Annotated in this window: 40 protein-coding genes and 5 pseudogenes; 22 read left to right on the plus strand and 23 right to left on the minus strand. The window is 45.5% G+C overall.

Going from position 1 to position 51,709, the window contains the following annotated elements:
• Positions 1 to 419 precede the first annotated feature (419 nt).
• Complete coding sequence (locus RIC07_RS36120; RefSeq protein WP_446398713.1) at positions 420 to 809, plus strand: DUF433 domain-containing protein; 390 nt, start codon at positions 420 to 422, stop codon at positions 807 to 809.
• Positions 810 to 987: 178 nt separating this feature from the next.
• Here the strand turns inward: RIC07_RS36120 and RIC07_RS36125 are convergent, their stop codons facing one another.
• Both RIC07_RS36125 and RIC07_RS36130 read right to left on the minus strand, forming a co-directional pair.
• A complete protein-coding gene (locus RIC07_RS36125; protein ID WP_446398714.1) occupies positions 988 to 1,725 on the minus strand; it encodes a Uma2 family endonuclease in 738 nt (245 codons plus the stop codon).
• A gap of 55 nt (positions 1,726 to 1,780) precedes the next feature.
• Complete coding sequence (locus tag RIC07_RS36130) at positions 1,781 to 2,065, minus strand: hypothetical protein (protein WP_446398715.1); 285 nt, start codon at positions 2,063 to 2,065, stop codon at positions 1,781 to 1,783.
• A gap of 2 nt (positions 2,066 to 2,067) precedes the next feature.
• Between RIC07_RS36130 and RIC07_RS36135 the strand changes: the two genes are divergently transcribed.
• Positions 2,068 to 2,286, plus strand: coding sequence for a hypothetical protein (locus RIC07_RS36135; RefSeq protein ID WP_446398716.1), 219 nt, complete (start codon positions 2,068 to 2,070; stop codon positions 2,284 to 2,286).
• A 168-nt stretch (positions 2,287 to 2,454) separates the two neighbouring features.
• On the opposite strand, the pseudogene RIC07_RS36140 reads toward RIC07_RS36135, so the two are convergent.
• Both RIC07_RS36140 and RIC07_RS36145 read right to left on the minus strand, forming a co-directional pair.
• Positions 2,455 to 3,315: pseudogene (locus tag RIC07_RS36140) on the minus strand (Rpn family recombination-promoting nuclease/putative transposase).
• A gap of 190 nt (positions 3,316 to 3,505) precedes the next feature.
• The gene (locus RIC07_RS36145; RefSeq protein ID WP_446398717.1) at positions 3,506 to 4,201 is read right to left on the minus strand and encodes a Uma2 family endonuclease; all 696 of its coding nucleotides are present in this window, start codon (positions 4,199 to 4,201) and stop codon (positions 3,506 to 3,508) included.
• Positions 4,202 to 4,502: 301 nt separating this feature from the next.
• Here RIC07_RS36145 and RIC07_RS36150 point away from each other — a divergent pair, with 301 nt between their 5' ends.
• Positions 4,503 to 4,835 carry a hypothetical protein gene (locus tag RIC07_RS36150; RefSeq protein ID WP_446398718.1) on the plus strand — a complete coding sequence of 111 codons (333 nt, stop codon included), beginning with the start codon at positions 4,503 to 4,505 and terminating at the stop codon, positions 4,833 to 4,835.
• 200 nt (positions 4,836 to 5,035) lie between these two features.
• Here RIC07_RS36150 and RIC07_RS36155 read toward each other — a convergent pair whose 3' ends face one another.
• From RIC07_RS36155 to RIC07_RS36175, 5 genes are all read right to left on the minus strand, one after another.
• A complete protein-coding gene (locus RIC07_RS36155; protein WP_446398719.1) occupies positions 5,036 to 5,710 on the minus strand; it encodes a Uma2 family endonuclease in 675 nt (224 codons plus the stop codon).
• A gap of 129 nt (positions 5,711 to 5,839) precedes the next feature.
• The gene (locus RIC07_RS36160; RefSeq protein WP_446398720.1) at positions 5,840 to 6,037 is read right to left on the minus strand and encodes a hypothetical protein; all 198 of its coding nucleotides are present in this window, start codon (positions 6,035 to 6,037) and stop codon (positions 5,840 to 5,842) included.
• A gap of 252 nt (positions 6,038 to 6,289) precedes the next feature.
• Entirely contained in the window at positions 6,290 to 6,547 is a 258-nt protein-coding gene (locus tag RIC07_RS36165; RefSeq protein WP_446334049.1) for a ParE family toxin-like protein, read from the minus strand.
• Positions 6,548 to 6,748 (minus strand): hypothetical protein, encoded by a 201-nt coding sequence (locus RIC07_RS36170; RefSeq protein WP_446398721.1) that lies wholly within the window; start codon positions 6,746 to 6,748, stop codon positions 6,548 to 6,550. It abuts the gene before it with no gap.
• Between the two features lie 443 nt (positions 6,749 to 7,191).
• Positions 7,192 to 9,381 carry a recombinase family protein gene (locus RIC07_RS36175; RefSeq protein WP_446398722.1) on the minus strand — a complete coding sequence of 730 codons (2,190 nt, stop codon included), beginning with the start codon at positions 9,379 to 9,381 and terminating at the stop codon, positions 7,192 to 7,194.
• 244 nt (positions 9,382 to 9,625) lie between these two features.
• Between RIC07_RS36175 and RIC07_RS36180 the strand changes: the two genes are divergently transcribed.
• Positions 9,626 to 10,975, plus strand: a complete 1,350-nt coding sequence (locus RIC07_RS36180) for a proton extrusion protein PcxA (RefSeq protein WP_446398723.1) — start codon at positions 9,626 to 9,628, stop codon at positions 10,973 to 10,975.
• A gap of 94 nt (positions 10,976 to 11,069) precedes the next feature.
• Here the strand turns inward: RIC07_RS36180 and RIC07_RS36185 are convergent, their stop codons facing one another.
• The 4 genes from RIC07_RS36185 to RIC07_RS36200 all read right to left on the minus strand — a co-directional run bounded on the left by RIC07_RS36185 (position 11,070) and on the right by RIC07_RS36200 (position 14,977).
• Positions 11,070 to 11,486 carry a PIN domain-containing protein gene (locus RIC07_RS36185; RefSeq protein WP_446398724.1) on the minus strand — a complete coding sequence of 139 codons (417 nt, stop codon included), beginning with the start codon at positions 11,484 to 11,486 and terminating at the stop codon, positions 11,070 to 11,072.
• Positions 11,483 to 11,725 carry a hypothetical protein gene (locus RIC07_RS36190; RefSeq protein WP_446381425.1) on the minus strand — a complete coding sequence of 81 codons (243 nt, stop codon included), beginning with the start codon at positions 11,723 to 11,725 and terminating at the stop codon, positions 11,483 to 11,485. The genes RIC07_RS36185 and RIC07_RS36190 overlap by 4 nt, the downstream gene beginning before the upstream one ends.
• A 480-nt stretch (positions 11,726 to 12,205) precedes the next feature.
• Positions 12,206 to 12,544: an antibiotic biosynthesis monooxygenase gene (locus RIC07_RS36195; protein ID WP_446398725.1), complete on the minus strand. Its 339-nt coding sequence runs from the start codon at positions 12,542 to 12,544 to the stop codon at positions 12,206 to 12,208.
• A 63-nt stretch (positions 12,545 to 12,607) separates the two neighbouring features.
• Positions 12,608 to 14,977 carry a hybrid sensor histidine kinase/response regulator gene (locus tag RIC07_RS36200; protein WP_446398726.1) on the minus strand — a complete coding sequence of 790 codons (2,370 nt, stop codon included), beginning with the start codon at positions 14,975 to 14,977 and terminating at the stop codon, positions 12,608 to 12,610.
• A 480-nt stretch (positions 14,978 to 15,457) separates the two neighbouring features.
• Between RIC07_RS36200 and cobN the strand changes: the two genes are divergently transcribed.
• Both cobN and RIC07_RS36210 read left to right on the plus strand, forming a co-directional pair.
• Positions 15,458 to 19,516 carry a cobaltochelatase subunit CobN gene (gene cobN / locus RIC07_RS36205; RefSeq protein ID WP_446398727.1) on the plus strand — a complete coding sequence of 1,353 codons (4,059 nt, stop codon included), beginning with the start codon at positions 15,458 to 15,460 and terminating at the stop codon, positions 19,514 to 19,516.
• Between the two features lie 909 nt (positions 19,517 to 20,425).
• Entirely contained in the window at positions 20,426 to 21,385 is a 960-nt protein-coding gene (locus tag RIC07_RS36210) for a GAF domain-containing protein (protein ID WP_446398728.1), read from the plus strand.
• Positions 21,386 to 21,587: 202 nt separating this feature from the next.
• Here RIC07_RS36210 and RIC07_RS36215 read toward each other — a convergent pair whose 3' ends face one another.
• Positions 21,588 to 22,901, minus strand: a complete 1,314-nt coding sequence (locus RIC07_RS36215; RefSeq protein ID WP_446398729.1) for an alkaline phosphatase PhoX — start codon at positions 22,899 to 22,901, stop codon at positions 21,588 to 21,590.
• A 344-nt stretch (positions 22,902 to 23,245) separates the two neighbouring features.
• Between RIC07_RS36215 and RIC07_RS36220 the strand changes: the two genes are divergently transcribed.
• Positions 23,246 to 23,533, plus strand: coding sequence for a hypothetical protein (locus RIC07_RS36220; RefSeq protein ID WP_446398730.1), 288 nt, complete (start codon positions 23,246 to 23,248; stop codon positions 23,531 to 23,533).
• 78 nt (positions 23,534 to 23,611) lie between these two features.
• Here the strand turns inward: RIC07_RS36220 and RIC07_RS36225 are convergent, their stop codons facing one another.
• Positions 23,612 to 25,243 (minus strand): histidine kinase dimerization/phosphoacceptor domain -containing protein, encoded by a 1,632-nt coding sequence (locus RIC07_RS36225; RefSeq protein WP_446398731.1) that lies wholly within the window; start codon positions 25,241 to 25,243, stop codon positions 23,612 to 23,614.
• 457 nt (positions 25,244 to 25,700) lie between these two features.
• Here RIC07_RS36225 and mgtE point away from each other — a divergent pair, with 457 nt between their 5' ends.
• From mgtE to RIC07_RS36245, 4 genes are all read left to right on the plus strand, one after another.
• On the plus strand, positions 25,701 to 27,101 hold the full coding sequence (gene mgtE / locus RIC07_RS36230; protein ID WP_446398732.1) for a magnesium transporter: 1,401 nt from the start codon (positions 25,701 to 25,703) through the stop codon (positions 27,099 to 27,101).
• A gap of 421 nt (positions 27,102 to 27,522) precedes the next feature.
• A complete protein-coding gene (locus RIC07_RS36235) occupies positions 27,523 to 28,941 on the plus strand; it encodes a WD40 repeat domain-containing protein (RefSeq protein ID WP_446398746.1) in 1,419 nt (472 codons plus the stop codon).
• A gap of 114 nt (positions 28,942 to 29,055) precedes the next feature.
• Positions 29,056 to 29,241, plus strand: coding sequence for a hypothetical protein (locus RIC07_RS36240; RefSeq protein ID WP_446398733.1), 186 nt, complete (start codon positions 29,056 to 29,058; stop codon positions 29,239 to 29,241).
• Positions 29,238 to 29,819 carry a hypothetical protein gene (locus RIC07_RS36245; protein ID WP_446398734.1) on the plus strand — a complete coding sequence of 194 codons (582 nt, stop codon included), beginning with the start codon at positions 29,238 to 29,240 and terminating at the stop codon, positions 29,817 to 29,819. Before RIC07_RS36240 ends, RIC07_RS36245 begins: the two co-directional genes overlap by 4 nt.
• A gap of 15 nt (positions 29,820 to 29,834) precedes the next feature.
• Here RIC07_RS36245 and RIC07_RS36250 read toward each other — a convergent pair whose 3' ends face one another.
• On the minus strand, positions 29,835 to 30,683 hold the full coding sequence (locus RIC07_RS36250; protein WP_446398735.1) for a hypothetical protein: 849 nt from the start codon (positions 30,681 to 30,683) through the stop codon (positions 29,835 to 29,837).
• Positions 30,684 to 31,038: 355 nt separating this feature from the next.
• Between RIC07_RS36250 and RIC07_RS36255 the strand changes: the two genes are divergently transcribed.
• Positions 31,039 to 31,596 carry a hypothetical protein gene (locus tag RIC07_RS36255; protein WP_446398736.1) on the plus strand — a complete coding sequence of 186 codons (558 nt, stop codon included), beginning with the start codon at positions 31,039 to 31,041 and terminating at the stop codon, positions 31,594 to 31,596.
• Between the two features lie 533 nt (positions 31,597 to 32,129).
• Here the strand turns inward: RIC07_RS36255 and RIC07_RS36260 are convergent.
• From RIC07_RS36260 to RIC07_RS36270, 3 genes are all read right to left on the minus strand, one after another.
• Positions 32,130 to 37,931 carry a GAF domain-containing protein gene (locus RIC07_RS36260; RefSeq protein WP_446398737.1) on the minus strand — a complete coding sequence of 1,934 codons (5,802 nt, stop codon included), beginning with the start codon at positions 37,929 to 37,931 and terminating at the stop codon, positions 32,130 to 32,132.
• A 228-nt stretch (positions 37,932 to 38,159) separates the two neighbouring features.
• Positions 38,160 to 38,915, minus strand: coding sequence for a Uma2 family endonuclease (locus tag RIC07_RS36265; RefSeq protein ID WP_446398747.1), 756 nt, complete (start codon positions 38,913 to 38,915; stop codon positions 38,160 to 38,162).
• A 156-nt stretch (positions 38,916 to 39,071) separates the two neighbouring features.
• Positions 39,072 to 40,424, minus strand: coding sequence for a histidine phosphatase family protein (locus RIC07_RS36270; protein WP_446398738.1), 1,353 nt, complete (start codon positions 40,422 to 40,424; stop codon positions 39,072 to 39,074).
• A gap of 118 nt (positions 40,425 to 40,542) precedes the next feature.
• Here RIC07_RS36270 and RIC07_RS36275 point away from each other — a divergent pair, with 118 nt between their 5' ends.
• Together RIC07_RS36275 and RIC07_RS36280 are read left to right on the plus strand one after the other, a co-directional pair.
• On the plus strand, positions 40,543 to 40,842 hold the full coding sequence (locus RIC07_RS36275) for a hypothetical protein (RefSeq protein ID WP_446398739.1): 300 nt from the start codon (positions 40,543 to 40,545) through the stop codon (positions 40,840 to 40,842).
• A 31-nt stretch (positions 40,843 to 40,873) separates the two neighbouring features.
• Entirely contained in the window at positions 40,874 to 42,517 is a 1,644-nt protein-coding gene (locus tag RIC07_RS36280; RefSeq protein WP_446398740.1) for a CPBP family glutamic-type intramembrane protease, read from the plus strand.
• A gap of 334 nt (positions 42,518 to 42,851) precedes the next feature.
• Here RIC07_RS36280 and RIC07_RS36285 read toward each other — a convergent pair whose 3' ends face one another.
• Together RIC07_RS36285 and RIC07_RS36290 are read right to left on the minus strand one after the other, a co-directional pair.
• Positions 42,852 to 43,928, minus strand: coding sequence for a WD40 repeat domain-containing protein (locus tag RIC07_RS36285; protein WP_446398741.1), 1,077 nt, complete (start codon positions 43,926 to 43,928; stop codon positions 42,852 to 42,854).
• A gap of 268 nt (positions 43,929 to 44,196) precedes the next feature.
• Positions 44,197 to 44,697 carry a hypothetical protein gene (locus RIC07_RS36290; protein WP_446398742.1) on the minus strand — a complete coding sequence of 167 codons (501 nt, stop codon included), beginning with the start codon at positions 44,695 to 44,697 and terminating at the stop codon, positions 44,197 to 44,199.
• A gap of 177 nt (positions 44,698 to 44,874) precedes the next feature.
• Between RIC07_RS36290 and RIC07_RS36295 the strand changes: the two are divergent.
• The 5 genes and pseudogenes from RIC07_RS36295 to RIC07_RS36315 form a co-directional block, all read left to right on the plus strand.
• Positions 44,875 to 45,019, plus strand: a pseudogene (locus RIC07_RS36295) (RNA-guided endonuclease TnpB family protein); the annotation flags it as partial.
• Positions 45,020 to 45,310: 291 nt separating this feature from the next.
• Positions 45,311 to 45,493: a hypothetical protein gene (locus tag RIC07_RS36300; RefSeq protein ID WP_446398743.1), complete on the plus strand. Its 183-nt coding sequence runs from the start codon at positions 45,311 to 45,313 to the stop codon at positions 45,491 to 45,493.
• A 47-nt stretch (positions 45,494 to 45,540) separates the two neighbouring features.
• Positions 45,541 to 45,600, plus strand: a pseudogene (locus tag RIC07_RS36305) (hypothetical protein); the annotation flags it as partial.
• 57 nt (positions 45,601 to 45,657) lie between these two features.
• Positions 45,658 to 45,942, plus strand: a pseudogene (locus tag RIC07_RS36310) (ATP-binding cassette domain-containing protein); the annotation flags it as partial.
• Between the two features lie 116 nt (positions 45,943 to 46,058).
• Positions 46,059 to 46,907 carry a TlyA family RNA methyltransferase gene (locus RIC07_RS36315; RefSeq protein WP_446398748.1) on the plus strand — a complete coding sequence of 283 codons (849 nt, stop codon included), beginning with the start codon at positions 46,059 to 46,061 and terminating at the stop codon, positions 46,905 to 46,907.
• Between the two features lies 1 nt (position 46,908).
• Here RIC07_RS36315 and RIC07_RS36320 read toward each other — a convergent pair whose 3' ends face one another.
• Positions 46,909 to 47,211: a DUF6464 family protein gene (locus tag RIC07_RS36320; protein ID WP_044204624.1), complete on the minus strand. Its 303-nt coding sequence runs from the start codon at positions 47,209 to 47,211 to the stop codon at positions 46,909 to 46,911.
• 287 nt (positions 47,212 to 47,498) lie between these two features.
• Positions 47,499 to 47,897, minus strand: coding sequence for an adenosylmethionine decarboxylase (gene speD, locus RIC07_RS36325; protein WP_006098518.1), 399 nt, complete (start codon positions 47,895 to 47,897; stop codon positions 47,499 to 47,501).
• A 956-nt stretch (positions 47,898 to 48,853) separates the two neighbouring features.
• Between speD and RIC07_RS36330 the strand changes: the two genes are divergently transcribed.
• The 3 genes and pseudogenes from RIC07_RS36330 to RIC07_RS36340 all read left to right on the plus strand — a co-directional run.
• Positions 48,854 to 50,023: an AI-2E family transporter gene (locus RIC07_RS36330; protein WP_446398744.1), complete on the plus strand. Its 1,170-nt coding sequence runs from the start codon at positions 48,854 to 48,856 to the stop codon at positions 50,021 to 50,023.
• Between the two features lie 264 nt (positions 50,024 to 50,287).
• A complete protein-coding gene (locus RIC07_RS36335; RefSeq protein WP_446398745.1) occupies positions 50,288 to 51,298 on the plus strand; it encodes a 3'(2'),5'-bisphosphate nucleotidase in 1,011 nt (336 codons plus the stop codon).
• 219 nt (positions 51,299 to 51,517) lie between these two features.
• A pseudogene (locus tag RIC07_RS36340) lies at positions 51,518 to 51,709 on the plus strand (hypothetical protein); the annotation flags it as partial.

Consider the following 51,709-nt stretch of genomic DNA (forward strand, 5'->3'; position numbering starts at 1 on the left):
GATCGCATGGGCTTGCTACATCCGTCAGGTGCATTCCTTGAATGTAGGGAATGTAGGGGCTCCTCGCTGCACTATTGTTAGGGAAAATCCTTCAATGTGATAGAAATTGCCCGAATCTTTTGTTCACTGGTTAGAAACGATGACTTGGTGGGTTACAGCGGATAGGAAATTAAATGATTTGCTCTCTCAATTGAATACCGCAAGAGCCCCCCTACAGTTTACGGTTGATGAGGTCTATAGGCAAGTACATTTTCATAAGTGAAAAGTATACCATAAACCAACAGGCGATCCTCAACCCATCCCCCAAACCTGATCACCCTTAGCATGACTGTTCAGGTTATCCCAGCCATTGTTGAGTAGAGATAGCTTTAGATAAGATAAGCTAAGACAGATGCTCATTTGAAGGTTGCATATAGTCTATGGTGGCAGTAATCTCCGAACACATTGAAATCACCCCAGGCGTATGTGGTGGAAAACCGCGCATTGCTGGACATCGGATTAGGGTTCAAGATGTTGTCATTTGGCATGAACATAAGGGCATGTCTCCCGATGAAATTGTGTCTCGATATCCGACTATTACGTTATCCGATGTGTACGCTGCTTTAGCTTATTACCATGATCATCTGGAAGAAATACAACAACAAATGCGAGAGAGTAAAGCTTTGGTGCGTGAATTGCAAGCAAAAACGCCTTCCAAAGTCTACCATAAACCAACACGCGCTCATTGTGTCTTGGGTGCGATCGCCGGAAACCTCTTTTTTTGTCAATCTATGTCATTTAATCGTGAGTCTACAGCAGAATGTGATTAAATCTGAGTCATCTGTGTGATCACAAAGAGTCTGGATCAACTCCAATCGATCGCAGTCTCTCCTCTAACCTGATAGATGATTCGATTGAGACAGACATGAAACGTCTTTCTGTGTCAATCTGCGTCATTTAACCGTGAGTCTACAGCAGAATGTGATTCAATCGGTGTCACTTGTGTTATCACAAAGAGTCTGGATCAACACCTAGCGATCGCAATCTCTCCTCTAACAATTTTGCCCGTTGTCGCTCCCTTTGAGCCAATTGTTCAGCTTCTGTTACCCGTTGTCGCTCCCTTTGAGCCAGTTGTCGCTGATTAGCAATCTGCTCTTCTGGCGTCAATATCCTTTGTCCTTGCTCATCGTACCAATACAACCACTCTCGATTTATTCCCTGATAAATTCCCCTTGCTGCTCCTATCCCTAATCCTATTTCCGATAACCACACTGGATTACCAAATTGTAACTGATATTCCCCATCCACTAATTTATACACTTCCAATGGCGCTTTACGCCGTCGCCGGGGATTGTACACTACATAGTAGAGTACCCCCATTTCCCCATAGAGTTTTTTCTTTCGGCTATATTCCCCTCGACGCTTATGGGATACTACCTCCAGCACTAACATAGGTACAACTTGCTCTTCCCACAATACATAAGACAGGCGCAAGTCTTCATCTATAAACCGTTGTACTTCCAGACTCAAAAACCCATCCGGTACAATTGCTGATTCCTCTGGGTGATAATAAATTCCCATATCCACCCCAAAGAACCAATCCCAGCGATTCTCCCACAACAGCGCTAGAACAGCTTTAAGCAATGAGGGAATTAAATCTTGAAGTTCATTATCCACTGGCGTATCGTCAGAATCAGGTAGCTCTTCGGCAGTTGGTAAGCAATCGGATGGCTTGTACTCTAGCATGAGTTGGTCAGGGAGCAACGACTTATTTTATTGTATTTTATTCAATCTATGTTATTTAAGCGTGAGTCCACAGCAGAATGTGATTCAATCGGTTTCCTAGTTTTCCTTGAGACTTTGCTGTCATTGCCTCTTCTAGCAAAAAATCCAGTTTACCATTAGCACTATCCACCTCAATTTGCTTATCCCAGATTTCCCAATCTTTTTGTGCAAACCACTCTCTCAATCGCCGGAAATCCTCCTGGGAAAGCGCTTCAAGCACCCTGGGTATATTCAATAGTCTGTCCACTTTGACTTTGTGCTGTACCATTAAGGATAAGATATCCGTTAAATTAGCAGCCAAAAATGTCAACCCTTGAATTTACCGCCAAGGTACAGGATGGCAAGATAGAAGTCCCTGAAGCCTATCAACAACTCCTGCAAAATATTGACCGTGTAAAGATTACCGTAATCTCAAACAGCCGCCCCCCTGATCTAGGTATGATTGCCCACCTAATCCATAACCCAATTCCACTTAAGACTTTTGTTCCCTTAACCCGAGAGGAGGCGCATAAGCGAGGCTAGCGGCACGTATTTTATCGATACAAATATCTGGCTGTATGCGTTCTTCAAGACGGAATCCGGAACCAAGCTGGAGTAGAAACGCTTTACTCGGAAGATATGCACAATGGGCTGATTGTGTCTGAACGCCTGAGGATTGTGAATCCTTTTGAGCCTGCTGAAGGTTGACTCTCAGATACACTGGGAATCTAAGAGAGAATCGTGCGATCGCTCTTTTTGTTGAGCCAGTTGTTCAGCTTCTCTTGTGCGTTATTTCTCCTGTTCTCGTCCAAGCTTAATTCTTTGTTCTCGTGCCATCTTAATTCCCTGTTCAAAGCCCTGCCTCCAGGCTAGTTTAATCGCATTTCGGTGGTCATGAATATAGATTTCTTGATGTAAGAGAGTTTCTACCTGTTCACGAGTCAAATATCCTTGGTTCGCCAATTCAAAAGCTTGGCGAATTTCGGGAACTTGTGCCATGGTTTCCGGTATCGTCTCTAATCTTCTGACATTTTTGATAAAAGATATCCATTTATCAGTGAGGGTTTCTAGTCCTTCTAGGGTTTTCGTAAACTTGGGTAATTCGACAAAGACTAACTCTAGGTCATTGATATGCTCATCCGTCAACACCTTTTTTTCTTTGAGAACAAAATTAGATATCACTTGGGGCAAATTCTCGAATATTTCAAAGTCCGTCAGCGTCAAGACAATTACTGGATTCAATAGCGTATCATCTTCTCCGGGTTGCAATTGCATAGAATAGGCTTGAGCGGCATTATACAATAGGCGTTTCTCAACCCCCTCTACATTCAAGACTTGCATCTCAATAATTACCTTTTGTTTATCACTGAGTCTGGCTTGGACAGATAAGTAAGTATCTTTAACTCCCTGGATTTTCGGCGCTAGATCATGGTCAATAATTTCTAATTCTTTGATCCGGCTGTGTCCATCATAGAGGAGGGCATTTAAGAAACTCATTAGGATTTCTGGGTTTTGAGGGGAGCCAAATATTTTGTTAAACCCAAAGTGCGTTTTCGGATTAATGAAAATCATCTTCATCGTCTCCCCATAAAAACTATACTTTGAGTAAATCATAGCTTTTTCTTGCCTGACGCTGAACCGTCTCTGGTAAAGCGTAAAAGCGTTGCCAGAATTTCGGGGTTAAACCTCTTTCTGTGTCAATCTGCGTCATTTAACCGTGAATCTGCGGCAGAGTGTGACTCAATCGGTGTCTTATGTGTTCTCACAAAGAATCTGGATCAACTCCAAGCGATCGCAGTCTCTCTTCTAACAATTTTGCCCGTTGTCGCTCTTGTTGAGCAATTTGTCGCTCATGAGCAATTTGTTCCTCTGGCGTCAAGATTCTCCGTCCTTGCTCATTGTACCAGTACAACCACTCTCGATTTATTCCCTGATAGGTTCCCCGCTCTCTTCCTATCCCTAATCCGATTTCTGCTAACCACACCGGATTACCAAACTGTAACTGATACTCCCCATCCACTAATTTATACACTTCCAATGGGGCTTTTCGACGCCGTAAGGGATTGTACACCACATAGTACAATACCCCCATTTCTCGATACAGTTTTTTCTTGCGGCTATATTCACCTCGACGCTTATGGGATACTACCTCCAGCACCAACATTGGCACAACTTGCTCTTCCCACAATACATAAGACAGGCGCAAGTTTTCATCAACAAACCGTTGTACTCCCACACTCAAAAACCCATCGGGTACAATCGCCGGTTCTTTGGCGTGATAATATATCGCCATATCCACTCCAAAAAACCAATCCCAGCGCTTCTCCCACAACAGCGCTAGGACAGCTTTAAGTAATGAGGGAATCAAATCTTGCAGTTCATTGTCCACTGGCGTATCGTCAGAATCAGGTAGCTCTTCTGCACAGGGTAAGCAATCGGATGGCTTGTACTCTAGCATGAGTGGGTCAGGGAGCAACAACTAATTTCATTGTATTTTATTTGTCCCAACACAGATTTCACCGATAACCTAGAGATGTCCAGCCAGGACGTGCACAAGCGAAGCGAGCGCTCACTACGAACGGTGCGATCGCTCTTTTTGTGTCCTAGTGTGCAACCTTATGTATGGAGTCTATAGGCAGGCACATTTTCCCAGGATGAAAAGTCTACCATAAACAAACAGGTGATCACACTCCTCAATCAGGCGAACCCTAATTAGGGTATAATCAGGACGTAATTATATCCTCGTTCAGTCGGTTGATATGAGTAACACCGTGATCAAAGACCCAGATTTTCCCATGCGTCACGCCCAAGTCACCGAACTCAAAAATACTGCCAAAATTGCTGAGATGGCAAAAGATGCTGATATCCTCGTCACCCGCAATGGCGAAACTGTAGCTTATCTGGTTAATCCCAACCATTATGAAACCCTGATCAAAAAAGGATTGGAGATCAGGAAAACCGTTACAGCGACTTTTCTCAAAAGCTATGAACAGCAACATGGTTCTCTAGAACGGTTAGACGAAGCAATTTCCGCTTCTCGTCGCGGCGAATTTGCCACAGATGAAGAAGAAGCAGAGGTGTTTGGGGATTAATGAAAATCATTTTCATCGTCTCCCCATAAAAACTATACTTTGAGTAAATCATAGCTTTTTCTTGCCTGGCGCTGAATCGTCTCTGGTAAAGCGTAAAAGCGTTGCCAGAATTTCGGGGTTAAACATCTTTCTGTGTCAATCTATGCCATTTAACCGTGAATCGGCGGCAGAGTGTAACTCAATCGGTGTCACTTGTGTTATCACAAAGAATCTGGATCAACTCCAAGCGATCGCAGTCGCTCTTCTAACAATTGAACCCTTTTTCTTTCCTTTTCAATCTGCTCCTCTGGCGTCAAGATTCGCTGTCCTTGCTCATCGTACCAGTACAACCACTCCCGCGTCATTCCCTGATAGGTTCCCCTTTCTCTTCCTATCCCTAATCCGATTTCTGGTAACCACACCGGATTACCAAACTGTAACTGATACTCCCCATCCACTAATTTATACACTTCCAATGGGGCTTTACGACGTCGCAGGGGATTGTACACCACATAATAGAGTACCCCCATATCCCGATAAATTTTTTTCTTACTGCTATATTCGCCGCGACGCTTATGGGATACTACCTCCAGCACCAACATGGGTACAACCTGCTCTTCCCACACCACATAAGACAGGCGCAAGTTTTCATCAATAAACCGTTGTACTCCCACACTCAAAAACCCATCGGGTACAATTGCCGGTTCTTTGGCGTGATGATATATCGCCATATCCACCCCAAAGAACCAATCCCAGCGCTTCTCCCACAACAGCGCTAGGACAGCTTTAAGTAATGAGGGGATTAAATCTTGCAGTTCATTGTCCACTGGCGTATCGTCAGAATCGGGTAGCTCTTCTGCACAGGGTAAGCAATCGGATGGCTTGTACTCTAGCATGAGTTGGTCAGGGAGCAACAACTAATTTCATTGTATTTTATTCAATCTATGTTATTTAAGCGTGAGTCCACAGCAGAATGTGATTCAATCGGTATCACCTGTGTTATCACAAAGTACCTGGATCAACGCCTAGCGATCGCATGGGCTTGCTGCATCCGTCAGGTGCATTCCTTGAATGTAGTGCAAGAAGGCAGAAATAACTGAACAGCTAATATCTCCCCCCGCTTCCCCTGCTCCCTCTGCTCCCCCTGCTTCATCATATCTACGAAGCTGCTCAAGTATTTTTATGCCCGCTGCAGTAGGGAATGTAGGGGCGAGTCGCTGCACTATTGTTAGGGAAAATCCTTTAATGTGATCGAAAAAGCCCAAATCTTTTGTTCACTGGTTAGAAAAGATAACTTGGTGGGTTAGGTTGGATAGGAAGTTAAGTGATTTGTTCTTTCAATTGAATACCACCTAACCCACCCTACGGTTTACGGTTGATGAGGTCTATCTTGCTGGCACATTTTTCCACGATGTAAAGTATACCATAAACCAACAGGCGATCGCGCTTCTACCTTAAAGCTACAAACCAAATATCTAATTACGATGAATCAGTCTGTCATACTCATCATGATCTCCTATCCATACCCAAATAAAGTCAGAACCATCTTCTACGGCTAAGGCTCTATAACTTAATCCAATCCTTGCTGACCAATACTTTCCTACCTTTTTGAAGTTTAAAGATGGATGATTAGGATCAGCTTTGAGTAAATCATAGCTTTTTCTTGCCTGACGCTGAACCGTCTCTGGTAAGGCGTAAAAGCGTTGCCAGAATTTCGGGGTTGTTCGATGCACTTACAAGTTTCCTAGTTTTCCTTGAGACTTGGCTGTCATTGCCTCTTCCAGCAAAAAATCCAGTTTACCCTTAGCACTATCCACCTCAATTTGCTTATCCCAGATTTCCCAATCTTTTTGAGCAAACCACTCTCTCAATCGCCGGAAATCCTCCTGGGAAAGCGCTTCAATTTCCGATTGAATCTGTTCAACTTGTTTCATTTAACTTCACGCTTGATCAGTCAACCTCTCTTTATTTTACACCGTCAATGCGATCGCACTCCTCAATCAACCCGAGTTTAGACTCACTGATCACCCAATTTTCCCCATCATCAGCTCAATCCTACCCGATATCGCCACAATTGGGTCTTGGGTGCGATCGCTCTTAACGTCTTTCTGTGTCAATCTGTGTCATTTAACCGTGAGTCCACAGCAGAGTGTAACTCAATCGGTGTCTTATGTGTTGTAACAAAGTTTCCAAAGCAACCCCAAGCACCCTGGATATATTCAATAGTCTGTCCACGAAGTTTGCGTCAATTTAATTAAGAAAGCCTTGATGAGCGAGACAGAAATTCAGCCGCTCATCCAAGATTTTTCTACCCGGTGTCACCCCTTCAGGTTATCGAGTTTAATTGCCAGATTTTGATGAATGCCTCTCGGCTTCGTCAATGACTCACAACTGACTCAGTCGTTAACTCTATTGAGGAATGAACTAAGTTTAACAACGGACCCGTTTGTTCTGTCCCATTGACGGCTAAATCACTATGGCACAAATACACTCGATCGCGAACTCGCCCTAACAAATCCTGTAAAATTCGCTGCAGGCGTTCCTCATCTGCTTGGATTTTATCGGCTTCTGTCCAAGGTTGTCCAAACCAATCCTTGAGAAATAAGGGCGCTGCAAATAACGTCGCTGCGCCTCCCTGACTCCAAAGATGAGATCCCGCATCTAACCAAAAATGCCAACGATGATAGCCACGGGCGGCTCGATATTGGAAAATGGTGGCTAGGGTAACGGCTGAATTAGCCGTAGCGGGGAGACGACGAAGGGGAAAGGAATTGGCGGTGACGGTTCCCCGACGTAATAACTGGATAAATTGGGAAATCGTCGCCTGCGGTGGTGTTCCCCCTCTGGCTATTTCCTCATCAGTCGTATTAGCGGGGAGTTTCCGCAATCGTCCATCCACTTCCCAATAATGTTGGGCGGTTTCCATGAGTTCCCGCAAAGCGGCAATTTGGTCGTAAGGTAGATTAGAGCCATTCCATAGGAATTTCTGGATGGCGCGATCGAGAATCACCACACAGGACGGAATTAGGCGCTGTTGCTGCTGTTCTCGTTGCACCTCTAACCATTGCTGAATCTGGGTGTAAGCCGTTGTCGCTCGATGTCCTAAGCGATCCCAACGGGCAAAGGTTTCAACGGGTAATAAGTGGGGGGAGTCGGGATCAGGAGAGTAGCAGTAATCGGCGAGTAAACCCGCCCGCACCGGGTCAATATTAGGGCTAGGAATGGGAGATTCTTCTTCAGGGGTAGCAATGGGTTCGGGTGTACGACTAAGAACCACCAGCATTTCGGCGATCGCCTCTCGATCCACTAACCGCCCTAACCCTGGATACACAAGGGTTAGCAGGGTTAATAAGCCTCGAATTAAGGGGGAACTAATCAGGGGGCGCTGTTCGTTCAACGGTTGGATGGGAATCCCCTGTTTGGTGAGAATATCGGTCAAAGTATACCGGGCGATCGCGTCTAATCCGGGTGCAATGATGGCAATATCCCCCGGTTCCACTTGTCCCGACTTCACGGCGTCTACAATTACCTCAGCGGTGCGGCGCAATAACTGGGCGCGAGATGTGGTTTGTAGCGATCGCAAAAACTCCGGCAAGTCTGACAATATCATGGGGTCGTTGAGCAGGTCTACCGCCATTGGCGATAACGCATCGGCTAAGGAATCATTCGGCTGTGACGGTAAGGATTCCACTTGACACCGAGAGGCTAATCCCGACAAATAATCCGGATCAGCATTTAAACCTAAGCGCACTTGACCCTGGGGATTATAGGTAAACGCTCCCACGATACCCTGATCTAAGAGTAAATCAAACAAATCCCGTGCGATCGCGGGATACTCATCCACATCATCTGCCAGTATCGCCCGATAACGCTGGGTTAAATACTGTTGATAGGTAGCATCGGGTAACATTTCTCGCCAATAGAGTTCACCCACCAGACTGTAGGTTAATAGTCCCTTATCCAGACACCACCCCCGCCAATCCAACAGCAGTTTACCGATTAATTCCCATTGATCCGGGGTGGCTTCCAGTTCCACCACTCCCTGTTCTAGCATCCTGGGAATCTCTTCAATCGGCGTCCCACTCAGGGCGGCTAATTGTAACAAATCTAACAGACGCCGCACCCGAACTGACTCATTAGTTCCCGGTATCGGAATTAATCCAGATTCGAGTTGGGGACGCCATAACTGCATGGCTAAATCCTGTTCGGTTTCCGGGCGCAAGCGCAGGGGAAATTGCGCCCTCAGATTTAACCGTTGGATTAAAAGGGGCCAAAATAGAATCACTTCGTCCTGAAAGAAGCCCAAGGGCGTCTGACAGCGCACTGGATAACGCCCCTGTAACGTCGTCGTCAGGCGATCTGTCAACTCCCGACGATTATCAGCATTGGCTGCCAAAATTAACAAGGCTGGCGTCTGATAGCGATCGCGCCGCTTTTTGTGGACAATGGGAGAAGATAACGGACGCGATCGACCCCATCCCGCTTCTACCCATTGGCGAAACAGAGTCACCAGCCGAGTTGTTTTGCCCGTGCGAGTACCACCACTAATCCAAATCGAATTCGTCATTCGTCATTCGTCATTCGTCATTTGTCATTTGTCATTCGTCATACTCGCTCCCTTGAGAAGCAAGCTACGTTTATGTAAGGGTTTGAGGTTTATTTACAGAACTTAATCTAGGTGGATTTATTGCCACCAACCTACTTAGACTTAATATCTGTTAACATACCACGTACAGTAAACTATATTAATTCTGGCGATTGAGTGCCAGGAACGCTCCGGACTATTTTTTATTGAGATATTAGCCGTTTCGATGAAGCTACCCTCTATTTTACGTCTGGCTAACCAATGGTTCGCGGATACCCCCGAAAGAGCCTTAGATCAAGCTTACAAAGCTGCGTTAACGATTAAATCCATTGAAGATGAGCATTTCAATGGGCAGAAAATTTCGGCTCGCTCCGGTCAACATAGTGATAGTGTTATTTCCTATTTTGAGGCTGACTTAAAGAAATACTTAAATACAATTCGAGTTCGCTTACGGGAATTTAGAACCAGTCGGTCAGTTTTCCGGATTTCTGAGCCAAAAACAACGAATGGCTTGCTCGGTTCCAAAGATAATTTAGCCCGCTATGATCCCATCGAATTAACCGAAAAGCAAGCGATTATCATCGAAAAACTCAACTTTATTGATGAAATATTAAAACGATATTCAGAACCTGAGCCATCCTCCGTTTCCTTGATCCCGCTATCTGCCAATCAAGTGGCTCAAGCCAACGGTAATCCCAGAACGACAGCCAATGCCAAAACCTTAGCCCAGTTGAAGCAGGCTAGTGTGAATCCCCAAAATGATGCATTAGAAACGGTATCGGATAAAACCGGGGTTGTGCCTCGGTCAATTCTGCGAACCGTCAACCGACTACAGCGGGAACTTGATCCCAAAGCTGAAGAGGAAGTTGTCAAAAAGTTTCGCACGTCTCGCGACAAAACCTTAATTTCGATCAAGTTTATTCTCACGCTGATTATTGTTCCCATTTTAGCCCATCAGGTGGCTAAAACCTTTGTGGTTGGACCCATTGTTGACTCGTTTCGCTCAGAAAATGAGCCGGGTATTTTTTTAAATATTGACATGAAGGAAGAAGCGTTCACAGAACTCCAGCGGTTTGAAGAGGAACTGCACTTTAAAAGCTTATTGGGAATGGCACCAAAGTTATCCTCGGCAGAAATGGAAGAACGGCTGAGAGAAAAAGCCACTGAGCTAGCTGAAGATTATCAGTATCGCAGTTCTGATGCGATTAAGAATATTTTTTCCGACTTAATTTCTCTCGCTTTTTTTGCGGGAGTGATTGTTACTAGCAAAGCGGATTTTGTGGTATTAAAATCGTTTATTGATGATATTGTATACGGACTCAGTGATAGCGCCAAAGCCTTTATCATTATTTTGTTTACCGATATGTTTGTCGGATTCCACTCTCCCCACGGTTGGGAAGTGATTCTGGCGGCAATTTCGCGACATTTCGGGATTCCCGAAAATCATGATTTTATCTTTTTGTTTATTGCCACATTTCCGGTTATTCTCGATTCGGTGATTAAATATTGGATTTTCCGCTATCTGAACCGGATTTCACCATCAGCGGTGGCAACTTACCGAAATATGAATGAGTGATTTTGTCATTCGTCATTTGTCCTCTGTAGAGTTCTGCTTTCTTGTACTAGCTCAAATAAAATGAGGCGATCACCCTCTCCAAAATACATCACGTTTATTCTGATAGGGTTACCACAAATTCTTCAGGTAACATTACGGGAACTGGCGATGCCACAAAATCAGCTATATTGCGTGTCAGGATAATGTCCAAACATGCGGCAAGTGCAGCTTCACTTGTTACCGCATCTTCAAAATCTTTCATAGGGCTTTGCAACGCGGCTCTAATTACCTCATCTGTTATACTAGCTACTTGAATCCGTTCTAATAAAGTTGATAGTAGTTTCCGTGCCGTGTCATTTCCTATCTGACGACGCAAGATATAGAAAATGTTGGTTATGGCATGACCAGAAACATATCCCTCAACCTGCTCCTGAGTGACTGAATTTAAGGCTTGTGCGGAAGCCACAACAAAAGGTTGGCGTCGAGCGAGAACATCAAGTAAGACATCACTATCAAATAATACCCGTTTCACTGGTATTTTGTCTCCAGATAATCAATATAGGACTCTTTGGCATCCTCTGGACTTAGCTGAACAACACCCAGTAAACCTTGAGTCCAAGGATCAAGATCCGTCATTGGTGTTGCACTTAAGCTAGGAGACATGAGTGATAGCATTTCTTTTTGAATTGAAGCCAACAGAGACTGAACTAAACGCCAGCGATCGCTGATAGGTAATTGTAAGGCTTGGTTTTGCAATTTTTGCAATGTCATTGAATCTGTCTTTAAATAACTGGACTTTTTTAATTATAGCAGTAGACACATCGATTAGGACTTTCGGCATCATTGTAGAGACTATAATGCAACGTCTCTACATAAATGATGTGTCCTATAATGCTGGGGAATCGAGCCGTTTAAAGTGCGACTATTTACCCTGTCGATTTACTACAATGACATCTTCAGGCTCAAAGTTATGGGTCTTCCGGACTTAGTGGGCTAAACTATCAGCTTCAATGAATCGGGAAGCTTACCACACAAGGACTGTAGCTTTTAACCGCCTCAAAACGAATTGAAATTCGGGTAAAAATGGTTAAAGCTATTGCTGTCCAATATTCTGGCAAATAAAACTAACAATTTAGAACACTAACTACGGAAGACCCCCGTTGGCTCCGATCAAGACATTTAAGGGGCGCAACTCCAGATCCATTGTTTTAATGGATTTGAAGCCGTTAAGAATGATTCGTTGCAGCATGATTATTCTTCTGCTGTTTTCACAGAAGGGGGTATTTGACTAGACACTTCATAAAATGTGGTTGTGGGTGGCTTGACAAATAAATGAGACATCTTTTCCAAAATCTGTTGATAAGCCTCATTTTGATTTTCATCCATGTCTTCGATATGATCCCAAAAGATAACGGCAATTCCTTTATCGGTTCCCGGTTCTCGCAGCATATATGCCCCTTGAAATCCGTGAGTGTAGGTCGAGATGGCTTCTTCATAAAGCTGTTGGGCTTCTTCAAATTTACCGGGCTTAAATTCCCCGATCGCGACATAGGCATACTTATGTTTGAGGAAATCTAGAAATTCGCTCATTATTACACTCCTTATGAATTAAATCAACAACCCAGTATAAATGACCAAGGACATAAGACAACTTCATATTGCCATCAATGTGGCAACTTTGTGCAGAAGTTGGGCAGGTTCTACGGGTTTGGGTAAGTAATCGTCAACGAGGGCGTTGAGATCGTGCTGTTCATCGGCTGAGAGTGAGGATGTGAGCAAAGCCAATACTTTAATATGTGCTGTTGTCGTCTTATGGTGGAGATAATAGCTGATCTCATATCCGTCCATTGCCGATAACTGCCAATCCACAATCACGGCATGGGGTTGCAGCAGTTCAATTTGCCTCACAGCCGTCGAACTTTCGATCAGCCACACTAGATGATAACCCGCCGCCGTGAGAATTTCACAGATGGCTGTCGCACTCGCTTCATTATTTTCGATTAAAACGATACTCCCTGGCATCGAAGATCCCTTTTCCGATGAGGCGGGTGATTTGGTTCCTCCTGGAACAACTGATTGGATCGGCACGCAAACGGTAAAGATAGACCCTTTTCCCACAGTAGATTCAACTTCAATCGTACCGCCATGGAGTTCGACCAATTGTTGAGTCAGGGCTAGCCCTAAACCTGTACCTTCGTAGGTACGCTGATAGGTTTTCTCTAGCTGCTGAAACTTTTGAAACATTAGGGGAATTTGTTCTTGAGAAATGCCAATCCCCGTGTCTTCGATTTGAAACACCGCTCGATTCTGTTCTCGCCACCCCCTTAAGGTGACCTGACCACCAGCCGGGGTAAATTTTATCGCATTTCCCAATAAGTTAAACAGAATTTGCCGGAGTCGGCGTGGATCAGCCTGAAAGCGATCCTTGGGGGTAGGGACTTGCCAATCGAGGATTAATTCGACTTGACCACTGCTGGCTTTTTCTTTTAAAGATCGTAAGGTTTGCTGGGCAAGATATCGCAGGGAAAATTCGTTGATATTTAAAACGGCTTTTCCCGCCTCTAATTGGGAAAAATCAAGAATATCGTTAATTAGTGCCAGTAAGTGTTCCCCATTCTCTTGGATGGTTTGTAAATAACGCCGTTGTTTCTCAAGGGATACAGTTTTGCTACCTCCCTCCCCTAATGACCAACGCAATAATGTTGCCGATAGTCCAATCACACAAGTCAGGGGCGTCCGCAACTCATGACTCATCGCCGCCAGAAATTCACTTTTGGCATGGTTCGCGGCTTGTGTGGCTTGCAGTGCATCCCGAAGTTCCTGGGTGCGCTCAATCACTCGCTGTTCTAGGCTACTTTTTTGCTGGTGCAGTTGGGCATACAATTGAGCCTGGTAAATGGCAACTGCCAGGTGTTCGGCAATTTGCTTGAGAAACAGTTTTTCACTTTCTTGCCAGTGTCGGGGTGCAAAACATTGGTGGGCAATTAGTAATCCCCAGAGGCGATTTTGTACGAGAATCGGTGCGACTAACTTAGCTTTGACTTGGGTTTGTCGCAGCAGTTGGAGTAAACAGGGAGAATCACTATAGGCGACTTCTATATCATCAATCGCCCCAGTAAATCCTTGGTGATATTTGCTGCGACAGTTGGAAACATAGAGAGCGCAGTCTTTTTCCTCTCGCCAATTGAGAACTGAACGAATTTGATTACAACGGCGGGCTTCATACGTGACACAACCCTCATCCTGTTGTGAGGGAGGCGGTAAAGTTAGAAACTTGCCGTTCTCGAATTGATCGGCAATTTCCGTGGAATTGTCAACCCCAATTTTATTGCCTTCATTCCTAAGGTTAACCAAATCGCCGTCAAATTGATAGATTAATAATCGATCAACGTTCAAAAAATGGCGCACCTCATCGACAGCCGTAGAGAGGATAACGGGTAATTCTAGACTTTGACGGATGTGAGTGGTAACCTGGTGAACCAGCCGTTCCTGTTCAACCTGTTGGCGTAGCGCTGCTTCAATGGGTTGACCAACCTCACAGTAAGGATGGATGGATTCGTTGCTGATGGGATTAGCGGTGAGTATATCCATCAACAACAGGGTAAATTCACTTTGGATGTCCCCTTGATTCGGTTCTGGATAGGTTTGGACAAGCTTGAAGACATGCAGAATCTGGGGTTGGCGGGTGAACCGTTGAGTGAGCCCGTCGAGAAAACCTGCGATCGCGTCTGACTCAAAGGTTAACCCAACCTGATATAAGCTGGAATGGGAATTTGCCTCCGCTTCTCCTTGTGACTCAATCGGAGTCGCGATTAGCAAGGCGCGGAACCCTGGAGATACCAGCAGTGTAAATCGTTGTACCTGTTGCTCTAGACTCACAGATACACTGGACAAGTCGTGCGATCGCAAGAGTACAGCATCCCTACCAATTTTTCCCTGCATCTGCTGCAATAATTCTTGCAGCCGCTCGAACATTGCCAATGGCAAGGTTCGGCTAAATCTTGGATTTCCCAATATCGCCATGAGTTTGGTCTAGTTTAAGCAAATGACAATGCTTCACCTCGGATTCGGTGTAAGCGGAGCCTCTATTCGATGCTATCCAAGATATAGCGATTTATTTATAACATCTTTATTAAAATTTCTAGCCTTTTATGCTCTATCCATCATGGTATCATTTTGTAAAGAGTAAGTAGGTGGACACAATTAATGTTAACGGTTGGGATTAGGGAACAGGGAACAGGGAACAGGGAACAGGGAACAGGGAACAGGGAACAGGGAACAGGGAACAGTTTTCATAACTCTCCCCCTAAACTAAGCGTGTATCCGTTCAAAAATCACTTTTATTTTTGGCTAAAGGCTTATTTGGGGTACTTCATGAACCTGGGAGCGTCCTCAACAAAAAATTTTCTGAGTTTCGGCTATAAAAAAATTAGATAATATCATACAATAAACGACCAACCCAAATGAATACGCTTAAAATAGCAAAATACCTCTAAAAAGACTATGCATCGGATTGCTGCAACACCGGGAGGATGGAATCCCCAAGCTGAAGGAGTCATTTTTATTGAACAGACACCTGCGCCGATCATTGTGATCACAGCCGCCGACACCGATATTCAAACCTTGGCGGCGTCAATGGCTCATTTACCCCCAGATTTCCCGGCGATTCGAGCCGTTAATCTCCTCCAATTGCAGCAGGAATTAACGATTGACACCTACACCGAACAGGTGTTAAATCAGGCAGACGTTATTATTATTCGGCTTTTAGGTGGATCTGCCTACTGGTCTTATGGATTGGAAGTTGTGCAGACAACTGTAGAACAAACAGGGGCAAACTTAATCCTATTGCCAGGGGATGATCGTCCCGATCCCAATTTAGTTAGTCATTCTACTATTCCTCTAACTGCCGTTCACCAGCTATGGCGTTATTTTATTGAAGGGGGTGTGGAGAATTGTACCAACGCCCTGAAATTTGTTGCCGATTTGTGTTTGGGAAGAACTTATGAGCCTCTACCTCCTAAACCTGTACCGCGTGTGGGGATTTATGGGTGGGGAGACGGAAGCGCTAAAGCGCTTACTACGAACTCTAAAGTGGGAATCTTGTTTTATCGCGCTCATTATTTGGCGGGAAATACATCACCCATTGATGCACTTTGTCAAGCGTTAGTTGCACAACAGTTGCATCCTGTGCCAGTATTTGTCTCGTCGTTACGTGATCCGGAAGTACAAGCGGAAGTATTATCCTATTTCCAACCCAAAGATGATGCGGAAATTGAGGTGTTATTGAATACGACAAGTTTCTCCGTTGCTAAATTAATAGATCATGAACAACCCGGGTTGGAGTTATGGCAACGTTTGGATGTACCCGTACTGCAAGTCATTTTTAGTGGTGGTACAAAGGAACAATGGCAGGAACAGTTTCAGGGATTAACCCCTAGAGATACGGCAATGAATGTTGCCTTGCCAGAAGTGGATGGACGCATTATTACTCGTGCGGTTTCGTTTAAGGCAGTACAAACCTGGAATCCGCTGCTGGAAACGGATGTTGTGGTGTATGAATCGGTGCGCGATCGCATTAATTTTGTCACTCAGTTAGCGGCGAATTGGGTGAAATTACGCCAAACCCCGCCAGCAGAACGGCGTATTGCCCTGATCTTAGCTAATTATCCTAACCGAGATGGACGCCTCGCGAATGGTGTGGGGCTGGATACGCCTGCAAGCTGTGTGGAAATTCTCAAGGCGTTGCAAGCAGCGGGGTATCAGGTAGAGGATTGTCCAGAAACGGGGGATGAACTGATTCAACGCTTAACCACGGGGGTAACAAATGATCCCGAAGGATGGGAATTACGTCCTCTACGACAGGGATTATCTGGGCAAGATTATCGAGATTATTTTAATACGTTACCGTTAACGGTACAGCAAGGAATCTGTAACCGTTGGGATCAAGAAAGTGAAGGGTCAATATTCAGTCAGGGCGGGTTCTGCACAAAGGTTACTATTAATAGCGACAAGGAAGTTCCTAAACCCGTCCCTACACAATTAACAATCAACAATCAGCAATCAACAATTCCCATTCCGGGCATCCAATTGGGTAATATTTTTGTCGGAATTCAACCGTCGCGGGGTTATGATAGTGACCCAGCTTTAAATTATCACGCGCCGGATTTAGAACCAACACCAGCTTATTTAGCCTTTTATTATTGGCTGCGACAGAAATTTGGGGCGCAGGCGATGGTACATGTGGGAAAACATGGAAATTTGGAATGGTTACCAGGGAAAAGTTTGGCACTCTCTGAAACCTGTTATCCAGAAGTAGCATTAGGGACAATGCCCCATTTCTATCCGTTTATTGTCAATGATCCGGGGGAAGGCTCGCAAGCCAAACGGCGATCGCAGGCTGTGATTATTGACCACCTGACGCCACCGATGACTCGTGCTGAACTCTATGGTTCTTTGCAACAGCTTGAAGGGTTAGTGGATGAATATTACGAAGCGCAAAGCTTAGATCCCTCTCGCTTACCGACTATCCGCGATCGCATTACTCAATTGATTATCAAAGAAAACCTGTACCAGGATTTGGGAATTGAGGATAGGGTGGAACGTCGAGAAACAGAGGGTTTTACCGATAACGTTGTGTCGATGTCGGATAGCTTGACTAAACCCACCCTTCTAGGGGAAGCAGGGAAAGCAAATCTGTTAACTCAAATTGATAGCTACCTGTGTGAATTAAAAGAAGCTCAAATTCGAGATGGGTTACATATATTAGGACAGTGTCCCCAGGGACGACTGTTACGAGACTTAACTGTGGCAATTGCCCGTCATCCGGGGAAGGGGCGCTTGGGATTAACTCGTGCGATCGCGCAAGATTGGGGATGGGACTTTGATCCCCTGATGCCAGAAGGTGACAGTAAGAGACAAGCGATCGCGCAATTGGAAGCCCAGGCGTCTCAATTGGTGGAATCCCTGTTATCAAAGGCAGAAGGAGAGGATCAAAACCATACCCTAAAGGATGACGTAGGATCAACACTGAGTCAGGGCGGGTTTTGTACAAACGTTATAACCAATAGCGACAAGAATGTTCCTAAACCCGCCCCTACAGACGCGCCATGGCACACAGACGCGCCATGGCACGTCTCTACACTTAATTCCCGAATCGGACAACAAACACAACAGGAATTAGACTGGATTCGCGATCGCCTTTTACCCGCCTTAACCCAAACCTCTCAAGAAATCACTCATCTGTTGCAGGGATTAGATGGGCGCTATGTCGAGAGTGGGGCGGCGGGTGCGCCGACGAGGGGACGCCCGGAGGTATTACCCACAGGTCGAAATTTTTACTCCGTTGATATCCGTGCGATTCCTACCGAAACGGCGTGGGATGTGGGACGAAAGGCGGCGGAAGCGGTGATTGAACGCTATACCCAGGATAATGGGGAGTATCCCAAAACACTGGCATTATCCGTATGGGGAACGTCAGCCATGAGAACTGGGGGCGATGATCTGGCACAAGCGCTGGCGTTGTTGGGTGTGCAACCGATTTGGGATCGCCCGTCACGTCGGGTTGTGGATTTTGAAATTCTGCCCCTGTCGGTGTTAGGGCGTCCGCGTGTGGATGTGATGCTGCGGATATCGGGCTTTTTTCGCGATGCGTTTCCTAATTTAATTGATTTATTTTACAATGCCGTGGTCGCGGTTGCCGCTTTGAATGAATCCCCGGAGGACAATCCCTTGGCGACGCAGGTGAAACAGGAGACAGCGTTCTGGTGTGAAGCGGGATTGAGTCAAGAAGAAGCCGAGGCGCGATCGCACTATCGGGTGTTTGGCTCGAAACCGGGGGCGTATGGCGCAGGGTTACAGGGATTGATTGAGGCGCAAAATTGGCAGGATGAACAGGATTTGGCGCGGGCGTATATGAATTGGAGTAGTTATGCCTACTGTGGTACATCTTCCCCAAATCAAGAGGGGGTTGCTGCGCCGGAAGCCTTTGCCCAACGCCTGAAACAATTGCAAGTCGTGTTACATAATCAGGATAATCGGGAACATGATTTACTGGATTCTGATGATTATTATCAGTTTCAAGGCGGGTTAACTGCATCGGTGCGGGCGCTGACGGGTAAGAATCCGCAAACCTATTTTGGCGATAATTCGATTCCCGAAAATCCCAGAGTGCGACGGCTACAGGAGGAAATTGCCCGTGTTTATCGTTCTCGTGTGGTGAATCCCAAATGGATTGCAGGGGTAATGCGCCACGGATATAAAGGGGCGTTTGAAATGGCGGCGACGGTGGATTATTTGTTTGCTTATGATGCGACAGCCAATTGTGTGGCAGATTATATGTATCAAGGGGTGACCGAGGCTTATCTGTTGGATGAAAAGGTGCAAGAGTTTATCCAGCAAAAGAATCCCTGGGCGATGCGAGATATGGCAGAGCGGTTATTGGAGGCGCATCAGCGATCGCTGTGGCAATCGGCTAAACCTGAGATACTGGAGAAATTAAGAGCGATCGCTCTGCAAGCAGAAGGGGTAATTGAAGCGGGGAGTGATCCTAACTTGAGCGACTAAACTTTTGACGGATGAGGGGACAATAAGCTAACTTTATAACCTATTTTCCGTTATCCAAAATTAACTGATGTGACAGTTCAAGGGGTGGAATGTAGGTTAAAAACAGTCCAGCTTGATTTGGTTAGGATGTATCCAGGATTAGAAAACTCAATTACTGAAGCGTTGCTGAATGGACTGAATACCAGCAGCGTTTTTTGTTTCATCAGTTACAGAAACTGGCTCATCAGTCATTTCTTCCGCCTAACAGGTGTGACAGTTGAACAGGTAGAACACCAGCAACCTACAGTCTCTACTCAGTTCGTTAGGATATATCCAGGATTAGAAAACTCAATTACGGAAGCGTTGCTGGATGGACTGAATAACAGCAGCGTTTTTTGTTTAATAAATTACAGAAACAGGCTCATACGTTATTTTTTCTGCCCAATCGGGTGTGACAGTTAAACGGGTGGAACAGTGACTGCAAACAGTTTCTGCTCAGTTAGCTACCATTTGTATAGATAGGATTAGAAAACTCAATGCTGGGGCGTTGCTGAATGGACTGAATCAACAGCAGCGTCTTTTTTTGTATTGCTTTTTTGTATCCAATACTACAGAATTATAGCAAAAAATTTGTATATGTAGCCATTAACTTCAGCGTTGCTCTTCAAGAGTTGGGCAAGTCATGGGCTTTCCTTGACAGGCTCCCTGGTTGGAAGCGTAAAGATTTTACACAAATCGTAGTAAAAGGAACGGACAGCGTTTTAACCTAGGATCAGACCAACCGTTCAGATGGGTACCAGTCAGCTTCTCTGGTTAAATCGAAGTAACCGATAAACACAGTCGCTTACTTGGTTATGTCACCTATTTGTAAACCTACATGGAGGCGTGGCATTATTTTCCGATGATAATCTTGGATTGAACGGGAGAGGAATGCCACGAAGAACAATGATTCGGTCATTTAGTGTGCATCCCCAGTCTATTTCCAAAGTCAAACAAGCTTGGCGCAATAAGAGTCAGGGGCGCGATCGCGAACTGGCGGAAGCCCTGGGACTATCGTTAGACACCCTAAATCACTTTCTCAAGGGACAACCCGTTAAAGGACTAAACTTTGTCGAACTTTGCCAGGTCTTAGAATTGGATTGGCAGGATGTGGCTGGTGTAGATAGCCAGCAGAATCTAGTTTTTGACTCACCGATTGAAGTGGGTGAGTTCTTGGCTTACTCCTACAGCCATGGGGTGAGTGCTGTTGACCAAGCATTACAAACACTGGTGAGAACACTCTGCCAACTATTGGGTCGCCTCACCCGCAAAGTCGGGAATTTGCTTCGTGCGGATCGCACCAGTATTTTTTTATTGGATCGAGAACGACAAGAATTGGGTTCACTGATTGCCGAGGATGGAGACGGTGGTAGCCTGTTGATCGATATTCCGGCTAACAAAGGAATTGCTAGTCTCGCCGCCTTTTCCTTAAAAGTAATTAACATTCCCTTTGATGTCTATGATGATCCGCGATCCGAAATGGCGCAGAAGACGGATCGCCGTACCGGATACCGCACCTATACCATTTTGGCTTGGCCCCTACTAAACGAGGAACAAGATCTCGTGGCGGTGGTGCAATTAATCAATAAATTAAAGTCCAACTACCAACCGGAAGATGATCTAGTCAATAAGATTGATCCTCGTGGTTTTACCCAAGATGATGAAGTCCTATTTGCCAAGTTTGCCCCTTCGATTCTCCAGATTTTAGAACGATGTCAATTTTGTTACCAACTTGCCCAAAAACTCCGAGAAACGACGGATATTCAACCCGGTAGTTTGCGAGAAATTGAATTGGTTGAGCAACTTCAGCGACAAGAACGACAGTTACAGAAGAATCTTCAACGGCTCTAGAGGGAGCAGGGGCAGCAGGGGCAGCCGTGGCAGCAGAGGGAAAAGAGGCGTTCCGATAAAACATCTTTTGTAGGGGCGGGTTTTACTGCTAACATTTCGTTTTCACCCTAATGTAACTAAACCCGCCCCGACCTAACCATTCAATTATCGCAAATGACGCATGACCAATGACAAATGACCAATGACGAATGACGAATCTCCATTAACTCCACACCCCTTGAATACAAAAGGTAATACCTGGATTTTGGATATTCAGGAACAACTTACTCCCATCTGGAGAAAAGCAAACGCCGGCAAATTCGCTGGTATTAATTGCGTTACGAGCAAACTTATAAATTTTGCCTGCTGCATTTACACCAACAATAAATTGCTCTCCATTCCCATCTTCACATAAGAATAGATCACCAAAGGGTGCCACTGTAATATTATCTGGATTATCCAGTTCGCTTTCGCGTTCTGACTCAACCACTAATGTCAGCGTGTGATCAGCAGGATTGTAAGCAAAAATTTGACCTTGCCCAATTTCACCGCCACTTGTACAGACAAAATAAATCAAGCCATTACCATACCATGCTCCTTCACCCCGGTTAAAAATAGCTGCTCCTTTATTTTGAGCTTCTTGACGTAGCGTGTCCTCAACTGGATCAACATCCTCAATTTTGACCCATTCCACAGCTAAAGGCTGACCTTTCTTCGACAAAAAATCCCTGCTGGTATTGACTGTAGGCATACCTTTAATCACCAATGCTTCCAGAATACCGCCTGCTTTGAGATTATAGGGTTGCTGGGGACGGAAGCGATAAAAGCAGCTATCTCCTCTATCTTCGGTTTGGTAGATATATCGACTAACTGGGTCTACGGCTACGGCTTCGTGGTTAAAGCGACCCATTGCCACTAGAGGTACAGGTTTGACCAACCCGCCTCTAACTGGAACTTCAAAGTTATAGCCGTGCTTTTTTGAGACATTCAGCGGATCTCCGAGTTTGTTTCCCGCAGGTGTTGAGGTATTCTCTTCGCAACTAATCCAGGAACCCCAAGGGGTTGGTCCACCCGCACAGTTACGATATGTTCCCGCTAGGGAGGCATAGTCGCGCTGCAAGTCTCCATTCTTGTCAACGATTAATGTAGTCGTTCCTCCTAAACATAAAGGATCGTACTTCTGCAAGTCCGATGCCTTTACGCCAAACTTGTTGATTTGATTCGGGCTAAGTTCGTGATTGCGAACTAGGATTGTCGTGTCTCTGAGTCCGGGAAATGCTGCCATGCCATCATGATCACCGGGTACAGGATTCCCATCGCTCATGATATCCCCGGTTTTTGAGAAGGCTTTATAGGTAAATCCGGGTGGTAAGTCCAATAAACCTCTGGGGTCAGGGACGAGGGAACCAAAGCCCGCTCCATTTGTGGATTGACCATGGGTCGCTCTGGCGTAAAAGGCTTCCAACGGGGAAACCATAAATGCTCCGGCGGCGCTCGCGCCTGCCAAGGTCAGAAAACTACGTCGGGATAACGCCACTGTCTTCCTCCAAAAAGTTACATCCAAATTTTACTCTAAGTCGTTGGATACAATTAAACTTGAGCTTGATGAGGTACAGTCTCTAAGCAAGATCCCCGACTTCGTAGGAGTTGTCGGGGATCTGTCTGTGTAGTTTTAATTAACTAAAGTCAGAAATTTATAAAAGCCGTTGGCATCATTATCGATTCTTTAATTTGTCGGTAAAATCGAGTTAATTATAACTCAAAGTCAACTTATTTAACATTTTTTAATAATCGAAATACCCAAAACAGAGTAATAGTCCTGAAAGCTGGATAAATCTGAGTAGTTAGTAATGTAGCTCTAGTGAATTTATTTCTCTGGGTATGAAATTTTATCCCCTGATTCCGGCAAAAAAAATTCAGTTCAGTGCAGGATTATTATTGCTAGTTTTTTTCGGCTCTGGATGTAATAATCAATTCGATGCATTAGCCACGCAGACTTGTAGTGAGGCAGAATTAGCTGTGGCTGAAGCCCAGCAGCAATTTGAGCAAGTTGAGGATAAATTAGCTAGATCAAGTCAGTCAGATATTCAGACGATTGATACATCGGTATTGCAAGAGCTGCAAGAAACCCAAGAGTACGCTTTTGAGATTTGCAATCAAGGAGGATAGCTAAAAGGAGGGTAGGAGTATAGGGTGTCTAAGTATTTGTGAATATTTTTTTATGGTGCAATCCTAACTATTTTCTGATTAAAATTCAATTTCAAAGACTGTATTATTAGCTTTCTTTATTTCCAGCTTGCCATTAAGCTGTGCCACTAAAGCGCGGACTAATTGCAACCCCAAGCTTTTGGGTGAATTAAATTCGATCAATTCAATTGGTGTTGGCTTGTTATTGCCCACGATCAATTTATTTTTTGGGTTCTCTTTTTTCTTGGAATAAATTTCAATCCATATATGACCTTTGTAATTGTTTGCTTTGAAGGCATGTTTTAAAGCATTAGAGATGAGTTCATTGAGAATTAACCCGCAATAAATTGCGGTTGATAGATCAAGGTTTAAATCTTGGTCGATATTAAGGTGTAGACGAATAGATTCGGGATGAATAGCATAGGTTTGAATCAAATGATAGGTAAGATTCTCAATATAATTGAGAAAGTCAATCCGCTGCAAGTGATCAAATTGATAGAGTTCCTCATGAATAAGAGCCATTGATTTAATTCGGTTCTGGCTGGCTTGGAAGAGGGCAAAAATATCAGGGTCATCAATTTGCTGTGATTGGAGATCAAGCAGGCTAGAGACAAGTTGTAGGTTATTTTTGACCCGATGGTGAATTTCTTGGAACAGTACTTCCTTTTGCTGTAAGGAAATCTTAAGCTGATTCTCGATGTATTTGCGATCGCTAATATCCATTGCCGCGCAGGTAATTCCCTCTATGTCTCCGATTGAGTTGCGTAAGGGTTCGACGGTCAAATCGTAGTATCGAAGTTCACCATTAATGGTGAGAGAGACTTCCTCTCGCATTCCTATCCCACTGGTCAATACACGCTGCTTGATGGATATTAACGGTTGTGCTTCTTGGGGGGCTAGGAGTTCGCTGTCGCTTTTTCCTAAGATAGCATCCACGTCATCATCAGGAACCACATTGTAAGCCCAAGTGTAGCGTAACTCCTGATCTTGATTAAACACCACCAAGGGTGCATGTTTCAGCACCGTGCGGAAGCGGGTTTCACTTTGCCGGAGTGCTTCTTCTACCTGGTGACGTTCTCTCAATTCACGTTGTAACTTAGCATACAATTGGGCTTGATGAATCGCGATCGCACAATGATCGGCAATGGCTTGGACAAACTCAATATCCTCTCGGTTCCATTCCCGTGCCTGATCACACTGGTGTAGACTAATCCCACCAATATAGAAATTTTGGTAAAGCAACGGCACAATCAAAATAGCGCAAATTTCACATTCCTGCGCCGCCTCGATTAACACATCGGGAAAATTGGGAGTAATTTGCGGGACAACCACAGGCTCACCCTGGCTCAATTCCTGGTGGTGATACCGATAAAAATCACAGTAGACTCCCAAAATACTCTCCCGTTGGGCGGTCGCTTCCGAAACATGATGTGCCGTCATTTGCGACTCACTATCCGGTCGAAAAATCAAACAGCGACTGACATTAAGTGTTTCATGGAGCTGATCGACCGTAGTTTGGAGAATATCTTCCAACACCAGTGTACCGCGCATCGCTTGCACAATTTGGTTGAGTAATGTCTGTCGGGAGACTTGGCGTCGCAGTTCAATGAGTTCCTGTTCTAATGCGGTAATATGGGTTGGGTGAGAAGAGTTTACCTGTAGGTGAGAGTTAGATGGCTGCTCGACGGACATGGTTCTCCTTAGGGGAAGGATATGACAGAAAAAATTTGATCCTAGTTCATTAAAGGAGGTTTTGGATAGGTATCAGCAGTTAGGTGTTTTCGTCTCTGTCTCACGGTATATTAGTTCTACCCAAAGTGGTAGGCTGAATAAATAGCTATCAAATCACTTCATTATTTCATCAGAAACAGAGAGTTTGTTTTACTATTCATAATCTCATTTCATCGCGATCGCGTTTAGTTTTAGAGGGCAGTTTGCCGCGCATTCTTCATCCCTCAGTAAACACCTAGAGACCACTTGAAGTTAAACTGAAGACTTAAGAATCCGTGATCGACATCTCCGTCGGACATCGGCAGTGAGCGCTAGCTGAAGTGATTCATCAATGACCCTCGGATACTTCGAGGAGAACTCTCACCATTCAACTCTTGCAATCCGGCTCTAGCACAGTATAGAACTATCCAGGCTGATTATGTCTGAATTAAGAGAAAACAACATTCCCCTCCAGACGGGATCGCGCAGTGAATTGCGAGAGTTAGTTCGGACTCAACTGCAAATGCTGTTGGAACAAGAAAATTTTCAGGGCGCTAAACAGGTATTAGTTCCTGTACAACCTGTGGACATCGCCGACGCGATCGAAGGATTGCCCGACGCCCTACAGGTTATCGCGTTCCGCTTACTCTCGAAAGCTGAGGCGATCGAAGTTTACGAGTACCTTGACTCTAGCGTCCAACAATCGCTGATCGAGGAATTTAAACGCCAAGAGGTACTTGACATCGTGGACAAAATGTCCCCCGATGATCGAGTGCGATTATTTGATGAATTGCCCGCCAAAGTGGTTCGTCGTTTGCTGGCTCAACTGAGTCCCCAGGAACGCCAAGCCACCGCCCAACTCCTCGGTTATGAAGCCGATACCGCAGGGCGAATCATGACCCCGGAGTATATTTCCCTGAAAGAAAGCTTAACCTTGGGCGAAACCCTGGAACGGATTCGGAGTTTAGCCAGTACCACGGAGACGATTTATTACGTTTATGTCACCGATGCAGAACGACATCTGAGTGGAATCGTTTCATTGCGGGATTTGGTTGTGTCTCCACCGGAGCAAACTCTAGGTGAAGTAATGAGTCGTGATGCCGTTTGTGTTCACACGGATACCGATCAAGAAGAAGTGGCGCGGTTAATCCAACGTTACGACTTTCTGGCTGTACCTGTGGTTGATCGAGAACATCGTTTGGTGGGAATTGTCACCGTTGATGATGTGATCGATATTTTAGAACGAGAAACCACTGAAGATATCTATGCCTTGGGGGGTGGGGTACAATCCGGGCGCGATAATTACTTTCAAACCAGCTTAATTACCGTTGCCCGCAAACGAGTGGTTTGGTTATTTGTGTTGTTACTGACAAACAGTGTGACTGCCACCATTATTAACTCTCAAGCAGACATCTTACAAAGAGTTGTGGCGCTGGCGGCATTTATTCCTCTGTTGACAGGTACAGGGGGAAATGTGGGCGCTCAATCGTCAACGGTGGTGATTCGCGGTTTAAACACTGACGAAATTCGAGATATGGGTTCATTACAGGTAATCGGGCGTGAAGCTATGGCAGGAGCGCTACTGGGAACAATTTTAGGCTCAGTGGCAACGGTTTGGGCGTATCTGCTCAGAGATGATATCTTTGTTGCCGTTGCTGTGGGTATCAGTTTAGTCGCGATCGCGATTCTGGCATCGGTAGCGGGTTCAGCGTTACCGTTTCTGTTCCGTTCCCTGGGATTAGATCCCGCCTTGATGTCAGCCCCGTTTATTACCACGGCGGTTGATGTGTTGGGTGTGTTGATTTATTTTAATATTGCCAGGATGGTTCTTGGTCTTTAATTATAAGTAGGTGGACACAATTAGAGTTAACGGTTGAGATTGGGGAACAGGGAACAGGGAACAGGGAACAGTACAGAATGTCCTAACCTGTCAAGGTAGCTGCTATATTTGTCATTCGTCATTTGTTTATGTCATTTGTTTATGTCATACTCGCTCCCGAAAAGAAGCAAGCTACATCTTATGTTTGTTCATAATTCATAATTCCAAGACTATAGATGAATTCTCATGACAGGGAATGCTAACTCACCGTCTGAAAATTGCCGAGTGTATCTTTGTTGCTGTCTCAATCATTGGCTGGGCTGTCGCGGCGGCGTCTGGTGAAATTATCTATGGGGCGGTTCCATTGTCGATTACCCTGTTGCTCAATCTGATCAATCGCCTCCGGTTTGAGCAACACAGCCGAAATCGGTTAACGGGAGCCATGGCGCAATTACATCGCCAAGTATCCCAAGAGAGTCAATTGTTATACCAACAGCAACTTAAGCAAGCACTCGCCTCTCTACAAGCAAAACTCCCCGACTATCTGGCTCAAATTGAGAATCCCGCTTCGGAATTAGGGGCGATCAAAATTGCCCAACTTCAAGCTCGAATTGTTAGCGTGGAACAATCGCTGCGGAATGTTGTAGATTATCTCAATAGTGCCTCATTGCCTAACCACATCGAGCAATTAGAAGCCGCGATCGCACAAGTCACTGCCGATCTTGATCAGCTACAATACCAAATCCCTTTTGCTACCAATCCCGAACAACCAACCCATTGGCATACAGAGGCGGGAGGTGAACCATCCCTGTTTCCTGTCGCTTCTGAATCAGTTTCCCCTGTGAGGAGAGCTGGGGAAGCTGGGGAAGCTGGAGAAGCTGGGGAAGCTGGGGAAGCTGGGGAAGCTGGGGGAGCTGGGGAAGAGAACATAAAAGCGTATCCGAGTGCTTTTGTCCCTGAACCAATCCTACCCAATTGGGACTTCCGATTCACTGTGAAAGGACATCAGGATTGGGTGAGTGCATTGGCAATAAGTTCAGATGGACAAATTCTTGCCAGTGGTAGTTTAGACAAAACCGTGAAGCTGTGGCATCTAGAGACGGGGGATCTGATTCACACATTTAGTGATCATCAACAGGGAGTTCTCTGTCTTAGCTTAAGCCCTGATGGTCAGTGGCTGGCGAGTGGGGGATTTGATCAGACGATTAAGGTCTGGAAACTAGAGACTGGAGAATTATGCCATACGTTGACAGGTCATAACGGTTCCGTGCGATCGCTGGTGATTATGCCAGATAACCAAACTCTGATCAGTGGTAGCTTTGATCAAACCATTAAGCTATGGCAATTGGATCAGGGAAAATTCGTCCAGGATTTAGTCCAAGACGCCGGACGATTATCCGCGATCGCATTAAGTCCAGATGGCAAAACCCTTGCCAGTGGCGGCGGAGATGGCATTGTTGATCTGTGGCATGTTCAGCCGTTTGATCTAGAATTCAGTCTCACCGACAATCTGAGTTCGATCAACTCTCTTGCCTTAAGTCCCAATGGGCGTCGGTTAGCCGCCGCCTGTACCGATGGTACTCTGAAGGTATGGCAACTTGATAGTGCGGAACGGGTAGAGAGTTGGCAATGTCCCTCCGCTCCCGCCATGTCGATTATATTTAGCGATAACGGGCAAAGTGCGATCGCGGCTCATGCAGACGGTACGATTAAGATCTGGTGGCTAGGCATCGATGAACCGTTGCTTGTCTTGGACAATAACGATGCTGGTTCTGTGGTATCTGTAGCTCTCAGTCCAGATGGTCAGTGGTTAGCTGGAGGCAATCGGGATGGTACAGTTAAACTTTGGCAGCAATTATAAGCCATGGCATGTCTGTAGGGGCGGGTTTAGGGACTTGATGCGTGGCTATTGATGGTAACGTTTCTGCAAAACCCGCCCTGACCGAGTGTTGACCCTTCACTCCGGAAAGAGGGCATGGCACGTCTTCAGGTTTGTGTAGGGGCGGGTTTTACTACTATCGTTTTTCACCTAACCATAAATGTAACTAAACCCGCCCTGACTATTACCGAATGGCTGTATTCATTCCCGTTCCCTATTCCCTATTCCCTGTTCCCTGTTCCCTGTTCCCTGTTCCCTGTTCCCTGTTCCCTTGACAAATGACAAATGACAAAAATAACTGGCTTTTTATCGCTGAATCTGTTGCTATTGCCGCTTCATTTGTCGGGGCGATAATAGCTGTAATATCGGGACAGATAATTTATGGATTAGCGCCTTTAGTGATTTCCCTGTTACTCAATCTAATTAACCGCCGTCGTGTTGTACAACAGCTTCGGCGCAAGATTAGCGATCGCACTCAAATTGACAATTTAAGTCGAGATATCCAAACCTTACGTGCAGATGTCGCTCAACTAAAGCAACCTGACTTGAATCAGATGTCTAGAGAGGAACTGTCTGCTGTTGTCTCTACCGTTGAGGCAATTAATGAGAAGCAAAAGGCGTTACGAGGTTCTCTGGCTCCCCTACAATCAAAACTTGATGAATTAAATCAAAAATTCAGGCAGCGTCCCGAATTAGAACAGATTGAGACATTAGCCGGGATTATCGTAGCTCTCAAACAGACCATCGATCAACTTCCCCAACCTGATCGTACCGCCGCTTCTGTCAACCCAGAGCGAGTTGAACAATTAGAACGTGCGATCGCCCAAATTCAACAGGAACTCTCACAACTTCAGCAGTGATTGATCCGATAATCATTAACAATCGATTCCACTACAAAGACCTAGCATCCAATTTTCGCGTCCGTAGATTTTGAGGGCTAAACCATAATCGCCATTTTCTAAATACGACAAGGCTTCTATTGCGTCCCATCGATAACGTTTTTCCTCAAAACAAGAAGGCATTAAATCAAGGTCAAACACGGGGACTCGAAAATCAGCACCAATTTTCCCTGTATCACGCAATCTTTTTAGGGCAATCCAGCGATGATGACCCGAATCTAACTGTACACGTCCCATCTTGTTTTTCAGAAAGAAACTGACAAGCGGAATTCCTTTCCATCCATATTCAGCAATGCTGTCAGCAATTGTAGCGGCATACTCATCTGTGTTAGCAGCATCTAGTCCCCATTGATTGAATGCATCAAACAGCAAATCTACGGGAATCCAATAAGACGCCTTAAGCATTTTACGAACGGCGTTTACAGCAATCTCTTTCTCTCGGTCAGTTAATTCACCCTCTAAAATGCCCAAGTGCTGCCCGGTGAAATCTGTCCAGTCTGATGTTCTAAAATTAGACAGAGGATTTAATTGCTCCCAGGCTTTGGCAACACAAGATTTCTCATACTCAATCGCTTGCGTCTTTCTCTTCGCCGTCTGTTGAGCGGCTTGCCGTCTTTTGGAAATTTTCTTTTTCCATGCGGCAAAATCCGAGGATTCCTCACACTGTTTCACTCTCTGAATATCAAACAGTTGAACGGGAGGCTTCTTTCGAGAATACGGATTAGGACTGGTCTTATCTGCCTGTCCTAAAAAATTGCGAATAGCCCCCTTAGTCCAACCCCTTTCTAAAACGGCAGTTTTTGTCAAATACGTCTTGTCTGACATATAGCAATCCTATTTGAGTTGTGTCCAAACATCTGATAATTTTCGGGAATGGGTAATGGGCAATGGACATTTGTTCTCTCATCTCCCTCATCTTGCCCATCTTGCCCATCTATCTGTCCAACCAGATGTTTCAAGACTTTCCGATACAAGGAACGGCTCAAGTTGGAAGCGGAACACAATTTGCAACATTTGCGTCCATAGCTACTACATCGAGCTGTTAATATCCAATAAGAACACGCCTCCATTTTGCCAATTGTACAACCTTGTGCCACAGTCAAAAACACCACTCTCAGAGATTCCCACAAGACGGAATCGATTAGCTATGGATAAAAGACACCCTTTTCAGCCTACCACTATGTCACCTCTCGCCTTACTCTCCAACTCTCCAGTGAGTGTCTTGAGACTCTGGCGCTGGGGAACAGCACTTGCCACAGCCACATTTGCCAGTGGACTATTGATTACTCCCGCCGTTGACGCTCAATCTGCTGCACCGCAACCCATATTTGAAAATGTAAAACTGGGGCGACGATTTTCACCTGATCCGTTGATTATTCGGGGTATTAGTGGCGGTTCTGTCTCAACTGAAGATGTTTCGGGGCGTACTGAAACACCAACGGGTTCTTGTATCGGGTATATTGATGAACAGCCTGATCATATCCTAGAACTCACGTCGTTTTTCAACTATCTCAGTTTGCAAGTGGAAAGCCCGGAGGATACGACTCTATTGGTGAAAGGTCCAGGTGGGAGTTGGTGTAATGATGACGCTGAAGGCAAAAACCCCGGAATTTCAGGTCAGTGGTTAGCAGGGGAATATAAAGTTTGGGTTGGTTCTTTTCAAGAAGATAAGTATCATCCCTACGTGATTCGGATTAGCGAAGTTCAACTTCTCAATCCGGGACCTTCTCGGCGTTGACGGGGTGAGGGGTGTGGGGAAGCGGGGGAAGCTGGGGAAGCAATGTAGAGACGTGCCATGGCACGTCTGGGAGCTGGGGGAGATGGGGACACTCATGTAGAAACGTACCATGGTGTATCTGTGTGTAGGGGCGGGTTTAGGGACTAATATTGATGGTTTTCCTTAGCTTGGCTGCAAAACCCGCCCTGACCAAATGACAAATGACGATCTTCACCGTTATAGCAACCGCCATAGCTGTTATAGCAAAAGGCAGAGGGCAGAGGGCAGAAGGCTCCAAGGGAAAAGATTGACTGGTCAAGGTTTGGCGCATTTTGCTGTGTCCTAATCGCCTTGGCGACTGCTATAACATGCGATGTCTGCTACACTCAATATTTAGGCAGGGCGGGTTTTGGCTCAACGTTATCATTTATAGCTACACTAAAGTCCCTAAACCCGCCCCTACACCCCTAAACCCGCCCCTACACCAGGGCGGGTTTTGGATAAACGTTATCATCTATAGCTATACTACAGTCCCTAAACCCGCCCCTACACAATCAACACTTTTCCTTCAATTGCTGACGTTTGTTTTGTAACGCCACCTTTACCTGGTCATATTCCTGATCGATTTGTGTCAATAAACGACTCGTTAACGTCAGTGGATTATCGGTTTCATCTTCAATGTCTATCGTTTCTAACTGCTTACAAAGTTCAGAAAGGTTAATCGCACCAACCGTACCACTGGTAGATTTGAGACTGTGAGCCGCCTGTTGACAAGTGGTTAGCGTCTCAGGTGAAAGTGTGATTGTCTGGGAATCCAGTGCTTGGTTCATCACCCCCAACAACTGAGCGCCTTCATCCAAAAAGCTATCAATCACTTGGATTAAGACTTGATCATCTTTGACCATATCGCACAGTTGTTGAAAAGCTTGGTCATCAATCACATCATGTCCGTCTAAATCGTTATTATTTCCTTGTACCTTGCTCCCTTGCTTGTTTGCTTGGAGCCTCTGCTCTCTGGCTTCTGCCTTCTGGAAACTCCGAGTTTCCTGTACCTTTTTTGGCACTCCCTGCAACGATCGCACCAGTTCCTCGACCCGAATCGGCTTGCTGATATAATCATCCATACCTGCCTGCAAACAGGTTTCGCGATCGCCTCGCATAGCATTAGCCGTCATCGCGATAATATGAGGACGGTTTTCCGGTGACCATTCCTGGCAGATGCGCTGAGTTGCTTTCAAACCATCCATTTCCGGCATTTGCACATCCATTAATACCACATCATAAGACTGGCGGTGCAATGCTTCGAGGACTTCTAAGCCATTGGCGGCGACATCCGCTCGATACCCCATGCGCCCCAGAATATGCAACCCCACTTGCTGGTTAACCACATTATCCTCCGCCAACAGAATCCGTAACGGTAGAGTTGAACCCATATACGGATCAATCGTCGGTGAAATCTCACAGGTTGACCGCACTTTCACCGGTTGACCGACTAATACATCCATCAGCACATTGTAGAGTTGAGACTGCTTAATCGGCTTAGTCAGAAACGCCGCAAACTTGGCTTCATCCAGTTGACCACTGTTTTCTGGCTTGCCGATTGAGGTTAACATAACCAAGGGAATCTCTTGACCATTTGGCTGTTGGCGTATCTGTGAGGCGAGATTTACCCCATCCATTCCGGGCATGTGCATATCCAGAATCGCTAAGTCAAATGTCTCCCCTTGGTGTAGCCAGTCTAATGCCTGATTACCCGACTCAGCCGCACGGGTCAGCACCCCCCACGATTGACCTTGTAGAGTTAAAATGCGGCGATTAGTGGCATTATCATCCACAATTAACATCCGCTTGCCTTCAAGCTGAGGTTGCCGGAGATCCAAATTACTGAGATTATCAATGTGACAGACTGGGGCAACAATCGTGAAGTAAAAGATAGAACCCTTCCCTACTTCACTTTCTACCCAAATTCTCCCCCCCATCATTTCACTCAATCGCTTGGATATGACCAACCCTAATCCTGTCCCTCCATAGTGGCGACTGGTGGAGGAATCGACTTGACTAAAGGCTTTAAATAACCGATCTAACCGATCTGGGGGAATGCCAATTCCTGTATCTTTAACTGCAAACAAAATTTCATACTCTTGTTCCTTGTGATGGGTGTGAGAGAGTTGGTCTAATGACTGGGGACTTACCCGCTTAGAGGAAACCGAAACCGTCACTTCTCCCTGATGGGTAAACTTGAGGGCATTACTGAGTAAATTAACCAGAATTTGCCGTAGTCGGGTAATATCGCCGCGAATCGTGTTGGGGGTGTGAGGATCAAACAGATATGCCAGTTCTATGCCCTTTTCTGCGGCTTTTGGCGTTAGCAGATCCAGAGATTCTTCAATACAGGTTCGCAGATTAAACGGTTGTTCCTCCAACTCCAATTTGCCGGACTCAATTTTGGAGAAGTCGAGGATATCATTAATAATCGTCAGCAGGGCTTCGCCACTGTGGCGGATTGTTTCGGCAAATTCGGCTTGTTCCTGATCCAGTGGCGTATCCAACAGCAGTCCCGTCATGCCAATCACTGCATTCATTGGCGTGCGAATTTCATGACTCATGGTTGCTAGAAAGTCACTTTTGGCGCAGTTGGCAGCTTCAGCCACCTGTTTAGCTTTTTCTAAGGCTAAGTTTTGTTCGGCTAACTGTTGTCGTTGGTGCTTTTCTTGTTCCAGGAGTTGGGCTTGGGCAAGGGCAATTCCCACTTGATCGGCAACGGCTTCAAGTAATTCAATTTCATCATTACTCCATTGACGAAACTGATCGCACTGATGTAGACAAATCACCCCATTGGGTTTTTCCTTATACGAGGTGCGAACGACTAACATAGATTTCAGGTTTACCTGGTCACACATTCCCGTGGCATTTTGTAACAAAGGCTCGTTGTAAACATTGTTAGAGGCGATCGCGCGATCGGCGGCTAATACCTGTTGAATATGCGGATTGTTAGCCACCGGAATCTTGACATTGAGAATGGATGAGTAACCCGGTTCTAAATATTCGGCAACAAACGGGATTTGGGGGGCGGGTGAAGCGACATAGGTGTGAATTACACAACGATTGACGCGAAAGGCTTGACCAATTTGAGTAGCAGTAGTTTGAAAAATTTGTTGGGCGTCTAAACTTTGGCGAATGTCTTGGGTGATTTGCTTAAGCAGTAATGAGCGCTGGAGTTGCTGTTGTAAGGCGGCTTCTGCTTGTCTGCGTTCGGTTAAATCGGCTTGGGCTTGTTGATAGAGTTCCGACTGCTGTACTGCAATGGCAACTTGCGTGGCAAGTTGTACCAGTAACTCTGTTTCTTGAGGCTGCCAATGTCTCGGCAGATTACAATGGTGGGCAATCAGCAGTCCCCACAATTTTTGTCCCTGTATAATCGGTACGACTAAATTTGCCCTCACCTGTAAATCGGCAAGAAAGTTACGATAACAGGACTCTAGATTAGCCGTGTGGATATCCTCCAGGGTGTGAATATCACCCTTTTGGTAACGCACCGCCGACTTCTCACCAAAGCAGGGATCAAAAATCGTGCGCCCCAATACTGATAACTCTTTCACGGCGACAGACTCGACTTCGACTACGCCACTCCAGTCGGGATTGAAGCGGTAAATTAACACCCGATCCGTTTGCAGGAAATGCCGTACCTCCGTTACCGTCGTGTTCAGAATCTCGGTTAAGTGTAACGATTGACGAATACGGCGGGCGATCGCACCCACTAATCGTTCTCGTTCGGCTTGCTGTCGGAGGGCGGTTTCCGCCTGTTTACGTTCAATGAGTTCCGTGGATAACTGCTGATACAATTCAGACTGTTGAATCGCGATCGCGACTTGGGTGGCTAGTTGCTGAAGCAGATCAATATCAACGGTTTGCCAATGTCGAGGACGATGACAATGGTGGGCAATCAGTAACCCCCATAATTTTTGTCCCTGGAGAATCGGTACGACTAAATTTGCCCTGACCTGAAGATCGGCTAAAAAGTCGCGATAACAGGTTAAAATATCTGCCGTGTAAATATCCTCCACGGTATGAATATAACCCTGTTGGTAACGCACCGCCGACTTCTCGCCAAAGCAGGGGTCATAAATGGTTTGCCCCAAAACAGATAGCGTTTTTGATTCCACTGACTCCACGGCGACGACGCCACTCCAATCGGGATTGAAGCGATAAATTAACACCCGATCCGTTTGCAGGAACTGTCGCACTTCAGTCACCGTGGTATGGAGAATATCCTCCAACTCCAACGACTGGTGAATCCGCAGCGCGATGGAGCGAATTAACCGCTCCCGTTCGGCTTGTTGCTGCGACGTGGTTTTGGCGTGCAGGCGTTCCGTCACATCTTGAATTAAGGCTAAGATATGAATCTGACCCTCTGAGGTTTCAATTCTGGATGTGGAGATCGATAAAATACGGTGATTGCCATCCGCCCGAACGATGTCCCATTCCTCAGCGACTAAATCCTCCCCCCGTTGCATCTGAGCAATTCGCTTGACGGCTTGGCTGCGTTGTTTCGGATCGGGATAGAATGTCTGATACCAGCCTCGACGGTTGATTTCTTCAACGGTATACCCAGTAATCTCCACCATCTGCTGATTCCAAACTGTGAAGCGGATATAGGGATACGTCTCAATACTATGGCAGACACACACGCCTTCTCCCATCCGTTCGATCAGTTGGGTTTTAAAGGAATATTCAGCTTGTAGGGTTGCCTCGGCTTGTTTGCGATCGGTAATATCGGTATGAGTCCCTACCATGCGGATCACTTGACCTGCGGCATCTTTTTGATGAATCGCCCGGGACAAAATATAAACAGTTGATCCGTTTTTATGATGGAAGCGTTGGACGGTTTGGAAACGAGAAACCTTACCACTGTTATAATCTTCAACCAGTTTTAACGCGGCAATCCGATCCTCCTCAAAAATTACCTTCTCCCAAGATGCGAATTCATTCGGCAATTCCCAATCGGCGTAACCCAGCATTTCTTTCCATCGGGGCGAGAAATAAATTTCCCCAGTAATCATATTCCAGTCCCAAAATCCATCCTGGGAGGCGCGGAGAATTAATTCCAACCGTTCTGTCGCTGTTTTGACGATATGGGCAACCTGAGGCGGCTCAATTGCATGATCGCCGGGAGTTTCCACTAATGAAGAGGAGGGAAGACAACGGGATGCTGAAGGGACTTGTATCAACTCACTGAATTCCGTTTGCCAGTCTTTCCCGTTCAATGTGGGATTGCTGGCTATTGTTTGAATCAACTGCAAACGCTGATGGCTTGTTTCCACAGTCGTTTCCGCTTGACTTAAGTCATTGAGGGTTTGCTGTAGTTGGTTGGCTTGTTGATTAATTGTTTGCTGTAATTGTTCAACTTGATTCAGCAGCGCCAGAGGATTCAGAGCTTTAATGATGTTCGTTGGGGTGAAAATGCCGAGAAGATTTTCCGGAGATTGATAAACTAATTGAGGGATTTGTCCGACTTGCCGCATCTGTTCGAGTCCCTGCTTTAGGGAATCCTCCGGATGGAGACTCAACAGCGGTTTTTTTACCACCATAGACACTGGTGTTTTTGACAAGTCAAGTCCAAATACAGATAGCTGTAAACAGTGGATTAAATCCTGCTCTGTAATTAGTCCGACTGGTAAGGAATGGGCAGAAACTAAGGATAAGGGTGACGCGATCGCACTCTTTTGAAACCTTCTCCCATTGGTTTCATCACCGATTACCGTTTCCTGAATCAATACAGCACAAGTTTCCTGAGTCTTAATTAGCTGTTGCGCCACGTCCAGAATAGAAGTCGTCAACGAAACGTTTAGCCCAGGAGTCGTCATTGTCGCCGCCACCGATTGCGACTTAAGTAAATTTAGCTCAGGCAGCCCTTGACAAATACTATTTTCTGTGATTAATCCAATGAATTTACCTGTCTTATCCAAAACCGGGAGAAAATCAATCGAATAGCTTTCAAAAAGGGATAATGCCGTAAACAAATGACAGGACTCAGAGAGGGTTAAAGTAACAGGCGATCGCACCATTACATCAGCCACCTGGGTGTCCTGAAAATTCACCCCAGCCAGCATCAGCTTAATCAAGTCTCGTGTGGTAACTATCCCGATCAACGCCGAGTTTTCGGTAACCAAGACGCAGCGATGAGAACGTCCCGGTTCTCTGGTAATTTGTCCAGATTGGTATCCCGACAAGGATTGTCCTTGATTTAATAACGCGATCGCTTCAACTAGAGTTGCTTCAGCCTCAATCGTGAGGGGATGATCGTCAATAAAATGCTCTAAAGCAGGTAAGGTAATGGCGGTGGTGTCAGGCTGCATAATAATTGGGTAGGGCGCAGGCTGTAGCTGGGACGAACTAACTCCAAGGCTGTAAAGTTTATGCTATATGCTTTTTCTCTCTCCTCTTGATTAACTGTAGGGCTATTTCCGTTACACTGCACTAGCAGCACATACCTATTCTTTATACTGCCAAACTTTGAAAAAATCCGCAGCCTCTTCTCCAGAGGTGAGAACTTATTTTTTCTTAACTTTTGTCATTGGTTATACTTAACCCTCCAAATCTAAATCCGGTTCAACACCAAGCGATCGCAATTGTTCTATCAATCTTGCTACCCGTCGCCTTTCTCGTTCAACTTCTTGCCTTTCTCGTTCTGAGGGAGTCAAAATCCAGTTGCTTTGTGCATCATACCAACGTAACCAGGTGCGATCGCATTCCCCATAGAAACCCTGCCACAGTCCTAACCCTAGCTGAATATCGTTCATCCACACACGCGGTTCGCTCAAGTCTAACTCGGTGTAACTACTACCCATTAACTGAAACGCTCTTAGCTGGTTCGTGCGACCATTAAACACGATGTAATAGGGAACGCGCAAAATACGTTCATAGACTTCCCACTTTGTCGGCGGTTGATTCGCTTCCCGCAGCGTTTGCCCCAAGTCTTCTTTTTCAGTACCCGGTGAAATCAGTTCTACCACGACAAAGGGATTAACTTCTTCTTGCCACACCACGTAACTCATGCGTAAATCCCGTTGTTCGTAGAGTCTATCAACCCCCACCACCGCAAACCAGTCAGGGCGTTTGTACCAATTGGGTTGGCGTGGATTGTAGTAAAGATTTAAATCGCTGGCAACAAAAATGCGATCAGTTGGGTAGTTAGGAGGATAGAAGGTATCTTCAAGGAAACGCGCTTGTAGTAGGTGATATTTGTCAGGCAAACCGGGTTCCTCTGGGTCTTCGCTTTTGAGATCGTACATCGTGGGCAAAACTTTTTTCGGGTCTTGAGGCGGGTCAGTTTGAAACATGGTTTTTGTCATTGGTCATTGGTCATTTGTCATTTGTAAGGCTTTGAGGATTATTTATTAACTTAACAGGGTTGAGTTTATTTCCACCAATATGTAGAGACGTTGCATGCAACGTCTCTACAATGGTGCCGAAAGTCCTAATCGATGTGTCTACTGCTATAACGCCCCTGCTGCCGTTCGGTCGAAAATATCTCCAGAAAGGTGAGTTGTAATATTCATCGCCTGGACGACAGGTAACTTCTCTAACCCTTGACCATATTCAATCACACTCACACCACCATTCCCTTGTTTAATACTCCAGAATGATTCTGAACTCAATCCCAAAACATGGCAAAGAATAACTTTATTAATCGCATCGTGTGCCACAACTAAACCCGTCTTGAGTTCTGAGTCAGCCATCCCAGCTTTGACCTGAATCATCCTATCCCAAGCGGCTGTAGCCCTCTCCCATACTTGGTTTAAATTTTCACCATTGGGCATTTGTACCGTCGCTGGAGCAACTTTCCATTGATGCAATAAATCGGCATATTCTTGATTAATTTCTGACTCTAATTTCCCCTCCCAAAGTCCATGATTAATTTCGCGAAACTTTTCCTCAAGTTCTAGCGTAATACCACTGTGATACTGAAGAATTAATTCAGCCGTTTCCTTGGGACGTAACATCGGACTGGTAACGGCAAAATCAATCGGAATATCCTTAAGAAACTCAGCCACCTGCTGTCCCTGTTGACGCCCATTTTCATTTAACGGGACATCAATCCCGCCTTGGAAGCGGGAGACGCGATTCCACTCGGTTTCTCCGTGACGTACCAGCAGCAGACGCAACCCCCGATTACTGGGGCGAGGCGTCGGTAACGGCGTACCAACATGAGAGGTTTGATTGAGAGACTCTAATTGCACGGGTTCACCCCAACCGCCCGTAAAATTCAGAACATTAATACAACAATTGGATTGTAAGACGGACTGGTAACGGGCGGGAGAAATACCCAAAGCGCTACTCAGCAAACAGCGATTGATGCCATTGTGTGCCACGATTAAAATTGTGCCATCTTGGTGGCGAGGTAGAATCTCTTGCCAGAATTGCTGCGCTTGTTGATAAAGTGCCAAGACAGGAAAATGCTTCCGGGTTCCCTCCGACGTAGTGATTTCCATATAGAAATCTTCCGGGCGTTCTTTCCAGCACCGATAATCTTCCGGGAATTTTTTCCGGGCGTCGGATTTAGCCACTTTTTCCCACAAGGGTAAATCAACTTCCATCAGGTTTTCTGATGGTTGAAGAGGGGGTGAGCCAGATAAATAAGGTAGAATGACCTCTGCGGTCTGCTTCGCTCGTTGGAGAGGAGAGCAATAAACAGCATCAAGGCTCAAGCTACTGAGGGCAGCACCCACCTTACGGGCATCATCAGCCCCTGTTTCCGTTAACACGGACTCATCACAGCGTCCTTGAATGAGTTGCTGGGCATTATAGCTGCTCTGACCGTGCCGTACAATAATGACGCGAGTAGTCAATCCTTTTGCTCCTATGTGACCAATTGATGAACAGTAGCCAGATTAACCCAAATGCTGGTAGCATCCTTGGGGCATCTTCAAATATCAGGGTCATTTTTAGTTTAACCGCTCACCTGCGGTGCAAAAAGGCGAGGGAGCTGGGGAAGCTGGGGGAGCTGGGGAAGCTGGGGAAGATGGGGAAGATGGGGAAGATGGGGAAGATGGGGAAGATGGAGAAGATGGGGAAGATGGAGAAGATGGAGAAGATGGAGAAGATGGAGAAGAGGTTAATTTTTCCTGTGTATCTTCCTTATCAACAGGGTTTCAAGACTTCCCCGGAAAAGCCAGAATGCGACAGATTACATCTGAAACAAAAACAGTGAGCTTTGTTACTAAATATTTTTTTATAACGTTAGAACTTATGACTTATTATTTATGACTTATGACTTATTACTTTTTTTGGGGGGTTCATGAATACTGGGTTAGTGCTTAAACGGTTAATTTTAGCCGTGCTGACGGTGGCGGTACTCTTACAAGTCAGCCTTTCTTTAGTTGAAAGCTGGGGTCAGCCTCAAATTCAAAGTCGCTTAGAACTTTACCAAACCAATTTATTACTCCATGCTGCCGAAGGTCAGAGTTTAGCAACAGAAGGAGAAGAGGATTTAACGGCGGCGCGGAATGCATTACTCGGTAATAATCCGTTTGAAAATGCCCAAGAGCAATATAAACAAGTCCTGGAAACAGCTCAAACAACTCAATCGAAAATTATCGCCAAACTGGGACAACTGTCCTCAAACCAGGATGTGACGACATCTATCGGTGATGAGCTGGCTAAACCGCAAATGCAAATCGCTCCCATTGACGAGGCTCCGATGACCTCTCAGCAGCGAAAGCAGTTGCAAAAGTCATTATCTCAGACAGAACAACTTATTGATGAACTGAATGTGCGGTTGGGACTGCTGCAAGCTCAACAGGGTAGAACAGAGATAGCAATTCAGACGTGGAATGAGTTGATTGAGCAAGAAAGACTGGAAAGTACCGCTCCAGCAACGACGCCATCCGCCAAAACTGCCGCCATATTAGCAGGTCTTTGGAGTGATCCGCCTCGAATTTTACCCGATGCAGAATCAAAAATTCAACAAAATTTAGATAGCTGGTTCCAGTATCGGGCATTGTTCCAGCTTTATCAATTGCAACAGCGTCAAGATGCCTTAGTATCCTTACAAGCTCAAGAGAAAGAGAGAGCAAAACAAGCCCTAGTCAAGTTAACTCTAATTAGTGCCATTCCCGGAATAGGCGGTCTTGTCGGGGTGGGACTCTTGCTATTTTTGCTGGGTCAGTGGTTACTTCAGGGAGAGCGATCGCTCCTCGCCACCAACAGCACTATCCGGTGGGATACGCCTTGGGATGGAGAAATGATTTGGCAAGTCTTGATTCTGGGCTTTTTCTTTATCGGTCAAATCCTCCTACCTCTGTTTATCCTGCCTCTTTTCCTCGGCTTGTTCAATCTGAATCCGGCTAGTTTTACGGTAAGAATGCAGGCATTCTATGTTTTAATGACTTACATTGTGCTAGCGGCTGGAGGATTGGGAGTCCTTTACCTTTCGATCAAGGATTTTTTACCCTTGCCAGAGGATTGGTTTCGGATTAAATTACGCAGAAAAGGGATTGTTTTGGGATTAGGTGGCTACCTAGTGGCTCTACCACTGGTGATTTTAGTCTCACTCCTGAACCAGAAATTATGGCAGGGGCAAGGAGGAAGTAATCCGATTCTTTCTCTAGTGCTAGAAGGACAGGATACAGTCGCTATTGTGATATTTTTTAGCACAGCTTGCATTGCTGCACCCCTGTTTGAGGAATTCATGTTCCGAGGGTTTTTATTACCGTCGTTAACGCGCTATATGCCTGTTTGGGGTGCCATTGTCACCAGTAGTCTCGTCTTTGCGATCGCACATCTGAGTTTGTCAGAAGTCCTCCCCTTAGCCACGTTAGGCATTGTGTTGGGAGTTGTGTACACGCGATCGCGCAATCTTGTCGCCCCCATGATCGTTCACAGTCTCTGGAATACGGGGACGTTATTGAGTTTAGTAATTTTAGGCAGTGGTGGAAATTGAGGAAGTATGGTTTGTAGGGGCGGGTTTATGGGCTTTCGTTCCGCTATTGATACTAACCTTTGTTCAAAACCCGCCCTTTCCCAATGTAGGGGCGGGTTTATGGGCTTTCGTTTCGCTATTGATACTAACCTTTGTTCAAAACCCGCCCTTTCCCAATGTAGGGGCGGGTTTTACAACTATCGTTTCTTCCCTCACCCAAATGTAACTAAACCCGCCCCGACTGTTCTTTGTTCTCTATTCTCTGTTCCCCGTTCCCTATTGCCTATTGCCTATTGCCTATTGCCCATTCCCTAAAAAAACTATTCCCTATTGCCTATTGCCTATTGCCTATTGCCTATTGCCTATTCCCTGTTCCCCAAATAGCGATCGCGCCATCATTACTCCCACTCACCAATATCTGTCCATCATGACTAAAGCCGAGGGAGAAAATCGAACCCGAAAACCCTTCCAACATCGTCATCAACTCACCCGATTCCAGATTCCATAACCCTAATCTGCCATAAGGACCTAACGCACTGGCTAAAATGTTACCCGACGGATGCAGCGCCAAGGCATTGACAAACACAGGTTTAGGATTTTCCACTGGTGTCGAAACTAATTCCCCAGTTTCGGGATTCCAAACATTAATGGTTTCAGCAAAACTCTCACTCACCAAGACGTTTCCATCCTGATTAAATGCCAATGCTCTTAAAGACTGAGGATGCTGGAGGATATGCAGGATTTCTCCACTCTGCCAATTCCATAGATGAATGGTACCGTCCTCAGAACCACTAGCCAGGAGTTCTCCATTGGGACTAAACACAAGAGAGAGGGTTAAATTTTCAATCTCAAATTGAAGCAGTTGTTCACCTGTTTCTACATTCCAGAGGGCAATTTCTGAGACAAACCCTAACCCTTCTCCTCTTCTTCCACTAGCCAGAGTTTTTCCATCTGGACTAATTGCCAAAGAGGGAATCATGCCTTCTTTTTTCTGGAGAGTATTGATCAATTCGCCAGTTTTCAGATTCCAGAGTTTAATGGAACCGTCCTCAATACCTCCCCCACTCACTAATTTTTCTCCATCTGGACTAATGGCGAGAGCAGTAACTTGATCCGAATGTCCAGAAAGCGTCCGCAAAGGCTGACCTGTATTTAGGTTCCAGAGTTTAATCGTTTGATCATCACTACCCGTGGTGAGGAATTGTCCATCTTGGCTAATCGCGATCGCACCTACGGCATCTGTATGTCCCTTAATATTACGCAACAATTTGGCATCTTGCCATGGTTGAGTCGGCGTAGCGGCGATGAGAGTAGCATTGCCAGGATTTGGGGATACAGACAGCGATCGCGGCACATTGGTTACGATAACTGACAGTACAGTTATAACCGTCAGTGCGACGATAACCGCATAAGAACTTGACCGACGACTCATAGTTAATCCTTGAGAACAACACCATCCCACCGGAATGGGTGAGATTGTTCCCTTAGACGACAGATAATGCCAAAAAGTATCCCATAAATATTATTCCCGTGCCAACAACAGCACAAAAAATTAGAGAAATTAATTCGGAGACGGTATAACTTACAGAGAATCCAGGCATCGTGAAACTCCAAAACTACGGTAACGATGCCATGATCACTTGGAATGGATCAATCTACCTCATACTTTTGGGTTAAATTAAATAATCTGGCTGAGAAATTTAATGAATATTTAATCTTTCCGCAGGATTAGTTGGACGTGGTTGGCGAATAATCATTACAGTCTTTGTCAACACTCCGGCTAACTCGGCAATCCAAGCCGAGGGAATTTCGGAAATCAGATTAGCATCCAACCAGAGAGATAATTGATGCAAGATGGTCGTGGCGCGATCGAGGGGAGCAGGTATGACCACAATTGATTGTAACGTTTCGCAATATTCCCGGCGTTTCTGAAATGCTTGCTGGCGTTCAGTGTATGTAGTAGGCGCATAAAATTCCACCTCCCCAATTGCATACACTGACGTACAATCAACGTCAAAACTACTGCCCACAGCAGCACCGGGACCGACAAAATCAGCATAAAACCGTTTTTGGATAATTAAGCCTCCCCGACAGTCAGGTTTAATCGCCAGCAACTGTCCACTTTTGAACAAATCAAGGGGAACAGAGGTACAAGGAGAGTGGGTTGTGGAATAAGCAGAAGGATCGTTAGTTGGATGCATAGCTCACCTGACAGCAGCAGATCGATATCTAATACTGGGTTGTATCTCTCACTGTCAGGGACTTATGCAATGAGGTATTGTAAAGTTTCAATAACAATATAGTCAGATAAGCTGTTATGTTGGGTAATATATAGGCATAAAACTCTCAGATTATGCTAAAAAACTATGCAAAAAAAGGAGGTGATTTATGAAGAACAAGAACAGTTGTTAACTATTAACCCAAAATGAAAAGATAGCAGCGATAGATTTAGGCATAGATAATTTGATAGCTGTAACTTCAAATCAACCGGATTTTACTCCTTTGCTGATTAATGGCAGACCGTGAAAAAGTCTAAATCAATTTTATAACCAACGTCGGTTCCTACAATAGTTTACGAAAAGCATTCCCAAATGCGTTTAACCGCTATGGGATAGAGAGGTGCGTAGTTCACCCAAGGAGAATTAATCTCTCAAAGTAAAAGCGAAGGGAATTTCTGCAATGAAATTCAGTCTGTCTATATTTGACTATACTTTTACCAACTATCCCAGATCCCTGACTTCTTCAAGAAGTCGGGGATCTTGCTTGGATATACGAGGAAGGTTAGAGTCTAGATCAACTATTTGGATCGATCCCGTGGGAACGCAACAGTTCTTCAAGACGCTGCGATCGCACTCGTTCAGCGTTCAGCTTCAGCCCGTTGTCGTTCAGCCTCCAGTGTCTCTCACCTTCTTACTGGTGTTGGTAGAGTCGATGCTGTCGGTGAGAGTCGATGCTGTCGGTGATTGCGTTCAGCAGTGTACTCTGGGGCATTTCTAAACCCCTAGTGTTTTTATCTGGTGCTGTATGCTCTAATCGGAACGCTGGTGACGACGATTGTATTTGGTAAGCCCCTGGTGCGACTTAACTTTGAACAACTCAAGCGGGAAGCAAATCTCCGGTTTAGCTTGGTGCGAATTCGGGAAAATGCCGAAGCGATCGCGTTTAGGGTTCTGGGTACTCTCCGCGATCAATTGCTCTATCCTAACACCGACATTGAAGTTGAGGAGCAACACTTGCAGCAAGTTTTAGAGCAGGTGAATTTAGCAGGTTTAGATGAACGGTTTGGGGGGTTTGATGCCGAACAGGATTGGGCAGATGTCCTCTCTTTGGGCGAACAACAACGGTTAACGTTTGCCCGGTTGCTGCTGAACCAACCCAAGTACGCTATTCTGGACGAAGCGACCAGTGCTTTGGATCTGGGGAATGAGGAACGGTTATATCACCATTCTATAAAACCGGATTTAGTAAGTATTTTCACTACTAACTGTTAACTGTTCACTGCTATACCTAGACATCAATCCTTTACACTGTACTAATAAATGTTAACAAGCCTCAAACCCTTATTTTGAAACAACGACTAGATACCTTATTAGTAGACCTTAACTTATGCGAATCCCGACAACAGGCACAACGGCTGATTCGGGCGGGAGAAGTGCGGGTTAATCAACAGCTTGTGGATAAACCGGGAACTGAAATAGAGACAACCGCCGAGATTAAAATTAATGAAAAATCCCCTTATGTTTCTAGAGGTGGGGAAAAGTTAGTCAAAGCCTTAGACGAATTTGGTATAGCGGTAGCCGGACGTATTTGCTTAGATGGCGGTATTTCCACGGGAGGCTTTACCGACTGCTTACTGCAAAAGGGGGCAAAACGGGTTTACGGTGTTGATGTGGGGTATGGACAAGTTGCGTGGACATTGCGAAATGATGACCGGGTGATTTTGAAGGAACGCACGAATTTACGCTATTTGCAACCTGCTGATTTATATGGAGAACCCCTCGGAATAGACAAAGAGGATAAGGAGGAGATTTATCCAGATTTAGGGGTTGTCGATGTGTCGTTTATTTCCCTGACAAAAATCCTAGAAGCCTTGTGGAACCTGCTACAAGCGCCGCGTGAGGTGGTGTTACTGGTGAAGCCACAGTTTGAAGTGGGACGAGAACGGGTTGGCAAAAAGGGCGTAGTGCGCGATCCTAAGGATCAGGCTGGCGCGATCGCACAAATTTTACTAGCTGCCCAGAATTTAGGTTGGGTCTATCAAGGCTTAACCTGGTCACCTATTACGGGTCCTGCGGGTAATATTGAATATCTGCTCTGGCTAGGAATGGATAGTCAAATTCAGAGTCCTGATTTAAGTGAAATTCAAGACATCACTCAATTGGCTACCACTTACTTTCGAGAGAAACAATGAACTAAGATTCCCTGGGTTGGTAGTCGCAACAGTTATCACAAGGACCTAACGGATTCACCGCACAGCGGATATAAGCCGAACGAGCATTAAATCGACAGGTAATATCACCAATTAAATAACCAACCCCTTCCAGATAATATTGATCAGGCGGTAATGGATTTCTTGGCAGTACCCTAGCCGTTGTTGATGCTTGAATCGAGTTTCTTAACCGGATTTGCGCTTGTTCCTTTGCTCTATGCATCACCCATATCGAAAGCAGTGGGGGGGTCAAACCCAAGACAAACACAATAATTGTCTCGAACATGGTTTTTCCTCCCAGGTGACTCTACCTAACCTCGTAATCCCCCATTATACCTAATTAGAGCTTGCTGCACAAACTCAAAACCCTTAGCTATCAATACTTTGAGCTTTATTTACAGAGGGTTTTCTTCTAGGAAATGGCGTAGCATCCTTCATAAGGATGGCATCACCTTGCTCAGGAAAAATGTACCCTTGCTCCCCCAGCTCCCCCAGCTTCCCCAGCTCCCCCCAGCTCCCCCTTACCACAACACTTATTCAGCAGCCCCTAATTAGGGCTTGTGGGGGAGGATGTCAACTCACCATCTGATAGACTGACTCCTCAATTCGCTCCTGAATGTCCGGCATATTCTCAAAACCGCGTACAATTTCTCTCATTCGCACCTGCTTAGCTTGGAGCGCTGTTTGTAACAGTTTCATGGCTTCCTTTGGCTTACCGCACCCGCAAAAAAATAAATCAGCGGCAAAATAACCATGTTCGGGCCAGGTATGGATGGCAATATGAGACTCCGCCAATGTCGCTGTCGCCGTGACTCCGTGGGGACTAAACTGGTGTACACATAAATCAATTAGAGTGCCTTCTCCAACAGAAATCGCATCAATTAAGGCGCGGCGAATTCCCTCAGGATCATTGAGAAGGTCTTCAGGCGCTTCCCATGCGTCAACGACCAGATGAGTTCCCACTTGTTTCATTCTACTTGATTTACTCCACCCAATAAGATTTCAAAGACTCTATTTATAGCATAGACTTAATTCAGTCCTCAATGGCACTCTTTTGTTCCTTAGCACAGCATGGCGTAAATTTACCAACCCTTCAAATCAGTTGTACCTCGGCATGACAACAGAAGTTTGACAGACGCCAGATATTGCGTCTATACATGACTCCTGACTTCCGCCTAGGGGTACTATTCGCTACAGTCAAGCCGCTCTATCCAACTTCATCTATTGATTAGGGTAACAAATAAATTATCCCTTGGAGCAAATAACCCCGATTTCCGAGATCATTGAACTTGGTTCTATGCCGCCCAATAATTTTGCTTTAAAACGTCCATCACAATCTACTCCTAAAATCATCTATCTTAAGCATGACCCGCTTAAGTTATAAATGGAGCAAACCTTCCCCACATTTCTCCACTTAATTATCTCTCAACCTAGAGTTGTTGACAATCTCATTAGGTGAGAAAATCTCTCATATAGCGCTACGCGCTCGGCAATGGGCAATAGGCAACACCTCGACTTCGCTCGGTGTGTCATAGGCAATAGTGAAGACAAAAGCTTACCTGACAAGGGATTGAGCGTATTTGAATTTTTCTTTTATGTCCTAACCTTAGGGCGTAGTGCTATAAAGCACCCGGAAAGTTAGGAACTCCAGTTAGACCTGAAAGTTGATCGCTAACCTGCTACCCTAAGTTTGGGGTCTTATTTGACTCAATGGCGACGTGATAATAGTCAACTATCCCACACTCACCTTAGGGAGAGAACGCGGCTGGCGGGAAACCGAAAGTCTTGTTGACCCGCCTAAGTTCCTAACCACTGGAACTAAGGTATTGGGATCATGACACCCACAAATGTGTACCCGTTTGCAATTCTATCGTCTGAAGTTAAACCCTTTAAGGTGGATGCCAGGTTTTGCTAACCAGAAAACTGCGATGAATTCTATATTTTCACCCATTCAAAAAGTTCTAATCACATGGTTGCTGGTGTTAGTAACAGGTTGGGTTACGCTGAGTGCGCTGAGTTATGTGGGCGAAATCATTAGTATTTTGCTCACGGCATCTCTAATTGCATTTTTGCTCAACTATGCCGTTCGGGTACTGCGACCCTTCTTACCTCGAACAGTGGCGGCGATTTTGGTTTATTTAGTCGCGGCGGTTTTTGTTGTCTTCATTGCCCTCACCCTAGCACCACCCGTATTTAATCAAGGACGGCAATTAGTGACTCGGTTTCCCGAATTACTCGAACAAGGGCAACAGCAATTAGTGGACTTTCAAACCTGGAGTATGGAACATAATTTGCCCTTTGATGTGCGAATTTTAGGGTCTCAAATGTTGGCACGTATTCAAGCTCAAGCCGAAGCGATCGCGTCAACGGGTTTGGGCTTAGTTGTGGGGACATTTAGCTGGTTTATCGACTTCATTTTAGTCCTCGTCCTTTCGTTTTACATGCTCATTGATGGTGAACGATTATGGCGCGGTATTACCAGTATTGTCTCTACCAAAATCCGTTATGGATTAACTCAAGCACTGCAACGCAATCTTCAGCGGTTTGTATCGGGTCAACTCTTGCTGGGGTTATTTATGGCAACAACATTAACCTTGGGCTTCCGTTTATTACAAGTGCCGTTTTTTCTGCTGTTTGCTGTCTTTATCGGCTTGATGGAGATTATTCCCTTTGTTGGTGCCACTCTGGGAATTGCTACCGTGGTCATTGTTGTCGCCTTTATTGATTGGTGGCTAGCCTTGGAAGTCTTGGGATTATCTGTTGCCTTGCAACAGGTCAAAGATAATATAATTGCTCCGCGAATTATGGGCAACTTAACGGGTTTATCGCCCGTGATCATTCTAACGTCTTTGTTATTGGGGGCTAAAATTGGCGGAATCTTGGGCGTCATTCTGGCGATTCCGGTGACGGGTGTGGTGAAAAGTTTGGCGGAAATTGTACTTGACCCCACGTTACCGCCTCAGACGGGAGACTTTTTCTCCAATCCGTTGAATGAAAAAAAATCCCAGAATACTTTGGCTATCGCTGCTAATACCGATGCTGATTCTGACAGTTCTAGTCAAGAGGCTCAGGGAATGGAACAATCAGAGACAATTTAAGCACGCTCCTTAAGCCCTCAACTAAAGTTGGGGCTAAAAGCTTAAACCCGTTAAAACGGGTTCAAAGACTTACCGATTAAGGTGAATAGCACTGAAATAATATGAGTTCGTAGTCGGCACGAAGCGTGCCTCAAGCGCTGAAGCGCTCACTACAAACGCTTAAGTCAGTGACATTCTTCTTAAGGTTAGCGACATTCTCCTTAACCTATTTAGAGCGAACAACCTCTATACTAACGGGGTCAAGATAGGATCTCAGCATAAACCATGTCCTACCAGCGAGAAAAACAAGTTGCCATCCAAGCTGTAACGGCTGCGGCTCAATTATGTGAACAAGTGCGTCAGGAAGAGGGTTCCTTAACCCTAACCAAACCCGATCGCTCTCCGGTGACTGTGGCTGATTTTGGCACACAAGCGGTTATATGTCGGGTATTAGCCGAGGCGTTTCCCGGTGATTCCATCGTGGGTGAGGAAAACTCTAGCTTGTTGCGACAACCGGCGATGACGCAACAGTTGACAGGGGTGACTCATTATGTTAAATCCCAGATTGCTGAGGCAACACCGGAAACCATTATCACCTGGATTGATCGGGGTACGGGTCAAGTCGCCGATCGCTATTGGACACTTGATCCGATTGATGGGACAAAAGGTTATGTCCGGGGTGACAATTACGCGATCGCCTTAGCGTTAATTGAAGACGGGGAGGTGAAACTGGGGGTGTTAGGATGTCCGGCGATTCCGATTCATCCCCATCAACCGGATGGCGATCGCGGCGTTCTGTTTGTCGGTGTCAAAGGACAAGGAACAACCCTAATCCCCCTCGCCGGAGGTCAACCTCAGACAATTCGTGTGAATGAATGCGATCGCATTGAGTCGCTTCGATTAGTCAAAAGTGTAGAATCGTCTCATGGGAACCCCGAATTGCAAGCCGCTATCACTCAATCCCTAGGTTTTACAACCCCCTCCCTCCAGATTGATTCCATGGTCAAATACGGCATTATTGCACGAGGGGAAGCCGATCTCTACATCCGCTTACCGTTTCCCCTGGAGTCCTCCAAACGGCAAAATATATGGGATCATGCGGCTGGTGTGGTTATCTTGGAAGAAGCTGGGGGACGAGTCACCGATATGTATGGTAAACCCTTAGACTTTGCCTGTGGAACTAAGCTGTTCAACAATCAGGGGATTATTGCCAGTAACGGGGCGATTCATGATGCGGTATTAGCCGTCGTAGCCCAGGAGATTCAAGCCTCTGAGACATCCAAATTCATACCCTAATCTAACCCAAGAAGGCTTCAGGACTCAAGGGGCGGGTAAGACAGCTAAAAAGGAGACAGGGTGTAGGGTGTGGGGTATGGGGTGTGGGGTTAGAAACTGTAACATAATCCCCGATCATACCTACTCATGTCTATTCAAAAATGAGTAGGTATTTTAGTCGGAAACATTTTTGGCTGTCATTGTATACAATACCCGAAGTTGCGTTGACAGGTCGAATCAATGGCTACTATCACATACTGCAAAGGACTTCCCACCCCAGCAATTGAGTTAAACCCAATGGGTAAAACTCAATTGGAAATGTTCCTAGCTGAATACTCATCTATATTCCATGTCTGCGTATGTGAGACAGCCAATCATCTCCTCTGGGATAATAAATTCAACAAGTCTCAATGGAATACACATTTACAGCAG

Origin of the sequence: Coleofasciculus sp. E1-EBD-02, from assembly GCF_040218245.1 — a bacterium.
GTDB lineage: Bacteria > Cyanobacteriota > Cyanobacteriia > Cyanobacteriales > Coleofasciculaceae > Coleofasciculus.

What these genes read in the sequence shown, in the direction of transcription:
- RIC07_RS36120 (WP_446398713.1), top strand. Translation starts at nt 420, where the DNA reads ATGGTGGCAGTAATCTCCGAACACATTGAAATCACCCCAGGCGTATGT.
- RIC07_RS36125 (WP_446398714.1), bottom strand. Translation starts at nt 1,725, where the DNA reads ATGCTAGAGTACAAGCCATCCGATTGCTTACCAACTGCCGAAGAGCTA.
- RIC07_RS36135 (WP_446398716.1), top strand. Translation starts at nt 2,068, where the DNA reads ATGTCAACCCTTGAATTTACCGCCAAGGTACAGGATGGCAAGATAGAA.
- RIC07_RS36145 (WP_446398717.1), bottom strand. Translation starts at nt 4,201, where the DNA reads ATGCTAGAGTACAAGCCATCCGATTGCTTACCCTGTGCAGAAGAGCTA.
- RIC07_RS36150 (WP_446398718.1), top strand. Translation starts at nt 4,503, where the DNA reads ATGAGTAACACCGTGATCAAAGACCCAGATTTTCCCATGCGTCACGCC.
- RIC07_RS36155 (WP_446398719.1), bottom strand. Translation starts at nt 5,710, where the DNA reads ATGCTAGAGTACAAGCCATCCGATTGCTTACCCTGTGCAGAAGAGCTA.
- RIC07_RS36170 (WP_446398721.1), bottom strand. Translation starts at nt 6,748, where the DNA reads ATGAAACAAGTTGAACAGATTCAATCGGAAATTGAAGCGCTTTCCCAG.
- RIC07_RS36175 (WP_446398722.1), bottom strand. Translation starts at nt 9,381, where the DNA reads ATGACGAATTCGATTTGGATTAGTGGTGGTACTCGCACGGGCAAAACA.
- RIC07_RS36180 (WP_446398723.1), top strand. Translation starts at nt 9,626, where the DNA reads ATGAAGCTACCCTCTATTTTACGTCTGGCTAACCAATGGTTCGCGGAT.
- RIC07_RS36190 (WP_446381425.1), bottom strand. Translation starts at nt 11,725, where the DNA reads ATGACATTGCAAAAATTGCAAAACCAAGCCTTACAATTACCTATCAGC.
- RIC07_RS36195 (WP_446398725.1), bottom strand. Translation starts at nt 12,544, where the DNA reads ATGAGCGAATTTCTAGATTTCCTCAAACATAAGTATGCCTATGTCGCG.
- RIC07_RS36200 (WP_446398726.1), bottom strand. Translation starts at nt 14,977, where the DNA reads ATGGCGATATTGGGAAATCCAAGATTTAGCCGAACCTTGCCATTGGCA.
- cobN (WP_446398727.1), top strand. Translation starts at nt 15,458, where the DNA reads ATGCATCGGATTGCTGCAACACCGGGAGGATGGAATCCCCAAGCTGAA.
- RIC07_RS36210 (WP_446398728.1), top strand. Translation starts at nt 20,426, where the DNA reads ATGCCACGAAGAACAATGATTCGGTCATTTAGTGTGCATCCCCAGTCT.
- RIC07_RS36220 (WP_446398730.1), top strand. Translation starts at nt 23,246, where the DNA reads ATGAAATTTTATCCCCTGATTCCGGCAAAAAAAATTCAGTTCAGTGCA.
- RIC07_RS36225 (WP_446398731.1), bottom strand. Translation starts at nt 25,243, where the DNA reads ATGTCCGTCGAGCAGCCATCTAACTCTCACCTACAGGTAAACTCTTCT.
- mgtE (WP_446398732.1), top strand. Translation starts at nt 25,701, where the DNA reads ATGTCTGAATTAAGAGAAAACAACATTCCCCTCCAGACGGGATCGCGC.
- RIC07_RS36235 (WP_446398746.1), top strand. Translation starts at nt 27,523, where the DNA reads ATGGCGCAATTACATCGCCAAGTATCCCAAGAGAGTCAATTGTTATAC.
- RIC07_RS36240 (WP_446398733.1), top strand. Translation starts at nt 29,056, where the DNA reads ATGGCACGTCTTCAGGTTTGTGTAGGGGCGGGTTTTACTACTATCGTT.
- RIC07_RS36245 (WP_446398734.1), top strand. Translation starts at nt 29,238, where the DNA reads ATGACAAATGACAAAAATAACTGGCTTTTTATCGCTGAATCTGTTGCT.
- RIC07_RS36250 (WP_446398735.1), bottom strand. Translation starts at nt 30,683, where the DNA reads ATGTCAGACAAGACGTATTTGACAAAAACTGCCGTTTTAGAAAGGGGT.
- RIC07_RS36255 (WP_446398736.1), top strand. Translation starts at nt 31,039, where the DNA reads ATGTCACCTCTCGCCTTACTCTCCAACTCTCCAGTGAGTGTCTTGAGA.
- RIC07_RS36260 (WP_446398737.1), bottom strand. Translation starts at nt 37,931, where the DNA reads ATGCAGCCTGACACCACCGCCATTACCTTACCTGCTTTAGAGCATTTT.
- RIC07_RS36265 (WP_446398747.1), bottom strand. Translation starts at nt 38,915, where the DNA reads ATGTTTCAAACTGACCCGCCTCAAGACCCGAAAAAAGTTTTGCCCACG.
- RIC07_RS36280 (WP_446398740.1), top strand. Translation starts at nt 40,874, where the DNA reads ATGAATACTGGGTTAGTGCTTAAACGGTTAATTTTAGCCGTGCTGACG.
- RIC07_RS36285 (WP_446398741.1), bottom strand. Translation starts at nt 43,928, where the DNA reads ATGAGTCGTCGGTCAAGTTCTTATGCGGTTATCGTCGCACTGACGGTT.
- RIC07_RS36290 (WP_446398742.1), bottom strand. Translation starts at nt 44,697, where the DNA reads ATGCATCCAACTAACGATCCTTCTGCTTATTCCACAACCCACTCTCCT.
- RIC07_RS36320 (WP_044204624.1), bottom strand. Translation starts at nt 47,211, where the DNA reads ATGTTCGAGACAATTATTGTGTTTGTCTTGGGTTTGACCCCCCCACTG.
- speD (WP_006098518.1), bottom strand. Translation starts at nt 47,897, where the DNA reads ATGAAACAAGTGGGAACTCATCTGGTCGTTGACGCATGGGAAGCGCCT.
- RIC07_RS36330 (WP_446398744.1), top strand. Translation starts at nt 48,854, where the DNA reads ATGAATTCTATATTTTCACCCATTCAAAAAGTTCTAATCACATGGTTG.
- RIC07_RS36335 (WP_446398745.1), top strand. Translation starts at nt 50,288, where the DNA reads ATGTCCTACCAGCGAGAAAAACAAGTTGCCATCCAAGCTGTAACGGCT.